The sequence below is a fragment of the Bacillus sp. V33-4 genome, from assembly GCF_002860225.1.
In the GTDB taxonomy this organism is placed as follows: domain Bacteria; phylum Bacillota; class Bacilli; order Bacillales; family Cytobacillaceae; genus Bacillus_BJ; species Bacillus_BJ canaveralius.
Window position 1 is genome coordinate 1 of sequence record NZ_PGVC01000050.1, and the last position, 48,496, is coordinate 48,496.

General features: G+C 41.2%; 48 protein-coding genes. 26 read left to right on the plus strand and 22 right to left on the minus strand.

From position 1 onward, the window contains the following. Nucleotides 1-211: 211 nt before the first annotated feature. Entirely contained in the window at nucleotides 212-604 is a 393-nt protein-coding gene (locus CVD23_RS17470) for a thiol-disulfide oxidoreductase DCC family protein (protein WP_101578619.1), read from the plus strand. Between the two features lie 47 nt (nucleotides 605-651). Here the strand turns inward: CVD23_RS17470 and CVD23_RS17475 are convergent, their stop codons facing one another. Further along, a complete protein-coding gene (locus CVD23_RS17475) occupies nucleotides 652-1,500 on the minus strand; it encodes a dimethylarginine dimethylaminohydrolase family protein (RefSeq protein ID WP_101666704.1) in 849 nt (282 codons plus the stop codon). Between the two features lie 283 nt (nucleotides 1,501-1,783). Between CVD23_RS17475 and CVD23_RS17480 the strand changes: the two genes are divergently transcribed. The 4 genes from CVD23_RS17480 (at nucleotide 1,784) to CVD23_RS22055 (ending at nucleotide 5,646) form a co-directional block, all read left to right on the plus strand. Next, nucleotides 1,784-2,416: a hypothetical protein gene (locus CVD23_RS17480; RefSeq protein WP_257988587.1), complete on the plus strand. Its 633-nt coding sequence runs from the start codon at nucleotides 1,784-1,786 to the stop codon at nucleotides 2,414-2,416. A 105-nt stretch (nucleotides 2,417-2,521) separates the two neighbouring features. Next, entirely contained in the window at nucleotides 2,522-3,004 is a 483-nt protein-coding gene (locus CVD23_RS17485; RefSeq protein ID WP_101666705.1) for a spore coat protein, read from the plus strand. Between the two features lie 216 nt (nucleotides 3,005-3,220). Further along, complete coding sequence (locus tag CVD23_RS17490) at nucleotides 3,221-5,401, plus strand: beta-propeller domain-containing protein (RefSeq protein ID WP_180955706.1); 2,181 nt, start codon at nucleotides 3,221-3,223, stop codon at nucleotides 5,399-5,401. Nucleotides 5,402-5,505: 104 nt separating this feature from the next. Continuing rightward, complete coding sequence (locus tag CVD23_RS22055; RefSeq protein ID WP_180955711.1) at nucleotides 5,506-5,646, plus strand: hypothetical protein; 141 nt, start codon at nucleotides 5,506-5,508, stop codon at nucleotides 5,644-5,646. 50 nt (nucleotides 5,647-5,696) lie between these two features. Here CVD23_RS22055 and CVD23_RS17495 read toward each other — a convergent pair whose 3' ends face one another. Genes CVD23_RS17495 through pxpB form a run of 3 tightly spaced genes read right to left on the minus strand, consistent with a single transcriptional unit; the run spans nucleotide 5,697 to nucleotide 8,121 of the window. Then, nucleotides 5,697-6,452, minus strand: coding sequence for a LamB/YcsF family protein (locus CVD23_RS17495; RefSeq protein ID WP_101578660.1), 756 nt, complete (start codon nucleotides 6,450-6,452; stop codon nucleotides 5,697-5,699). 5 nt (nucleotides 6,453-6,457) lie between these two features. Beyond that, nucleotides 6,458-7,417, minus strand: a complete 960-nt coding sequence (locus CVD23_RS17500) for a biotin-dependent carboxyltransferase family protein (protein WP_101666707.1) — start codon at nucleotides 7,415-7,417, stop codon at nucleotides 6,458-6,460. Then, complete coding sequence (gene pxpB / locus CVD23_RS17505) at nucleotides 7,402-8,121, minus strand: 5-oxoprolinase subunit PxpB (protein WP_101666708.1); 720 nt, start codon at nucleotides 8,119-8,121, stop codon at nucleotides 7,402-7,404. Before pxpB ends, CVD23_RS17500 begins: the two co-directional genes overlap by 16 nt. 235 nt (nucleotides 8,122-8,356) lie before the next feature. Here pxpB and CVD23_RS17510 point away from each other — a divergent pair, with 235 nt between their 5' ends. From CVD23_RS17510 to odhB, 3 genes are all read left to right on the plus strand, one after another. Beyond that, nucleotides 8,357-8,593 (plus strand): hypothetical protein, encoded by a 237-nt coding sequence (locus CVD23_RS17510; RefSeq protein WP_101578625.1) that lies wholly within the window; start codon nucleotides 8,357-8,359, stop codon nucleotides 8,591-8,593. Between the two features lie 521 nt (nucleotides 8,594-9,114). Further along, nucleotides 9,115-11,967, plus strand: a complete 2,853-nt coding sequence (sucA, locus tag CVD23_RS17515; protein ID WP_101666721.1) for a 2-oxoglutarate dehydrogenase E1 component — start codon at nucleotides 9,115-9,117, stop codon at nucleotides 11,965-11,967. A gap of 1 nt (nucleotide 11,968) precedes the next feature. After that, nucleotides 11,969-13,234, plus strand: coding sequence for a 2-oxoglutarate dehydrogenase complex dihydrolipoyllysine-residue succinyltransferase (odhB, locus tag CVD23_RS17520; RefSeq protein WP_101578626.1), 1,266 nt, complete (start codon nucleotides 11,969-11,971; stop codon nucleotides 13,232-13,234). A 101-nt stretch (nucleotides 13,235-13,335) separates the two neighbouring features. On the opposite strand, the gene sda is transcribed toward odhB, so the two are convergent. Beyond that, the gene (gene sda, locus CVD23_RS17525; RefSeq protein WP_101578627.1) at nucleotides 13,336-13,470 is read right to left on the minus strand and encodes a sporulation histidine kinase inhibitor Sda; all 135 of its coding nucleotides are present in this window, start codon (nucleotides 13,468-13,470) and stop codon (nucleotides 13,336-13,338) included. Nucleotides 13,471-13,775: 305 nt separating this feature from the next. Here sda and CVD23_RS17530 point away from each other — a divergent pair, with 305 nt between their 5' ends. The 5 genes from CVD23_RS17530 to CVD23_RS17550 all read left to right on the plus strand — a co-directional run bounded on the left by CVD23_RS17530 (nucleotide 13,776) and on the right by CVD23_RS17550 (nucleotide 18,130). Further along, a complete protein-coding gene (locus CVD23_RS17530) occupies nucleotides 13,776-14,174 on the plus strand; it encodes a secondary thiamine-phosphate synthase enzyme YjbQ (RefSeq protein ID WP_101666709.1) in 399 nt (132 codons plus the stop codon). A gap of 158 nt (nucleotides 14,175-14,332) precedes the next feature. Then, entirely contained in the window at nucleotides 14,333-15,973 is a 1,641-nt protein-coding gene (locus CVD23_RS17535) for an AMP-binding protein (RefSeq protein ID WP_101666710.1), read from the plus strand. A 185-nt stretch (nucleotides 15,974-16,158) separates the two neighbouring features. After that, the gene (locus CVD23_RS17540; protein WP_101666711.1) at nucleotides 16,159-17,025 is read left to right on the plus strand and encodes a gamma-glutamylcyclotransferase; all 867 of its coding nucleotides are present in this window, start codon (nucleotides 16,159-16,161) and stop codon (nucleotides 17,023-17,025) included. A gap of 85 nt (nucleotides 17,026-17,110) precedes the next feature. Next, nucleotides 17,111-17,314, plus strand: coding sequence for a DUF6501 family protein (locus CVD23_RS17545; RefSeq protein ID WP_101578631.1), 204 nt, complete (start codon nucleotides 17,111-17,113; stop codon nucleotides 17,312-17,314). Nucleotides 17,315-17,812: 498 nt separating this feature from the next. Continuing rightward, complete coding sequence (locus CVD23_RS17550; RefSeq protein WP_101578632.1) at nucleotides 17,813-18,130, plus strand: hypothetical protein; 318 nt, start codon at nucleotides 17,813-17,815, stop codon at nucleotides 18,128-18,130. 52 nt (nucleotides 18,131-18,182) lie between these two features. Here the strand turns inward: CVD23_RS17550 and CVD23_RS17555 are convergent, their stop codons facing one another. The 5 genes from CVD23_RS17555 to CVD23_RS17575 form a co-directional block, all read right to left on the minus strand. Then, on the minus strand, nucleotides 18,183-18,731 hold the full coding sequence (locus CVD23_RS17555) for a biotin transporter BioY (RefSeq protein WP_101666722.1): 549 nt from the start codon (nucleotides 18,729-18,731) through the stop codon (nucleotides 18,183-18,185). 266 nt (nucleotides 18,732-18,997) lie between these two features. Continuing rightward, nucleotides 18,998-19,744 (minus strand): pyruvate formate-lyase-activating protein, encoded by a 747-nt coding sequence (gene pflA / locus CVD23_RS17560; protein WP_101578633.1) that lies wholly within the window; start codon nucleotides 19,742-19,744, stop codon nucleotides 18,998-19,000. Nucleotides 19,745-19,897: 153 nt separating this feature from the next. Further along, complete coding sequence (pflB, locus tag CVD23_RS17565; RefSeq protein ID WP_101666712.1) at nucleotides 19,898-22,123, minus strand: formate C-acetyltransferase; 2,226 nt, start codon at nucleotides 22,121-22,123, stop codon at nucleotides 19,898-19,900. Nucleotides 22,124-22,414: 291 nt separating this feature from the next. Beyond that, the gene (locus CVD23_RS17570; protein WP_245917508.1) at nucleotides 22,415-23,095 is read right to left on the minus strand and encodes a DUF421 domain-containing protein; all 681 of its coding nucleotides are present in this window, start codon (nucleotides 23,093-23,095) and stop codon (nucleotides 22,415-22,417) included. Between the two features lie 146 nt (nucleotides 23,096-23,241). Continuing rightward, entirely contained in the window at nucleotides 23,242-23,691 is a 450-nt protein-coding gene (locus CVD23_RS17575; RefSeq protein ID WP_101666713.1) for a cupredoxin domain-containing protein, read from the minus strand. A gap of 376 nt (nucleotides 23,692-24,067) precedes the next feature. Here CVD23_RS17575 and CVD23_RS17580 point away from each other — a divergent pair, with 376 nt between their 5' ends. Further along, nucleotides 24,068-25,480: a PAS domain S-box protein gene (locus CVD23_RS17580; RefSeq protein WP_101578637.1), complete on the plus strand. Its 1,413-nt coding sequence runs from the start codon at nucleotides 24,068-24,070 to the stop codon at nucleotides 25,478-25,480. A gap of 321 nt (nucleotides 25,481-25,801) precedes the next feature. Then, a complete protein-coding gene (locus CVD23_RS17585; protein WP_101666714.1) occupies nucleotides 25,802-26,965 on the plus strand; it encodes a D-alanyl-D-alanine carboxypeptidase family protein in 1,164 nt (387 codons plus the stop codon). Nucleotides 26,966-27,046: 81 nt separating this feature from the next. On the opposite strand, the gene modB is transcribed toward CVD23_RS17585, so the two are convergent. The 3 genes from modB to CVD23_RS17600 all read right to left on the minus strand — a co-directional run bounded on the left by modB (nucleotide 27,047) and on the right by CVD23_RS17600 (nucleotide 30,042). Next, nucleotides 27,047-27,700, minus strand: a complete 654-nt coding sequence (modB, locus tag CVD23_RS17590) for a molybdate ABC transporter permease subunit (RefSeq protein ID WP_374702648.1) — start codon at nucleotides 27,698-27,700, stop codon at nucleotides 27,047-27,049. A 255-nt stretch (nucleotides 27,701-27,955) separates the two neighbouring features. Then, entirely contained in the window at nucleotides 27,956-28,198 is a 243-nt protein-coding gene (locus CVD23_RS17595; protein ID WP_101578640.1) for a YkuS family protein, read from the minus strand. Between the two features lie 224 nt (nucleotides 28,199-28,422). Then, nucleotides 28,423-30,042 carry an ABC-F family ATP-binding cassette domain-containing protein gene (locus CVD23_RS17600; protein ID WP_101621505.1) on the minus strand — a complete coding sequence of 540 codons (1,620 nt, stop codon included), beginning with the start codon at nucleotides 30,040-30,042 and terminating at the stop codon, nucleotides 28,423-28,425. Between the two features lie 607 nt (nucleotides 30,043-30,649). Between CVD23_RS17600 and CVD23_RS22585 the strand changes: the two genes are divergently transcribed. Continuing rightward, nucleotides 30,650-30,781 (plus strand): hypothetical protein, encoded by a 132-nt coding sequence (locus CVD23_RS22585; protein WP_257958830.1) that lies wholly within the window; start codon nucleotides 30,650-30,652, stop codon nucleotides 30,779-30,781. Between the two features lie 116 nt (nucleotides 30,782-30,897). On the opposite strand, the gene CVD23_RS17605 is transcribed toward CVD23_RS22585, so the two are convergent. Both CVD23_RS17605 and CVD23_RS17610 read right to left on the minus strand, forming a co-directional pair. Continuing rightward, entirely contained in the window at nucleotides 30,898-31,497 is a 600-nt protein-coding gene (locus CVD23_RS17605) for an SCO family protein (protein ID WP_101578642.1), read from the minus strand. Nucleotides 31,498-31,662: 165 nt separating this feature from the next. Continuing rightward, nucleotides 31,663-33,147, minus strand: a complete 1,485-nt coding sequence (locus CVD23_RS17610; RefSeq protein WP_101578643.1) for an aldehyde dehydrogenase family protein — start codon at nucleotides 33,145-33,147, stop codon at nucleotides 31,663-31,665. A 397-nt stretch (nucleotides 33,148-33,544) separates the two neighbouring features. Between CVD23_RS17610 and CVD23_RS17615 the strand changes: the two genes are divergently transcribed. Beyond that, nucleotides 33,545-34,720 (plus strand): MFS transporter, encoded by a 1,176-nt coding sequence (locus CVD23_RS17615; RefSeq protein ID WP_101578644.1) that lies wholly within the window; start codon nucleotides 33,545-33,547, stop codon nucleotides 34,718-34,720. Between the two features lie 159 nt (nucleotides 34,721-34,879). On the opposite strand, the gene CVD23_RS22590 is transcribed toward CVD23_RS17615, so the two are convergent. The 3 genes from CVD23_RS22590 to CVD23_RS17620 all read right to left on the minus strand — a co-directional run bounded on the left by CVD23_RS22590 (nucleotide 34,880) and on the right by CVD23_RS17620 (nucleotide 35,557). Continuing rightward, on the minus strand, nucleotides 34,880-35,005 hold the full coding sequence (locus tag CVD23_RS22590; RefSeq protein WP_257985647.1) for a hypothetical protein: 126 nt from the start codon (nucleotides 35,003-35,005) through the stop codon (nucleotides 34,880-34,882). A 124-nt stretch (nucleotides 35,006-35,129) separates the two neighbouring features. Then, nucleotides 35,130-35,267 carry a hypothetical protein gene (locus CVD23_RS22060; protein WP_180955707.1) on the minus strand — a complete coding sequence of 46 codons (138 nt, stop codon included), beginning with the start codon at nucleotides 35,265-35,267 and terminating at the stop codon, nucleotides 35,130-35,132. Nucleotides 35,268-35,368: 101 nt separating this feature from the next. Continuing rightward, complete coding sequence (locus CVD23_RS17620; protein WP_180955708.1) at nucleotides 35,369-35,557, minus strand: hypothetical protein; 189 nt, start codon at nucleotides 35,555-35,557, stop codon at nucleotides 35,369-35,371. A 132-nt stretch (nucleotides 35,558-35,689) separates the two neighbouring features. Here CVD23_RS17620 and CVD23_RS17625 point away from each other — a divergent pair, with 132 nt between their 5' ends. Continuing rightward, the gene (locus CVD23_RS17625) at nucleotides 35,690-35,902 is read left to right on the plus strand and encodes a cold-inducible protein YdjO-related protein (protein ID WP_101578646.1); all 213 of its coding nucleotides are present in this window, start codon (nucleotides 35,690-35,692) and stop codon (nucleotides 35,900-35,902) included. A 133-nt stretch (nucleotides 35,903-36,035) separates the two neighbouring features. Here CVD23_RS17625 and pepF read toward each other — a convergent pair whose 3' ends face one another. Beyond that, entirely contained in the window at nucleotides 36,036-37,850 is a 1,815-nt protein-coding gene (gene pepF / locus CVD23_RS17630; RefSeq protein WP_101666716.1) for an oligoendopeptidase F, read from the minus strand. A gap of 188 nt (nucleotides 37,851-38,038) precedes the next feature. Beyond that, entirely contained in the window at nucleotides 38,039-38,173 is a 135-nt protein-coding gene (gene yhfH / locus CVD23_RS17635) for a protein YhfH (RefSeq protein ID WP_101578648.1), read from the minus strand. 211 nt (nucleotides 38,174-38,384) lie between these two features. Here yhfH and CVD23_RS17640 point away from each other — a divergent pair, with 211 nt between their 5' ends. After that, a complete protein-coding gene (locus CVD23_RS17640) occupies nucleotides 38,385-40,544 on the plus strand; it encodes a PAS domain S-box protein (protein WP_101666717.1) in 2,160 nt (719 codons plus the stop codon). Between the two features lie 241 nt (nucleotides 40,545-40,785). After that, nucleotides 40,786-41,574: a 3D domain-containing protein gene (locus CVD23_RS17645; protein WP_101578650.1), complete on the plus strand. Its 789-nt coding sequence runs from the start codon at nucleotides 40,786-40,788 to the stop codon at nucleotides 41,572-41,574. A gap of 297 nt (nucleotides 41,575-41,871) precedes the next feature. On the opposite strand, the gene CVD23_RS17650 is transcribed toward CVD23_RS17645, so the two are convergent. Continuing rightward, nucleotides 41,872-42,651: a hypothetical protein gene (locus CVD23_RS17650; protein WP_101578651.1), complete on the minus strand. Its 780-nt coding sequence runs from the start codon at nucleotides 42,649-42,651 to the stop codon at nucleotides 41,872-41,874. 274 nt (nucleotides 42,652-42,925) lie between these two features. Further along, entirely contained in the window at nucleotides 42,926-44,032 is a 1,107-nt protein-coding gene (locus tag CVD23_RS17655) for an MGDG synthase family glycosyltransferase (RefSeq protein ID WP_180955709.1), read from the minus strand. 152 nt (nucleotides 44,033-44,184) lie between these two features. On the opposite strand from CVD23_RS17655, the gene CVD23_RS17660 reads away from it, so the two are divergent. From CVD23_RS17660 to CVD23_RS17680, 6 genes are all read left to right on the plus strand, one after another. Then, nucleotides 44,185-45,000 (plus strand): metallophosphoesterase, encoded by an 816-nt coding sequence (locus CVD23_RS17660; RefSeq protein ID WP_101666718.1) that lies wholly within the window; start codon nucleotides 44,185-44,187, stop codon nucleotides 44,998-45,000. Nucleotides 45,001-45,394: 394 nt separating this feature from the next. Further along, nucleotides 45,395-45,868: a hypothetical protein gene (locus CVD23_RS17665; RefSeq protein ID WP_101578654.1), complete on the plus strand. Its 474-nt coding sequence runs from the start codon at nucleotides 45,395-45,397 to the stop codon at nucleotides 45,866-45,868. Nucleotides 45,869-45,977: 109 nt separating this feature from the next. After that, on the plus strand, nucleotides 45,978-46,130 hold the full coding sequence (locus CVD23_RS22065; RefSeq protein WP_180955710.1) for a hypothetical protein: 153 nt from the start codon (nucleotides 45,978-45,980) through the stop codon (nucleotides 46,128-46,130). A 187-nt stretch (nucleotides 46,131-46,317) separates the two neighbouring features. Then, nucleotides 46,318-47,280 carry a DMT family transporter gene (locus CVD23_RS17670; RefSeq protein WP_101666719.1) on the plus strand — a complete coding sequence of 321 codons (963 nt, stop codon included), beginning with the start codon at nucleotides 46,318-46,320 and terminating at the stop codon, nucleotides 47,278-47,280. 165 nt (nucleotides 47,281-47,445) lie between these two features. Continuing rightward, nucleotides 47,446-47,859, plus strand: a complete 414-nt coding sequence (locus tag CVD23_RS17675) for a hypothetical protein (RefSeq protein ID WP_101578656.1) — start codon at nucleotides 47,446-47,448, stop codon at nucleotides 47,857-47,859. Nucleotides 47,860-48,144: 285 nt separating this feature from the next. Then, nucleotides 48,145-48,390: a hypothetical protein gene (locus CVD23_RS17680; RefSeq protein ID WP_101578657.1), complete on the plus strand. Its 246-nt coding sequence runs from the start codon at nucleotides 48,145-48,147 to the stop codon at nucleotides 48,388-48,390. Nucleotides 48,391-48,496 lie beyond the last annotated feature (106 nt).

Consider the following 48,496-nt stretch of genomic DNA (forward strand, 5'->3'; position numbering starts at 1 on the left):
ATGAATCCGCTTACACGTTTTAGGTGGAAATAAATTCCGCCAACAAATGCTTGACTCAAACGCTCAGGACAACCGCCGTGCCTTTTCCTATTTGACCAGTTATAATTAGGAATCACAGGGGTAAATAATGCCTGGAAAAAATAAACGAAACAAAAATATCTTGTTGCTTTATAGAAGAGATTATTCATTCACTTGCTAAGAAGGAGGAATCATGGCTGCGATTATTCTTTTTGACGGTGTGTGCAACTTATGTCACAGCAGTGTGCAATTTATTATCAAACGGGATCAACAAGGATATTTTAAATTTGCCTCAATACAAGGTGATGTCGGTCAAAAGCTATTGCAAGAATATAACTTAAAAAACAACATTGACAGTATAGTATTAATCGAAAAACGCAAGGCCTTTATCAAATCCTCTGCTGCCTTAAGGACTGCAAGTAAGCTGCAAGGGGGATGGAAACTGCTTGTTCTGCTCTTGCTAGTGCCTGTGCCAGTTCGTAACTTTTTCTATGATTGGATCGCGCATAATCGCTACAGGTGGTTTGGAAAACAAGACAGCTGTATGATACCCTCACCAAGCATGAAGGAGAGATTTCTTGAGTAGCGTTGTTATTGAAAAGTGGCACAATCCAAAATGGATGCCACTTTTTTCTATTCTTCACGGATCAGGGGCATCGTACAGCAACGAAATGAACCGCCGGATTTAATGATTTCGCTAATATCAACTTCAATTACGTCATAGCCTCTTTTACGAAGCTCACTGTTAACATGTTTATTTACGGGAAGGCTGAATATCTTTTTATCTCCAATCGAAAACACATTGGTTCCAAGCGTGAACTGCTCTTCCTCGGTGATTTCGATTAAATCGTAGCGGGACCGAAGAAGTTCTTCTTTTTCTTTCTCAATAACTCCGGGGTAAATGATTGCTTCCTCGGTGGAAATGATATTAAATACACAATCCAAGTGCAGATATGTTTCGGTAAACGGAATGGCTATCACTTCATAATTCGTTAACAAACTTTGCAAATGTTCGATTGCAGCTAAGTTTGTGCGGTTGCTGACGCCAATATAGACAGTGTTTCGGTCAATTACAACGTCTCCACCTTCAATCTCGTCCCCTAATAAATGGTAGTAGGGGATTTCTTCCTGTTCAAGCCACTCTCTTAAAACGTCTTCTTCACCTTTTCGGATGTCATGGGCCATTTCTGCGACAAAGACTGTTTGCCCGATCGTAAAACCGATATCGCGGGTGAACACTTGCTCGGGGAACTTCCTGAGCGCAGGGAGCAGTACAACGTTAACGCCATGTTCCTCCAATTTTATAAGAAAATCGCGGTGCTGTTCCAACGCCAGCTCTATGTGAATCCCTTCATTTTTAAAATGTTTCTGGGTTTCATTGATTACTTCTCTAATTGTCATATGCTGAGGTTCGCACAGGATAACTGTATGCAATTTATCATATTCACTATTGCAGATGGATTTATGTTGTTGTGACGGCATGCCAAATCCTCCCGATAATCGATAATATGATTAATGTCTCCAAACAAAAAAGAGATATGAGTTTTAAAGCCGAGAAAACATATAGCTCCATTTATCTGTTTCAGTAAAATCACACTTGCCATATTTAAATCAAAAAGTGAATTTTATTACAGCATTTCTACCATTTTTACCTTATACTATAAATGTAAAAACAGTAAATGATGATTTAATCTGTAGTGCAAGGTATAATATTTCATCACGCTTGTACTATGTTCCAGTCCATTTAGAATGGAGACAAGATAGATTGCTGAAAAAAAGCGGAATGAATGAAAAGCTTAAAATACTGAACTTTTTAGATGAGGAAGTATATAACATGAATATGTATGAAGAAATTCTTGAAATAATAGAAAAAAACGGTCCTGCGTCACTTCCGTCAATCCTCGAGGCAATGAGCAGCCAGGGTGAGCGAGAGAATTCTCTTAAACTTTCCCACATAAAGTCTGTGATTAGCCGAAAAAAGGATCTGTTTTCGGTTAAAGATAATATTGTATCGATCAATCCTGATAAGGAGATTGTTTCGTTGACAGCTTCGGTAGGACGCCACCCGGGACCGTGGTACAAGGTGAAAATCAATTTTCAAAAGAATACATTTTTTTATATTGAATGGACTTCAAACGAACATCAACAGACTGAACATAATTTGCCACAAAAGTATGGAAGAGTGGAAGATTTCAAGAAGGAATTGTTCAAAATGAAGATTTGGGACTGGAAGCATGATTACCAGCGCAACGAAATGATCTTGGATGGTACTAGCTGGTCCATAAAGCTTGAGACAAAAGGAGCAACGTACTCGAGCGGAGGATGTCAGGAGTTTCCAAAGGAATGGAGTAAATTTTGCCGTGCCATGATGAACTTGACTGGTAAAAGTTTTAAATAATTTTTGAAATAGACGTCTGCAATAAGGCGATTAAATAACCATGCACATAATGTTCCCGCCTTCATAAAGTAGTCAGTGTGATAACGCTACGGGAGGGAAACATGAATGCGGGAAATCCGAAGATTGGCCTGGCATGAAACACTGGAAGTACACGAATTAGTTGCATATCAAGCTATCGTACTGAACAGAATTAAGAAGCTCTACCGGAAAGTGGATGATGATGAATTAAAACAATTATATACTTTCTCGATCAAAACGCTTGAAAAAAATTTGCGGGAATTATTGAAGTTTTATCCTGCGGCGCCAGGTTTTAGAGAAGAAGAAGAGAGGGCGGAGACCGGTTTTTACGCCGGAGATTTATTAGGAGCTGCCAAGACTGCGGTCCGCAATTATGCGATCGCCATTACAGAAACGGCGACTCCTGCTTTACGGGAAGTGCTTGTGAGACAATTAAATGCTGCGATTGCCTGGCACGCACAAGTGTTTTACTATATGTATAAGCGCAGTTATTATCCTGCTTACAATTTGCAACAGTTGTTGTTGAATGATATAAAACTGGCTCAAAATGCGATAAATAAAGGTTACTGAACATCCGAGGAGAAGCTGCCAGGTGCGCAAGAAAGCACCTGGCAGCTTCTTATTGTTGAATATAATTGAATTTCCGCAACGTCTTTAATTTTCATATATTAACGTGCAAAGTACGCCTGAATGAATGACAGCCGCACTTTTTTCTGTTTTCCGGGTTGACAGTCCTGTAACCATTTATCAAAGCTTGCCGTCTAGAAAGATAAAGGGGGTTATATGATGCGGAAAACATGGTTGATTGCCGGTTTGGTGATCCTTATAGCAGGGGCAGCTGTTTATGCGCATTTTACCCAGCTTAAAATCGTCAATGATTGGGCCCAATATGATGAAAGACCAATTGTTTTAAAAAACAAGGTTTGGAAGGTATCTTTTTCGAAAAAGATTGCTGAGGCAAGCCTGGACGGAAATCAGATTTATGTGACAGATGATCAAGGTAAAAAGCAAGAAGTGGATGTAGAATTGGGGCCGGACGGCCAAACGGTATATATTAGCCCGCCTGATCAAGGCTATGATTCTAACATACCATTTTATACGCTCAATATTTTAGACGGAATAAAAACAAAGAGCGGCAGAAAGCTCAGTTCCGGCAAGCAGTTGTCATTTGTCGTGAACAAGACACTGCCTGTGATCGGTTCAAAGGAAAAACTGGATGACTATTTTAAGAAGGCAATCAAAACGGAAAAAAATCATCGCCAAACAGTTGCCTTCGATGCAACTAAAGAGAATGCTACACTATCAGCAGACAGTGCTAAAACAGAAAGCTCAGCAAAATCGGTGTCCGAGACAAATGTCCAGGTCGCAGGAATCGATGAGGCAGATACTGTAAAAACGGATGGAAAACATATTTACCAAATTTCTGACGGAAAAGTGAGAATCATTGAAGCTATTCCAGCTAATAAAATGATTCTGAAGAAAGTTCTTGAATATGACAGCTCTTTTATGCCATCCCAGCTGTATGTCGAAGATCAGCATCTGGTCATTATTGGACCAAGCTATCAACAAATGCCCCGGCTGCCTAAGTCGCAGACATCCGCAGACCTCAGCATCGTGCCAATGTATCAATCGACAAAGCTCATCATCTACAATATTGAAGATCCGCAAAATCCGGCAAAACTCAGGGAACTGGAGATGGAAGGTTCGTACGTGTCGTCACGTAAAAGAAATGGGATCGTTTATTTAATTGCCAGCCATTATCCTGACTACTGGGCATTGGAGCAAGGCAAGAAGATCGATTTGCGGCCAAGATACAGAGACACAGCAGTAAGTGAAAAGCCTGTGAGTATCGATTATGATCAAATCCACTACTTTTCGGATTCTGCCGAAACAAACTACAATACGATCGCTGCAATCGATTTGAGCGACCCTTTAAAGGATGCAGCCATGACCACTTATTTAGGCAGCGGGCAGGAGCTATATATGTCCAACGGTTATTTATACCTGGCTGTCCCAAACTACACAAGCATTGAACGTGATCGAAGCAGTATTTTATCACCTGATACGACGATTTATAAGTTTTCAGTTGAAGGGATGAATGTTGCCTTTCATAGTTCTGCCGAGATCGAAGGGACGATATTAAACCAATTTGCGATGGACGAGTACGAAGGGAATTTGCGTGTGGCAACAACAAAAGACAATTCCTGGAATGAAGAACGGCCTTCAGCCAATCACCTTTATATTTTTGATGTCAATCTCCAGCGCATAGGAGAATTGAAGGATCTAGCGAGAGGTGAGCGAATATATTCAACACGGTTTATGGGGGAACGTATTTACATCGTTACATTTAAGCAAGTAGATCCACTGTTTGTAATTGATGCAGCAAACCCGAAGACTCCAAAGGTGCTCGGTGAATTAAAAATTCCCGGTTTCAGTAATTATTTGCATCCATATGATGAAAACCATATCATTGGCTTTGGGCAAGATACAGAACTGGTTAAAGGATTTACATCAACAACTGAGCCAAGAGTAACAACAAAGGGCGTGAAAATCTCTCTCTTTGATGTAAGCGATGTCGCCAGTCCTAAGGAAAAATTCACAGAAATCATTGGTGGAAGCGGCACATATTCGCCACTCAATCATGACCATAAGGCACTGTTATACGATCGCGGCAAAAATTTATTTGCATTTCCAATTACCGTATATTCTGATATAGAAGGGAAAGAAGTTGCGCAAAACTACGAGTTTCAAGGAGCGTATGTGTATCATATTGATTCAACTAATGGCTTTTCACTAAAGTCGAAAATAACCCACAGTTTTTATAAACAGGTTTATGAGGAATGGTCCAATAGTATCGAAAGGCTGGTTTATATCGACAACAGTCTTTATGCACTCTCACCTTCGAAAATAACGGCACACGATTTACAAACATTCAATCTCCAGGGAGAATTGGTGCTGAATCAGTAACTATGTTGCGAATCGTATTTGAAAAGTTCAGTTTTTAAGATGTGAACAAAATATCAATCATAAAATATCCCAAACCACCCCATATTAATGATGAGGTGATCAAGTTGGACATGAAGAAAGAATTTTCGCAGCAACAATTGGATCAAATTCAGCATTATCTTATCGAAGAAATAACAAGGATAAGTGTCGAAGAAGAAGAAGAGCGAATGAAAGCAGAAACTAAAGAAAGCGGGCAATATGAGTGAGTTTTTCAAAGAGGTACTCTCATCCATTGAGAACGCCTCTTTTTATGCGCTCATGTTGCCGAGATCGAAATCCCCTCAGCCGTTAATGACTGAAAAATTAACTCTGCGAACTCAACAGCCCTCGGACCATCCCCGTGAATACAAATTGTGTCTGCCTGTATCGAGATTTCTTTTCCTTCCGGAGTCGTTACTTTCTTTTCTTTGATCATTTGAATCACTTGCTGTAAGGCTTGTACGTCCTCGGTAATGACCGCACCGGGCAGGTTTCTCGGCATTAGCGTACCATCCGTCCGGTATGAACGGTCAGCAAACACTTCATTTGCCGTTTTTAAGCCCAGTTTTTTCCCGGCCTTCGTTAGGGCGCTGCCGGAGAGCCCGAATAAAATCAGCTCAGGATTAACATCGGCAACTGCGTTCGCAACCGCCTCAGCCAGCCCTGGATTCACTGCACACATATTATATAAAGCACCGTGCGGTTTCACATGATTCATCCGTCCCCCCTCAATTTTCACAAAAGCATCAAGCGCACCAATTTGGTAAGCGATCAAATTGTAGGCTTCAGCAGGCGAAATCTCAATATTCCTCCGTCCAAAGCCGATCAGGTCGGGGAGACCTGGATGGGCTCCGATCGCAACATGATGATCTAAGGCCAGTTTAACCGTGTCTCTCATAATATTTGGATCCCCGGCGTGAAAACCGCAGGCAATATTGGCAGAGGAGATATACTTCATAATCGTTTCATCATTTCCCAGTCGGTAATGCCCAAAGCTTTCACCAAGATCGCAATTTAAATCAACGTTCAGCACTGCCATCACACACCTTTCAGTTTATTATTGATAAAACGCTTCAAGAGTTGCAGTTCTTTCTCTTGTTCAAATAGTAAGCGGTGAGCCAACTGTAACGATATTTCTTGAAACGACAAAGATTCACCCGGTTTTCTTTGTGCGAGTGCCGGCAGATCTACACTTGCAACTTGTCCAATTTTCGGATATCCGCCCGTCGTTTGCCGGTCAGCCATCAAGATAATCGGCTGTCCGTCATGAGGAACCTGGATTGAACCGACTGTCACACCTTCTGTGATTAATTCCTTTTTTTCCATCAAATTAATAGGAGAGCCTTTCAGTCTGTATCCCATTCGGTCAGAGTCATTTGCAATCAGGTAGGGGGAGGAAGTAAAAGCTGTTTTTCCTTCGTTTGTAAACCAGTCGGCCTGTTTGCCGCTTATGAATCGAATCGGATTGTTCTCTGTTATGTATCTTGACAGGGAGGGGCTGGCTCTCCAGGAGGGCTGTTGAAATAGTACCGTTTCCTTAATTGGCAGAACATCACCCGCGGCGATCATCCTGCCCTGATAACCGCCTATTTTTGCTTTCATATAAGTGCTTTTACTGCTCATGACAGGATCAGTTGCGAATCCACCCTTAATAGCCAGGTAACAGCGGCAACCATTCTTTACGGAGCCAAATGATAAAATAGAACCTTTTTCTGCCATTAACGGCTTCCCGTTCGGAATTGGAGTTCCGTCGATACTGGCATGAAGCTCGGCACCAAACAGGCTGATGACGGTATTATGTTCAAAAAGGAGCGAAGGGCCTATCAACGTGATCTCTAAACCGGCTTCTCCTTCCTCATTTCCAACTAACAGATTGGCAACCCGTAAGGCATAGTTATCCATTGCTCCCGAAACAATCACTCCATATTCCTGATAACCGAAACGGCCAAGATCCTGGATCGTCGACTGCAGCCCGGGTTTGATTACTTGGATGCCCATGCTGATTCCTCCCAATTCTCGAAAGACTGTCGCGAAATCGGCACAAATTTCACCAGGTCACCGGCTCTTAACAGACTTGGCACCTCTGCCTGCGGCAAAAAGAGGGGAAGCGGCGATCTACCGATAAGCTGCCATCCTCCAGGAGTGTCGATTGGATAAATACCTGTTTGGCTGCCTGCAATCCCAACTGAACCAGCAGGAATTCTCGTGCGTGGTGTATTTTTTCTCGGTGTCGAAATCCTTTTATCCATTCCACCCAAAAATGGGAAGCCTGGCGCAAACCCAATAAAATACACGTTATACGTTTTGCTTGAATGGATCGCAATAACCTCGTCTTTTGTCAGCTGGTTTGTCTTTGCAACCTCCGCTAAATCGGGTGCGAATTCTTCCTCGTAACAAACGGGGATTTTGATCAGCCGCTCCGGCACATGCGTTGAATAATTTGTAACTTCGGCATGTAGCCTGTTGGCAACTTCATTACAAACTTTTTGAAAAGGATCGGCCGAGTTTATAGCTGTTGGATTATAATGGAGCGTCAATGTATGGAAAGCAGGAACGATGTCTATCATACCGGGAAATGGCGCTGCTTTTAATTTTCGGGCAGCCAGATGGACCTGTTCATTTGCTTCCTTCGAAATTTCGTTTCCAAATTGAATAGAAATGGCTGAATCGCCAAGGGGGATAATTTCATATAAAAGCTTCATCAAACTCATCCTTAAAAAAGCAGTTTACTCATTTTATAACATAATTCGACGCATTATGGTTATTAATCTAGTATTTTTAGTGAGCAGGTTTCTGGTAAAACGTTGCGAATGCTCATTTGCTTACCATGATAATAACGTTTCAAAAAGTGTAATAAAATTGTAAAAATAATTAATAACAAAAATCTGAATTTTCCCATTATAATAAAGGTAACATCAACAATTGGGGGGAAGTTAGATGGAGCCTAAAAACAACATGCATCTATACTCAGATTGTAACGAAATCTATGCCTATGCAAGTGGAGACGGAATTGAAATGTTCGGATTAGCAGCATCTTCCCCAAAAGCTATTAAGGACGAACTTTTGGAATTTCCAATTCAAACCGATGAAATGAAGGGGTTTATGTTTCAAGAAGAGCGAAACAATTTTTCATTCTCGAGGAAATTTTTTGTGAATGGAATAGAGTTTTTTTAAGGTGATGGCCTCGCTGCATCAAATGCAGGTGGGGTTGTCTTTTTTTATGCAAAAATAAAATACAGAGTTGGTGGGTATGTTCTAGGTTTTTTCCAGCTTATCCTCTAAATAATATTTCATAATTTCTGTAAAGAACAGATGATTTCTTATTCCAATATAAATTTATATTTTTAAAAAAATATATAGTTTTCACTATTTTTACGTTTAAAATCTTTGTAGAATGGGTCCTAGCATGATAAAATTGCTATGAAAACGGTTTATCCTCTGAAAAATATTATTATTCAATTAATTACTCGAGTAAATTTCACAATGTACTAAGCTAAACCGAAAAACGAATGAAGTTGTCCAAATAAACAGGAGTATGCTGTAGGAAGCGAATAATATTATCTTAATATTAAATGACCGTTCGTTTTTCAGTTAAAGAATTGCTTTATGAAATTTATTCACTCAAGTTAAAAACGGGTATAAGCAGAGAGGAAGAAAAAAGCTGTGTTAGTAAATTGCAAGTGGGGGTATTTCTCATGAAAAAGCCATCAGCAGGGCAAGACCCTGTCTGGCAGGGATTCCATGGCCCGAACCTCGGCTATGTCATTGAATTATACGAACAGTTTCAAAAAAATCCAGATTCAGTAGATCCGGAAATGAAGGCATACTTTGAGCGATGGGGCTCACCTTCCCTGGCGAAATCGATTGTTGCTGAGGACAAAAACAATGAAACAGCTGTTCAGCCTTCTTTCAAGCAGCTTGAATCGACACTTGCTGCTGTCCGTCTTGCTGACAATATTCGTGCTTATGGTCATTTGGCTGCTCAAATTTATCCATTAAATGACCACGAGCCGGTCAGGGATTTAATCGAACCATCCCATTACGGGTTGAGCGATCAAGATTTGCAGGCGATTCCAGCCGCGGTTGTTTGCCCGGATGCTCCCGGACATATCCATAATGGGCTCGAGGCCATCAACTACTTAAAAGAAGTGTATACCGGTTCAATTGCGTTTGAATTTCACCATGTTGCCAACATGAAAGAAAAGAATTGGCTTCGTAAAAAGGCTGAAACGGGCTCATTGTTGCCTGCTTTTTCAAACGAAAAACGCAACTCCCTCTGGAAGCGATTAGCCGAGGTTGAAGAATTTGAAAAATTCCTGCACAGAACCTTTGTCGGGCAAAAACGATTTTCGATTGAAGGTCTCGATTCAATGGTGCCGCTCCTTGATGAAATTATTTCAGAAGGAGTTCATGATGGCGCAAAAACGATTAATATCGGAATGGCTCACCGGGGCCGGCTTAATGTTCTTGCCCATGTATTGTGCAAGCCTTACGAAGCGATATTTGCTGAATTTCAGCATGCACCGAATAAAGAGCTCGTTCCTTCAGAAGGTTCGATCGGAATTAATTATGGATGGACAGGTGATGTAAAATACCATCTCGGCCTCGACCGGCAAATCACTGAAGAAAGTACAGTTAAAGCAAGAATAACGCTTGCAAACAATCCGAGCCATCTTGAGTACGCAGGATCAGTTGTGGAGGGCTTCACAAGAGCGGCCCAGGACACGCGCTCTGAAAAGGGCTATCCTAAATACGAGCCAACTTCTGCTCTCGCGATCCTTATTCATGGTGATGCGGCATTTCCCGGACAGGGAATTGTTGCTGAAACATTAAATTTGAGCGGATTATCAGGCTACAAAACAGGCGGGACGATTCATATTATTGCCAACAATACGATTGGATTTACGACCGAATCGATTGATTCCCGCTCAACAAGGTATGCAAGTGATCTTGCCAAGGGATATGAGATTCCTATTTTGCATGTAAATGCCGACGATCCGGAAGCCTGCCTTTCTGCGGCGAAACTTGCTGCTGAATACAGGGCAGAATTCAACAAAGATTTTTTAATAGATTTGATCGGATACCGTCGTTTTGGACATAACGAAATGGATGAACCAATGACAACTAATCCGTTGATGTATACAATCATCAATGAGCATCCGACCGTCAAAGAATTATATGCTAAAAAGCTCGCTGACGAGGGAGTCTTATCTGATGAAACGCGGCGTGAATATGAAACGCAAATACTTAACCGCCTCCAAGAGGCAAATGAACAAGTTCCGGAGAAAAAAGAGCAGGCATTCAATGAAATGAATCCTCCTGAAACGGTCGAAAAGGGTATTCCGAAAATCAATACAGCCGTACCCGCAACTGAGCTGAAACGAATCAATCAGGAGCTTCTCGAATGGCCGGAAGAGTTTAATGTCTTCAATAAGCTTGGACGCATTTTAAAAAGAAGGACCGAAGCGCTTGACGATAATGGCAAAGTTGATTGGGCTCTCGCCGAAACGCTTGCTTTTGCGTCGATCATTTCGGATGGAACTCCGGTCAGAATGACGGGACAGGATTCTGAACGGGGTACTTTCGCCCATCGCCATCTTGTTCTTCATGACAGCATATCTGGAAATGTGTATTCACCGCTCCACCAACTATCTTCGGCACAGGCATCTTTTGCTGTTCATAACAGCCCGCTCTCCGAAGCGGCGGTTGTCGGGTTCGAATATGGCTATAATGTCTTCGCCCCTGAAACACTTGTTATCTGGGAGGCTCAATATGGAGATTTTGCCAACGCCGCCCAAGTTTTATTTGATCAATTTATCGCAGCAGGCCGGGCAAAATGGGGGCAAAAATCCGGGCTTGTCATGCTGCTCCCGCATGGATACGAAGGGCAGGGGCCTGAGCATTCGAGCGGAAGAGTTGAGCGGTTCCTGACTCTTGCTGCCGAAAATAACTGGACTGTTGCAAATTTAACAACTGCTGCTCAATATTTTCATATTTTAAGAAGGCAGGCAGCGATTCTTAAACGGGAAGAAGTCCGTCCGCTTGTCATCATGACACCGAAAAGCCTACTTCGCAATCCACTTGTCGCATCAAGTAGTATAGAGCTTAGCGAGGGAGAATTTAAATCGCTTATCCAGCAGCCAGGGCTTGGAATGAACACTGAAAAGGTGGAGCGAATTATTTTATGCACTGGAAAAGTGAGCATTGATCTTGCTGAAAAGCTAAAAACAGCCAGCAACGCAGCTTGGCTTCATATCATTCGGCTTGAAGAAATCTATCCATTCCCGTTCGAGCAGTTAAAGAAAATATTTGACCGCTACCCGCGCGTAAAAGAAATATGCTGGGTTCAAGAAGAACCAAAAAACATGGGAGCCTGGAATTTTGTTGAACCAAGAATCAATGAAATTGCACCGGATCCAGCTGAAGTTTCCTATATCGGGCGAAGACGCCGGTCAAGCCCTGCTGAAGGAGACCCGAACATCCATAAGAAAGAACAAGCGAGAATCATTGAAGAGGCATTAACTCGCAACGAACAAGGGGGATTATAAAATGGCTGATATTACTGTTCCTGAATTGGCGGAATCGATCACGGAAGGTACGGTCGCACAATGGCTGAAAAAACCGGGCGACTATGTAAATAAAGGGGAATATGTAGTTGAGTTGGAAACAGATAAAGTAAATGTGGAAATTATATCTGAGCATGAAGGTGTATTGAAAGAGGTGCTGGCGAATGAAGGTGATACCGTCCAGGTCGGCGCAGTGATTGCCGTGCTCGCAGAAGGGGGACAAGCCGAAGTACCTTCACAAGCGGAACAGCAACCCGAAACAGCAGCTGCACCTGTGGATCAGCCAGAGAAAGCCACAACAACAGCAATAATGACGGATCCTGCTGTGGACCAGGACAGCAAACAGCGGCCGATCGCTTCTCCGGCAGCACGCAAAATCGCCAGGGAAAAAGGAATCGATTTAAGCGCTGTACCAACTGTCGATCCACTCGGACGGGTCAGGAAACACGATGTCGAATCGTTTAAACCGAGCGCTTCTGCACCACAGCAAGCAGTTTCACCTGTTCAGAAGCCGGCTGTACCTGAGATCGGCGGAACAGAGAATGGAAAGAAAATAGAACGGATCCGGATGTCACGCCGGCGCCAGACGATTGCCAACCGTTTAGTTGAAGTACAGCAAACAGCGGCGATGCTGACAACTTTTAATGAGGTCGATATGACAGCAGTTATGGACCTCCGCAAACGCCGCAAGGATCAGTTTTTCGAGGAAAATGATGTCCGCCTCGGCTTTATGTCTTTCTTTACAAAAGCGGCTGTGGCAGCACTTAAAAAGTCGCCGCTCTTAAACGCAGAAATTCAGGGCGATGAAATTATTCTTAAAAAGTTTTACGATATTGGCATTGCTGTTGCAGCCGAAGAGGGGCTCGTTGTTCCAGTTGTCCGCGATGCTGACCGCAAAAATTTTGCTGAGATCGAAGCAGATATTATGGAGTTAGCCAATAAGGCAAAAAACAATAAACTTTCCTTGAAAGATTTGCAAGGCGGAACGTTTACAATCACAAATGGTGGAGTGTTCGGTTCATTGATGTCCACTCCAATTCTGAACGGACCTCAGGTGGGTATCCTTGGCATGCATAAAATCCAGCTCCGTCCGGTTGCGATTGACGCAGAAAAATCCGAAAACCGGCCAATGATGTACATCGCGCTTTCCTACGACCATCGGATCGTCGATGGCAAAGAAGCTGTTTCCTTTCTCGTCAAAATAAAAGAACTGATCGAAGACCCGGAATCCTTGTTGCTTGAAGGATAATTAAATTAAGCCATGGCACGCTCTGATGCGCCCATGGCTTAATTTTTTGTTTTTTTGCATGTATAAAGCCGTCTAGCTGAAATGCTAAACGGCTTTCTTAATCACCTGTTTTTAAATGGCCTTAGTCCACGTCTTTGAATTTCATCTTTTAAAATCTTAGCCCAGTCCTTATCCTTTTCCGACTTTAATGCATCACGATACGAGACAACCAACTGTTCATTACTCATAATTTTCATTCTGCATGTACCTCCTCGGTAAGTTAAAGGATTTCTCAATATTCAATTTTTATATATTGTATAGGTTTTTTCTAGATTTGAAAAGGCTTTTTTTAAATATTTTTCAAAAAGGGACTAATGGACGAGTCATTTTGAACGGCTGTTGCATTTTGTTTGTAAATGAGGGAATTATTTCTGCCCGATAGTCAACCTTTTTTCGCTATTTTTCATCTCCTCCTTGCGAAAAGAAAGGGAAAACTGAATTTGAAAGAGAATTTAAATGAATACTGCTTTTTGAACCAATTATCCAGAAAGGGGCATTGTCAATGTTAAAAAAGTTTACGATCGAAACGAACCATCGTGATGAAATGAATGAAATCACCAGAATTGTCGGCAAACTTGTCGAGGAATCCGGTGTAAGGGAAGGCACCGCAATCATTTATTGCCCGCATACAACAGCAGGGATTACGATCAACGAAAATGCGGATCCTGATGTGAAAAGGGATATGATCCGCCGCTTTGATGAAACTTATCCATGGAAACACACATTGGATCGCCATGAAGAAGGAAACACCGCCGCCCACATGAAAGCAAGCACGATTGGCGCGTCCTGCCATGTGATTCTCACAAACGGAAAGCTTCTCCTCGGCCGCTGGCAGGGTATTTATTTTTGTGAATTTGACGGGCCAAGAACAAGAAACTTTTATGTAAAAATAACCGGCTAAAATAGTTGAAATATGAAGCCACTGCAGTAATAAGGCAGTGGTTCTTTAATGGGATTTTTTTTAATAAGAAAGAAGTTTGAATTTTCTAACAAACATGTTATTATTCATTGTAAGCGTTTGCCTCGAATTATAAAACATTTGCTAAGGAGGAGCTTTCCATGGCAGAGTTATTAACGAAAACGGTTGGTCATTTATTAGAAGAAAAAGCACATGCTCATCCCGATCACGAAGCGGTCATTTATGCTGACCGCGGCCTGCGCCTGACTTATAAACAATTTAATGATTATTGCCGCAAGATAGCAAAAGGGCTAATGAAACTCGGTCTCGATAAAGGAGAAAATATTGCTGTCTGGTCTACAAATACGCCTGAATGGCTTGCCTGCCAGTTTGCAACCGGAAAAATGGGCGCCGTCCTCGTCACGGTGAATACAAACTACCAAACATCCGAGCTTGAATACTTATTACAGCAATCAGACTCCACGACAATTATCCTCATGGAAAAATACAAAGATTCGTCCTACCTGAACATGCTCTATGAAATTGTTCCCGAGCTGAAAAATTCACAACCAGGTATGCTCAAAAGCAGCCGGCTGCCATTTTTAAAAAATGTAATTGTTTTGGGCGAAAATCGTTATCCTGGTACATACAGTTGGTCCGATTTACTCGAGCTCGCAGAAGAAGTTTCTGAAAATCAGTTAAATGAACGTCTTAACAGCCTCGACCCGGATGACGTCATTAATATGCAGTACACATCAGGTACCACTGGTTTTCCAAAAGGAGTCATGCTCACGCATAGCAACATTGTCAACAACGCATATAACATTGCTAATTGTATGAAGCTCACAAAAGAAGATCGCCTCTGTATTCCCGTACCTTTTTTTCATTGTTTTGGCTGCGTCCTTGGAACACTGGCATGTGTTTCGGTCGGGGCGACGATCGTACCGGTTCAAGAATTTAATCCAAAAACCGTCCTCAAAACCGTAGAAGCGGAAAGGTGTACAGGTTTGCATGGCGTACCAACGATGTTTATTGCGGAACTCAATGATCCCGAGTTTGAAACATATGATCTTCGTTCGTTACGGACCGGAATTATGGCTGGTTCGAACTGTCCGATTGAGGTCATGAAGGCAGTTATTGAAAAAATGGGTGCACGCGAAATCACGATTGCGTATGGGCAAACAGAGTCTTCTCCGGTTATTACACAAACAAGAACAGACGACCCCATCGAGCTTAGGGTAGAAACGGTCGGCCGTGCACTTCCATCCGTCGAGGTGAAAATTGTCGAGCCGGGAACCGGCAAGGAACTTCCAAAGGGTGTACAAGGCGAGCTGTGCACAAGAGGCTACCATGTAATGAAGGGCTATTATAAAAATCCCCTAGCGACGAAGGAAGTGATTGACGAAGAAGGCTGGCTGCATACTGGTGATTTGGCCATCATGGATGAGAACGGCTATTGCAGAATAACCGGCCGGTTAAAGGATATGATCATCAGGGGAGGCGAAAATATTTACCCTCGAGAGATCGAGGAATTTCTGTACAGCCACCCGAAGGTTCTTGATGTGCAGGTGATTGGTGTTCCTGATTCCGTATACGGCGAGGAAGTGATGGCCTGGGTTATTTTGAAAGAAGGGGAGGCATGCACGGCTGAAGATCTTCGCGACTTTTGCCTGGGCAAAATCTCCCGCCACAAGATTCCGCGTTATATTGAATTTACGAAGGCCTATCCAATGACAGCATCCGGGAAGATTCAAAAATTCCGGTTGCGTGAGCAGGCAAAACAACGGATTGGAGCCAATTAAATAACCTATTAGAGCAGATAGATAAATATTGCTGCTATTCCAACTATAAGTAAACCTTATGACCAAACAGCATCCACTGCTGTTTTTTATTTTTTATGAAAAAATTCAGTTTTTCTAATACAATATAATTGAGATTAAAAATTGTTGTAGATTTTTACAAACTGACAAGAGAAGGAGCCGTAAACATGACAGACAAGATCAAGGTTTTTGTGTACGGAACATTAAGAAAGCACGAGGACAATCACATTTATATCGAAGGGAGCAAGTGCATTGCCGAACAAGGTTGGGTTTATGGTGAACTTTACGATACAGGCCTTGGCTATCCTGTCGTAAAGCCGTCGCTTGAATCAAAAACATACGGAGAGATATTCGAAATAACCGCAGAGCAACTAAAAGATGTGGACCAATTGGAAGGTTTTGTTGAAGGCGACGAGGACAATCTGTATGAGCGGATCATTCAAACGGTCCATACCGATGAAGGAACAATAGAAGCGTATATATACATCTCTGAAAAAATGGATATCCTCGGTGAGCCGATTTTGGATGGCGACTGGAAGCTTTATCGATTTTTGAAGGAACAGCCTGAAAGATTTTTTTATTTTGCATACGGATCCTGTATGGATACTGAACGATTTGAAATAGCAGGTGTAGGCCACCTTTTTGCGAAAGTGAAGGGGTCAGGAATTCTCGACGGTTACTCGATGAAATATTTATTTGCCAGGCCCGATGGTGGACGGGCGGACATTGTCGAGGATGGCGGGGTCACGGAAGGGATCGTATATGATGTTCCGTTTGAAGCTGCCGAATATTTATTCAAACGCGAAGGATTTCGGGGCGGCTGGTACAGGCCTGCTTTTGTTGATATAAAAGTCGGCGAAACTGTTTTGACCAATGTTCTGACCTTTCATGTTTACAACAAAAAGGAGGAGCTTGCCCCGCCTGCCCACTATGTCATTGAGATTCTTAGAGGATCAAAAGGCCGGCTAAGCACAGAGTATTACCAAAAGCTTGAAAGCGAACTGCACAGGCTCGGCTTGCCGAAAACAATGTGATGATGGAGCTATTTAAATAAAGTTGCCTTACTTTGCGTTTGTTCATTATACTGTAAAGACAATAACCTGAAGGAGTGGCTAGAGAATGATCCATCAAATCTGGAATGAGCGAGATACATTAAAAAAAGTGAATTGTGTACATACTGACGCCAAAAAATATATTGTCAACCGTGCCCTTACGGCCGGAAAGACTTACGATGTTAAAAATGAAACCGAAGAATTTTACTTTATCGTTGACAACACAGGTAAAGTCGGTGGTTATTATAAAGAATATTTCCAGGAAGCATAATGATTTAATGGACAGTGGCTGTGGCTGCTGTCTTTGTTCATTACTGCAAATTTAAAAAAGGGGAGACGCTGGGGATGCCGTTATGGAATGAATTATTTAGTCTGGAAGGAGATGCAGTAAGGCACTCTCCGTAAGGACAGGATAATCAGAGAGGGTTTAGCAAGGGATTCACTATATTTTAGTGTACTTGCTGAAGAGTGGCCGGACGTCAAGAAAAACCTGCTCGAAAAGCTTAAATAGAATGCCAATAAAAATATATTCCCGCTCTCATTCCAGAGCGGGAATTTTCATTGCCGTGTCGGTAAAGCTAGGATATAGAAGAACTGTGAATCAATCCATGTTCGATCGGAAAACTGATTCGCTTATTAATACGGCTGTGACCGGAAAAAGTTTCATAGCAGGAGGCGGTTTGAGTAATCCGAAAAACGGATATGAATAAACAAACGTTTTCAACTTCAAGCCTTTAAAACCAAAATTCTGTGAGAGGGGACAATGCATATGAGAAAGGTGTACGGGTTGATGACAAATCCGGGTGACGGAAACGAGCTTCTTTGGGATTTTGGTGTTTGGGAAACAGCCGATGAAGCGCAAAGATATTTGCAGAATGAATTAAAACATACAACCGGAATATGGGTCGAAGAAATTAAGTTTCATAGTCCAACGCCTGAATTCGCCGAGCATTATGAAGAAGAAATGGTCGAGTGTTCATTTTGCGGAATCGAGTACAATGAAGCAGACACTACTTTGATAGACAATGATGAATACATCTGCGTTAACTGTGAACCGGAATACAAAAAAACGTTTGACATCGCTTAATATAGCTTTGAATACTTACACCTGACAGCACATTGACTGCCAGGTGCTTTAATTAATACGTTTTCGTTATTTCCACCTGATCAAGAATAAGCAATTTAGCCGAATGAAGCCGTTTTCTGACGAGAACTCCTATCCATGAAGCAAGCGCTGCCTTAATAAGGCCGACAATAATAAACGGCGTAAATCCGCCGGCAAGAGCAGCTGTCCACGTGAGGTCAGCCGCAATTTTCAGCCAAACTGTTCCGAAAATTAAAGTCACAATCATCCCTAAACTATTGGCAATCATTGCATTTTTAAAAGTGAAAGAAGTCTTCTCCAGGATAAATCCAATTAGAAATGCAGTCGGTATAAACCCGACTAAATAACCGCCGGTTGGCCCCACCAATACGGATGCTCCACCAGAAAATTCAGCATACACAGGCACTCCAACCGCCCCGATAATCAGGTAAAGTATAACCGCTAAAGTCCCAAACCTCGCTCCCAGGATGGTTGCTGCCAAACCAATCGCCAAAGTTTGCCCGGTAATCGGCACTAGCGGCAATGGAATCGTAATTTGCGCAAGAATGCCAATCACAGCAGCAAATAAGGCGGTCACAATCATCATCCTAAGTTTTACTTGATGTTTATTCAATGTTTCATCCCCCTTTTTTGTTAACTTATTTTATATATAGGTTTACATTTTTAATTTAAAAGCTTGCCAACTAAAAGTCAATAAACAATTCGAAAATTTATAACAATTGTGATGTTTGCGAGTTGCGTTTTAAGATAAGAGAGGGGGGACTACAATAAATGAGGAAGTCCAAAAACAGAAGAAGACACCGAAGGGTCGTCCTTCGGTGTCAACTCTTTCAATCTATTTATAAGTTATCAATCACGTCTTAGCACAACTTTACTTGTTAACAGACTTAAAGCCTTTACAACACTCTCTTCGCGTGGTGGTTCAACACCCTTTAACGGATATTCGAGTCCCAGTGCTTCCCATTTATAAACACCCAGCTTATGATAGGGCAGCACTTCAACCTTAAGTACATTGGTCAGTTGGCCAATAAAGTTTCCGAGCTCCTGCAAATCTGTTAGATCATCAGTGACCCCTGGGACGAGGACATGGCGAACCCAGACGGGAGTATCATGTTGGTCAAGGAATTTTGCAAACTCAAGAATATGTTCGTTGCCCATTCCTGTCAATTTGATATGCTTTTTTCGGTCGATGTGCTTTAAATCTAGTAAAACAAGATCAGTATAAATTAGAAGCTCTTTCAGCTGTTCCTGAAAGTGTGGGGCAGTTGAATAACACCCGCCCGAAGAATCGATAGCTGTATGGATGCCGAGCTTTTTACATTCTTTAAATAATGCAGTCAAAAACGGAATTTGCAGAAGTGGTTCACCGCCGCTTACCGTAATTCCTCCCCCTGAAGCTTGAATGAAAGGCAAATATGTCTTTAGTTCCTCAATGATTTCGGAAACAGCCATTTGTTTTCCGGAACCGATTTCCCAAGTATCAGCATTATGGCAAAACTGGCAGCGCAGCAAGCAGCCCTGTGTAAAGATAACATAGCGAATTCCTGGTCCGTCGACTGTCCCAAAGGACTCTATTGAATGTATATTTCCAATCATGATGAGAAACCCCTTTCACTTGAGAGAGCTTAGAAGATTTTGAGCCGTTGTGAAACAATATTAGCGGGCCGTCTCCTAATCCCGGCTAAGCAGGGGAGGGAGACGGCGCGTGAAAATCTTAAACATAATTATATTGATAGATTAACAGGGTTGTTACATGGACTCATGGAATGTCCGGTTAATAACATCCATCTGTTGTTCGCGTGTCAATTTAATAAAGTTAACGGCATATCCAGAAACACGAATCGTCAACTGTGGGTATAGTTCAGGATGCTCCATTGCGTCCATCAACGTTTCACGGTTAAAGACGTTAACATTGAGATGGTGTCCTGCTTTTACCGCATAGCCATCAAGAATTGAAACTAGATTGCTGATTCTGCTGTCTTCATCTTTGCCTAAAGCTTTCGGTACAATCGAGAATGTATTGGAGATTCCGTCCAATGCGTAGCTGTATGGCAGCTTTGCAACGGATGAAAGGGAAGCAAGTGTTCCTTTCGTATCCCGGCCATGCATAGGATTCGCACCAGGTGCAAATGGTTCTCCGGCGCGCCGTCCGTCAGGTGTATTACCTGTCTTTTTACCGTAAACGACATTGGATGTAATCGTTAAAATAGACATTGTATGAACAGAATTTCGGTATGTTTGGTGCTTCTTAAGCTTTTTCATAAAACGTTTTACAACTTCAACGGCAATGCCGTCAACACGGTCATCATTATTTCCGTATTTAGGGAAATCACCTTCAATTGCAAAATCGGTTGCGAGCCCGTTTTCATCGCGGATAACCCGAACACGGCCATACTTGATTGCACTTAAGGAATCAGCAACTACACTTAATCCGGCAATCCCTGTTGCCATTGTACGGAGGATTTCCGTATCATGAAGAGCCATTTCGATCCGTTCATAGCTATATTTATCATGCATATAATGAATGACATTCAAGGTATTGATATAAAGGCCCGCCAGCCATTCCATCATTCCATCGAATTTCTCCAATACTTCCTCATACTCTAGTACGTCGGATGTAATCGCACGGTATTTAGGACCGACTTGAATGTTCAGCTTTTCGTCTATTCCGCCGTTGATTGCGTATAATAAGGCTTTCGCTAAATTAGCCCTTGCCCCGAAAAATTGCATTTGTTTTCCGATTTCCATTGCGGAAACACAGCAGGCAATTCCATAGTCATCGCCATATTCCGGCTTCATAATATCATCATTTTCGTATTGAATTGAGCTGGTTTGAATGGACATATTAGCACAATATCTTTTGAATCCTTCCGGCAGCTGTTCTGACCATAGCACGGTTAAATTCGGTTCGGGCGCCGGGCCAAGATTATTAAGCGTATGAAGAAACCGGAATGAGCTTTTTGTCACAAGTGAGCGGCCGTCCAAAGCCATACCGCCGATTGATTCTGTCACCCAGGTTGGGTCGCCGCTGAACAATTCGTTATAATCGGGAGTTCGGGCAAACTTGACAAGGCGAAGCTTCATGACAAAATGGTCAACCAATTCCTGAGCTTCCTTCTCTGATAATACTCCATTTGCAAGATCCCGTTCAATATAAATATCGAGGAAGCTGGAAACTCTTCCAAGGCTCATCGCAGCACCATTCTGCTCTTTAATGGCAGCCAGATAAGCAAAGTACAACCATTGAAATGCTTCCTGTGCATTTGCGGCAGGCTCGGAGATATTAAAACCATAGCTTGCGGCAAGCTCTTTTAACTCTTTCAAAGCACGAATCTGTTCAGAAAGCTCTTCACGCAGCCTCATGTTTTCTTCAGACATCACACTGCTTGTTGCAGCCAAATCCTTTTTCTTTTCCTGGATCAGGAAGTCTACACCATAAAGGGCAACACGCCGATAATCACCGATGATTCTTCCACGGCCATAAGCATCAGGCAGACCTGTAATAATCGCTGCCTTCCGGGCAAGCTTCATTTCCTCTGTATAAGCATCAAAAACACCTGCGTTATGGGTTTTGCGATAGTCGGTAAAAAACTTTTCGACCTGCTTATCAAGTTCATACCCGTATGATTGAAGGGACTGTGAAGCCATGCGGATTCCCCCGAAAGGCTGCATGGAACGCTTAAACGGTTGATCCGTCTGGACGCCGACGATCCTTTCTGTTTCCTTGTTTAAATACCCGGGGCCATGAGATGTAATCGTTGAGACAATCTCTGTATCCATATCAAGGACACCGCCGTTATCGCGTTCTTTCTTTGTTAATTCCATCACTTGTGTCCAGAGTGCCTCTGTTGCATCGGTCGGCTTCTCTAAAAATGAATGATCGCCTTTATACTCCGTATAGTTTCTTAAAATAAAATCGCGGACATTTACTTCCTGCTGCCAAGCTCCTCCTGAAAAACTATTCCACTTTTCCATCATACTCACCTCAAGTTAGATTAAATTATATAACAGAAGCATATTTAAATCCTAACTCAAGTATAACAGGTTAAAATATGAGCAACATCACAAAATGTTGTGAAATTATGAACAATATGTAGAATGTCAAAAAACCATTAAAATAAAGGGTTTATTCATGTTAAAAAATTTAGAGAATAAACGGAGGGGAATATTCACAATTCAATCTGTATTATAATTATAGTCAAAAAATCATCAACTGTTATATAAAAAAAGGAAGCTCTACCAAACCGAGTTTTCTATTTTACATTCTCACGGATCAATGATTTTTTGTTCAGACTTGCGCGGATTGACAACGAGCGTTTTGGATTTTTCATTTATATAGGCGTAAATGATAGCTTTTGGTTCCAATTGATTTAAAACCAATTTGTCAATCAGCCAATCCTTTCGTATATGTAATAGTTTTAAATTTCGCGATTGAATCCTGCCGTCAATAATAACGGCAATGGGCAAGCCTTCATCCTCGATTTTAATATTTAAGTGGTCAACGGTGACCGGTGTATTTTCTGTTTTCGGAACAATGCTGATCTCACCTATAGGCTCCAGAACAGCGTATCCAACGTCAGCCACCTTCGGATAACCTTTGCTGCGCAAAATCGAAAGAACCTGGGAAACAGATAAATGCGATTTTTCAAGGTTGTCTTCAATGATTTTTCCATCTTTAATAAGGATGGTTGGTTCACCGAGAAATAATCTATTTCCGAGCGGGTGTAACGTTAAAAAAGAAAAGAGGATATACATAGCTGTAATGATGGCCAGTGTAATCAGGCTTGGAATAAGCTCGGTGCTGATTAATGGTTCTGATGCTACTGTTCCGATAATGATAATGGCTACAAGATCATAAGGAGTCATCTGTACAATTGACGACTTTCCCATAAGCCTCATTACGGCAATCGTTACGAGGTAAATAATCATCGCTTTTAGGATTATCAAGCTTTTCCACTCCATTGCTCACTTTTTATCCTAGTATTTTCTTTTATTAACCATTTAACTCGTCTGGAACCCCAAGAATACTAAACCCCCGGCACTTTTGTGCAGGGGGCTTAGTACTCTTTCCGTAAACTTTCGCTTTGAAAAATTTAATCCACGATAATATAGCCAATCATCGGACCTTTCATGCTTTGGCTATGTGTATGACAAATCAGCCTGTAAACTCCTTCATCTTGAAACTGAAGCGGAACCACAGTTTCTTTGCCCTTTTTAACAGTTCCTTTGATATTGGTACCTTCAATTATAAATGGATGCTCGCGCCCGTTAACTCCGAAAATTTTTAAGTTTACTTTCTCTCCTTTTTCAACAAAAATAGTTCCTGGATCCCAGCGGTACACTTCCATTTCGGATCCGTCGTCCATTTTTGTCTTGAATTCACTTGTAATCAGGTGGATTTCACGAGCTTTGCTGCCGACATCAGCACCACTGGCCGGCACAGAATCTGAATGAGCAAAAAACCAAATAGATGCTGTGATCACGACCATACAAATGATGATAAATAAAACCAGTGATTCTTTTTTAAAAACATAGAATTTCATTTGCTTCATCTCCTTAAAAGTTTGTCCCTATACAGAATATGCTTGATATGAAGGCAAACTTGTCAAAATTTTTTTTGATTAGCTTATTTACTTTTCTCTGATGGATATGAATAATTAACAGTGGGGGAAGGCGGCTTCCTATAGCAATCGCAAGAGAACCTGAGACAAAAGGGGTAGAAGACTGCTATTTATCGACCTCTCACTGGATTTCCAACATTCAACAAGGTCCTTTTGTCGCGGAATATTTTCTTTATTTTTCCAATAAAATAGATATTTCTTCCCTTCTTAATGGAAGTATCTTGTATGATAATGATAAGTGAGAAATTCCAACATTCTAAGAACTTGCCAGCTCTAAGAAACGGAGGCCATAAGCTCAATGATTGACACGGACTTGATAAAAGTAGGTGATGAAAAGGATGAGATTCAGAACCTCCGCCTCGCACTGACCCATTCGAAGGATGTTTTAACAAAGCATTCGGAAAATGGAACTTTTCTATTTGTAACTCCATCCAGTTATTCCTTGCTCGGATATTCACCCCGAGAATTATTTAAAAAAAACCTTTACGACTTTTGCCATCCTAATGATCATCACCATTTGGATAAAATCTTTCAACAGCTGGCCGTCAGGAAAACGGTTCGCGTCAGCTTTCGGTTCAGGCGGAAAGAAGGGGATTATATTTGGCTTGAAACGATCTCTTCCCCGACTAATCAGGCAAACGAAACGATATGCATCTCAAGAGATATGACTGAACGTATTATTATGGAAGAAGAAATTCTTGAAACCCAGGAGAAATATCGGCTGCTTGTCGAATTTTCAAGAGACACGATCGGTATGACAACCGGGGATGGAATTTGGACTTATATAAACGGTGAAGGAAGGAAATTGCTCGGTTTTACAAGCAATAACGAAATTATCGGCACATCTTTATATGATTATGTGGCAGAATCGGACCAAAAATACTTGACCAATTTCCTTGCTGCTAAACAAAGCATTAATTTCGAGCTCAATTTAAAAAGAAGCGACGGCCAGCTGCGCCGGGCAGAGATTCAATTAATACCGACTATCTATAAAAATCGAAGGATGTTTCAAATCATCATTCGCGATATAACTGGACAAAAGAGGACTGAAGAACGGCTTCACAATGCTGAAAAGCTTTCGGTCGTCGGCCAGTTGGCTGCGTCTATTGCCCATGAAATCCGTAATCCCTTAACCGCAATTAAAGGATTCACACAGTTGCTCGGGGAAAAGGAAGCGGATGACTATACTCCAGTAATTCTTGAAGAATTGCAGCGGATTGAATCAATCGTAACGGATCTGCTCGTGCTGGCCAAGCCGCAGGCCACAGATATCGAGAGAGCGAATATTGTTAATTTAGTAAAGGGAGTTGTAACCCTTTTAAACACACAGGCAATCATGTGCAATATCACGATTAATGTCGTAACAAGCGATCATGATCTATATGTAGAGTGTGAAGTATCAAAAATGAAGCAGGTTTTGATAAATATCATTCAAAATGGGATTGAAGCTATGCCAGCTGGCGGTGAAATACTTATCACGATTAAACAAGATCAAAATTATATATATGTTAACGTAAAAGATCAGGGAATTGGAATTCCTGAAGAGAGGTTGTCCAAGCTTGGCGAGCCTTTTTACAGCACTAAGGAAAAGGGAACCGGTCTTGGATTGATGATTTGCAATAAAATCCTGAAAACCCATAAAGGAAATTTACATATTGAAAGTAAAGAGAATGAAGGAACGACCGTAAACATTATATTGCCAAGGGCTTAACGCAAGACCTTGGCGGTCATTGCTCATTCACGCGACAATCTGTGTTTAACTCGATGTATCCTCGAAAGAGTCGCTAAATGAAACTAAGCAAAAACCTGGATCTAATCATCCAGGTTTTTTGTAGTTTCAGCCAAGAATCAAATATTAATCATAACTATATTTTGTTAACTAACATAAGAACTTTTCAAATGTTGAAGTCAATAAGAACCTAGATTAAGGAAACTGTTTTGCATTTTTGTAACAAATTCAATTATATAGTCCATTTGCTCTATTTTTTTGTTAAAATCAAATTCGACAATTATTTTGATAGGGTGTTTTAAGATGAAGAAACTTATTTTATTTTTAACAGCTATATTGGTTTCCTTTTTTCATCAGTCCCCGGCAGGAGCAGAGCAGGCTGAAGATGTGCAATTACGCAGTGGGGCAGCGATATTGATGGATGCTAAATCAGGGACCGTGTTATTTGAAAAAAGGGGGCACGAAATCATGTACCCTGCGAGTCTGACAAAAATTGCAACAGCGATATATGCAATTGAGAACGGTGATCTTGGTGATATTGTAACGGTGAGTAGAAATGCCGTTCAAACTGATGGCACGCGGGTATACCTTGTGGAAGGCGAACAAGTGACGTTGGAAAAGCTTATCCAGGGAATGCTGATTAACTCCGGAAATGATGCAGCTGTGGCGATTGCCGAGCATCTTCATGGAAGTGTTGAGGATTTCTCCCGAAACCTGACTGAATATTTGCATGAAAAGTCCTTGGTTTCTCATACAAATTTCACAAACCCGCACGGCCTTTTCGATGAAAACCATTATAGTACAGCAGCAGACCTCGCCAAAATTACAAGTTATGCGATTAATAATCCAGTATTTAAGAGTATTTTTGGAACAAAAGAAATGGCCTGGAAAGGGCAATCTTGGGATACAACCCTTGTTACCCATCATCTAATGATAAAAGGTGAATATCCGTTTGAAGGTGTGACCGGCGGAAAGACAGGCTTTATCAATGAGTCAAAGCAAACACTCGCAACTACCGCTGAAAATAAAAATATTCAACTGACAGCAATCATTCTTCAAGCAGATTACAAAAGGGACGCTTACCAGGATACGATTTCACTGTTTGAGTATGGCTTTAAAAATTTCAAATCGGCAACTTTGCCAGCTTCTTCCGAGTATTCATTCGGGAACCAAAAGTATAAGACAAGCGCTGCAACCGCGATTACCGAACCGCTTGAAGGAATGGTTAAAAGAGTGGATAAAAAAGGCCTCCTTGCGATCGAAAACCAAAATGGCGAAGTGCTTCAAACCATTCAGCTTGAACAAGTCAAGAAGGCAAATAAAAAGCCCGATCAACCAATCAAAGCAAAAAGTGAAACGGTTAACATGAATGCCCTCTATGGAATTGTTATTATTATCGCTGGTGGAGCACTGCTCTCATTAAGGTACCGCGCTCCTAAACGGATGAAAAAAAGGCGGCGTGTTTAACAGTTACACGCCGTCTTTGCTTATTCGGTTGCGTTTTATTTTGGCTCACCCTTATCAGATGGACGCACGCTTCTTGCTCAATTATTTTATGATCTGGGTCAATAAGAGCATTATGAATGAAATGATAACCATTGAAGCCACCCAGAGCCACGCCAAATCGATATTTCCTGACTCAAGAGCGACATATATTGCTGTCGGCACCGTTTGCGTTTTTCCGGGGATATTGCCGGCAAACATTAATGTCGCACCAAATTCGCCAAGCCCCCTCGCAAAACTTAGAATCGCCCCGGACACTATCGCCTTAACAGAAAGCGGAATCGTGACAAGTAGAAACACCTTCCATTCGCTTGCGCCATCTATTCGTGCCGCTTCTTCAATTCCGATATCCACCGACTGAAAGCCCGTCTTTGCCGATTGGTACATGAGCGGGAAGGCGACAACGGCTGAAGCAATTACAGCGGCTGTAGCAGTAAACATCACAGATTGCTGTAAAATCGACTCTATGAACGCACCAATCGGGCTATTATTACCGAAAATTATAATAAGCAAGAATCCAATCACGGTCGGAGGGAGGACGAGGGGAAGCATCAAAATCGTTTCCAATATCACTTTACCCCGGAAGTTTTTGCCGGCAAAAACTTTTGCCAGGACTAAACCTAATAATAAAACGATTAGTAATGAGGTACAGGCAACCTGCATCGAAAGTTTAATCGGTATCCAAAATTGCTCGTTTATCATCTGCATCAATCCAATACAATAATTCCGTCTCTAAAATCGACAATATTCGGTTACCACGATTATACCGAAAAAATTGATCTTAAACAGTATTTTTTAAGGTTGGAACATAAAAAAGACTAAAGGAATCTGCCTTTGCAGCCCTTTAGTCTGTGATAACCGTATGAATATATATGTTTACAATACTTTGTTCACTTGAACGGAGAGATCCGTATCGACGCAAAGGTTTTCAACCACATATCACGCTGCCTGAAATCAGCGCAAACGTTCTTCAACCCGCTGGCAAACCTCCTCTGCGGTTAGTCCGCGTGCTTCGATCACAGGGCCGGACGTGACTGTATCCTCAATACCCATCACATCCGTGTCAAGCCCCGTAATAACACAGCAGGAACAGTTTTCTGCATCCGATTCCTGTCTAAGCTCCACAACATCATAGCCTTTCTCCCGAAGCGCGTCCTGAACATATGAAAGAGATTGTTCTACACCTATTCTCGCCAAAATATCACACCTCCTTCTGCTTTAAGCTTAAGCTTTCCTAACTTTTTACAAAATATGCTTAAATGCAAAAGTAGAAAAGCCGACGGAGTTGAAGAAGTAAACATGAATCAGGAAAAGCTGGGCTATATGTCAAAACAATAGAATGGTTGCGTTGGAGATCGACACGGTCCCGTAATTAACACTAAAAAAACAGGGGAGCACAAATGGCTTCCCTGTTCCAATGTTTATTCATACAACGCAGCAACTTGTTTCTGCAGTTCGCTGTTTTCTAAATACTCATCATAGCTCATTTGTTTATCCATCAGGCCGTTTGGCGTGATTTCCATAACCCGGTTTGCAATCGTTTCGATAAACTGATGGTCATGGGATGAAAAGATAAGCGAGCCTTTATAATTAATCAAGCCGTTATTTAAAGCGGTAATCGATTCAAGGTCAAGATGGTTTGTCGGCTCGTCAAGCAAGAGGACGTTAGCACCGCTCAGCATCATTTTCGACAGCATGCAACGCACCTTTTCCCCACCAGATAACACACTGGCCTTTTTCAATACTTCTTCACCAGAGAAAAGCATTCTTCCAAGGAAACCACGTAAAAAGCTTTCACTTTGGTCGTTCGGTGAGAACTGGCGAAGCCAATCAACAAGAGTGAGCTCATTTCCCTCAAAGAACTCGGAATTATCCTTAGGAAAATACGCCTGTGAAGTAGTGACTCCCCATTTGAACGAGCCGCTGTCCGGTTCCATTTCACCCGTCAAAATTTTGAATAGTGTTGTTTTGGCGATTTCATCTTTGCCAACAAGGGCAATCTTGTCGTCTTTGTTTACAATAAAGCTAATATTGTTTAAGACCCGGACACCGTCAATCGTTTTTGAAATGCCTTCAACTCTCAATAGATCGTTGCCGATTTCCCTTTCTGGCGTGAAGCCGACATAAGGGTAACGGCGCGATGAAGGTCTTATATCATCAAGAGTAATCTTGTCTAAAAGTTTTTTTCGGGACGTTGCTTGTTTTGATTTCGATGCGTTGGCACTGAAGCGGGCAATAAAGTTTTGCAGATCTTTGATCTTTTCTTCTTTCTTCCGGTTTGCATCCGTTGCCATTCTGGAAGCAAGCTGGCTTGATTCATACCAGAAATCGTAGTTTCCAACATAAATTTGAATTTTACTAAAATCAAGGTCGGCAATGTGTGTACATACTTTATTTAAAAAGTGGCGGTCATGCGAGACCACGATAACTGTGTTTTCAAAGTTAATTAAAAATTCTTCGAGCCACTGGATTGCTTTAATGTCCAAATGGTTCGTCGGCTCATCAAGCAGCAGCACGTCCGGCTTGCCGAATAAAGCTTGTGCCAAAAGCACCTTTACTTTGTCGCCGCCATTAAGCTCTTCCATTTTTTTATCATGAAGATCGTCCGGAATTCCGAGCCCTTTCAAAAGAATCGCCGCTTCAGACTCAGCTTCCCAACCATTCAGTTCGGCAAATTCACCTTCCAGCTCAGCAGCTTTCATGCCGTCCTCATCGGTAAAATCAGCCTTCATATAAATTGCATCTTTTTCTTGCATCACTTCATAAAGACGAGTATGGCCCATTATCACAACCTTTAACACTTCAAATTCTTCATATTCGAAGTGATTTTGCTTTAAAACGGCGAGCCGTTCGCCAGGACCCAAATGGACAGATCCGGACTGTGCTTCAATTTCACCGGATAAAATCTTTAAAAAGGTTGACTTGCCTGCTCCGTTTGCTCCAATCAGCCCGTAACAATTTCCCGGGGTAAATTTAATATTCACGTCATCGAACAGCTTGCGATCGCCGTATCTTAAACCGACATTACTAACAGTAATCATGTTTTTATCCTCCAGTAAACCAATATCTACGAAATTATAACATTTTAAAGGTTGGAGGGCGAATGGTTTTCATGTTTTCCAGAAAAAAATCGAAAATTCGGAACTAAAAAAGGAATTATGGGAAAATAAGAGAATTTATAAAAGAAAAGAAATTGTTTGGAAAATGGGCATTAAATATGGACCGGACTTAACAAGTATTGAGGATTGGGCGAACCGAATTCATTCATTGACAGGTTATAGCAAAGAATTTTTGCTGGAGACTCTGTCGTTATTCGCGAGGGGGCTAACAACATAGAATAAAACATATGAAAGTAGAGGAATGAAAAGCAGTCACAAAATAACAACCTGGAAGGTGATCATCATATCAGGCCTGGGCAATCCGGCCATTTCTAAGCGCATGGTACCAGGGAGCAAATGGAAGATTAGGTAATTGGTAACTGTCCTCAAACAACTCTGAAATATTATAATGGAAGAAAATTGGTTTTAACAGCATGAATGTACGGGTATAGTAAAAAAAAGAAAAATTTTTCAGAAAAACGACATATTTTCTTCACACTTTTCATGTAAACTTAAAATAATGAAATAGCGTACAAAAGGAGATCTTGAAATGGCTAAAAAGCAGCTTATCGATTTTGTAAATCAACTAAAAAAGTCTGGAATCAAAGTAAGCTTTACAAAGCCAAAGTCTGAATTTTTTTCCCTTAAGCAAAATGCAAAGGAATCCTCTCCAGTTAACTAACTCATAGCAAGTATCTGCTTAAGAAAAACGGCGGTGAATTCTTTGAATTCACCGCCTTTGGCTTTTTCCCGGTTATGGTGTTGAAGAGTAATGCTTGTAATCTGATGTACAGAAATCTAGATCTCATCCATGATGACATCGAAAACTTCCTGTCTGTTAAAATCTTCTCCCATCGGGAACTTCTCGATAAATTCATTGTTTTCATCAATTAAAAAAGTGAAAGAACTATGGATAAATAGCCCGTTGCCCGGATCCCGGTATTGAAACTGGAATGTATCAGCGAGCTCTCTGATTTTTTTTTGCTCTTCCTTAATGATGTTGGAGTCTCCAGTCAGCATCAGCCAGTTTCCGTCATCTTCTATCCCCAGCGCGTCCATATGTTTTTTGAGTGCTTCGGGCGTATCCCTGTAAGGGTCGATTGTAACCGTGAGAAACTGAATTTTCTTGCCAAATACTCCTTCATCCTGCAAATCGTTTCTAAGCATATTCATCCGCTGTGTTGTTGTCGGACAAACATCAGGGCAGTGCGTATAAATAAATTCAACTAGCTTCAACTTTTTATCTGCTTTACCGAATGTAAATTTTTCATTGTTCATTGTAACTAAAGTAATATCATCAGGTATTTGCGCATTAGCATCCCTAATCACAAAAAAAGAAATCCCTGAAGTGATGCCTAATACTAAAATAATCGCACAAATTATATACATTTTCTTCATTCGTTTTCCCTCCCACTTAAAGATAAATAAAATCATAGGAAAATCCTATGGACATAATGTGAATCTTTTTAATGTGAAGGGAAAAATAAGTGTTCAACAGTTTGTTAAAACAAAAAGATCGTGCTGAAATCATGTCAGCACGATCCTCAACAGATTGTAGTTTACTTAATTCATTCCGATCCAAACGCTTTTGACTTCCGTGTAATTGTTGAGAGCGTAGGAGCCCATTTCGCGGCCGATTCCTGATTGCTTATAGCCGCCAAAAGGTGAAGCTGCGTCAAATGCGTTGTAACAGTTAACCCAAACGGTACCGGCACGAAGCTTATTGGCTATATAATGCGCCTTTGAAACGTCACGAGTCCATACTCCGGCTGCTAATCCATACTGGCTGTCATTGGCACGGGCAATCAGGTCATCAAGATCCTCATAAGGCATCGCAGAAATGACCGGACCAAAAATTTCTTCTTTTGCAATCGTCATATCATCACGTACGTCGGCAAAAATCGTTGGTGAGACGAAATATCCGTCTTCATAAGGCTTTGAACCGCCTGTCAGCAGCTCGGCGCCTTCGTTCAGGCCTTTTTCAATAAAGCCGAGAACACGGTTTTGTTGTTCAGTAGAAACGAGCGGTCCTATTTGAGTATCCGGATCCAGACCAGCGCCTTGCTTAATATTTTTAGCATGGCTCACCATGTCAGCGACAACATTATCAAATTGCTTCTTCTGAATAAACACACGTGATCCTGCGCAACAAACCTGGCCCTGATTAAACATGACGCCATTTAGTGCACCTGGAATTGCTTTTGTCAAATCTGCATCGGGAAGAATAATGTTCGGTGATTTACCGCCAAGCTCAAGCGTCACTCTTTTGACTGTTTTCGCTGCCCGCGCCATGATCAACTTGCCTACTTCAGTAGAACCTGTAAAGGCAACCTTATCTACAAGCGGATGATCGACAAGCGGTTGTCCAGCTGTTTCACCGAATCCGGGCACAATATTAAGAACACCTTCCGGAAAACCAGCTTCAGCAACAAGTTCTGCTAAATATAGAGCAGATAATGGTGTTTGTTCAGCAGGCTTTAAGACGGCGGTACAGCCTGTTGCAAGCGCAGCCCCCAATTTCCACATTGCCATTAAAAGCGGGAAATTCCACGGAATAATCTGACCGACAACGCCGACTGCCTCGTGGCGGGTATAGTTAAAGAAAGGTCCGTTAACAGGGATTGTCTGGCCGACAATCTTTGTTGACCAGCCTGCATAATATCTCATATGTTCAATGGCAAGAGGAATATCTGCTCCTGAAGTTTCTCTGATAGGCTTTCCATTATCAAGCGTTTCCAGCTGGGCAAGCTCAACTTTGTGCTCTTCCATGAGATCGGCAAGCTTATACATTAATCTGCTTCGCTTGGCCGCGCCCATTTTTGACCATGGCCCTTCATCAAATGCTTTGCGGGCTGACTTTACAGCTAAATCAATGTCTTCAGGTCCAGCTTCGTATACGGTGGCAAGAACTTCACCAGTTGCCGGATTGTAACTGTCAAAAGTTTTCCCGGATGCACTTTCAACAAACTGGCCGTTAATAAACATTTTCTTCTTGCCTGCTAAAAACTTAGCGACTTTTTCATTTAGCTCAACCGTAACAGAACTCATCAAATTCCTCCTTAGATTTTGATATGTAGAAAACGTACTATCACTTTGATAGCGCTTCCACAATAATGTTATCATCATTGAAAACTAGTAATCAACTAATAAGAGTAGAAATATTCTGACAAAAAGTGACAGGTGTGATTATAATCTATAAAACCAGGTTAAGTTTGATAGCCTGCCATTGATGAATAACCTCCACTTAGAATAAAGGTATAAGTGTTGGCCTTGACCGGCATTCATAAACTACTGTCTGATATGAAGGGGAAGGGGGGCTATTTTTAAAAAGCTCTCACCTGACAATTTTCCCGCCCTGCTGATTTTCTTCAAGCAATATATGAACCAAAGTGTTAAAATATAAGATGCTTTGGTTGCTAAAGGGAATAGCATATGGGGGATACTAATGAATAAAGAAGTAAAGAAAAATATATTAACCTTGCAGGGATTTTACTTATTAGCTTTTTTTGCATTCGGTAGTTTATTTCCATTGTTGAGCGTGTATTTAAGCGAGACAGTCGGTTTGAATGGATACCAAATCGGGACCATCATGTCCGTTGGACCGATCGTTATGATTTTTTTCCAACCTATCTGGGGAGTTATTAGTGACAAAACAAATGCTCCGACCAGAGTATTGTCGATCACTACTTTTTTAGCCGGTGCATTCGGACTTGGCTATATTTTCTCTGATGATTATATTTTGTTTTTCATTACCGCGACAGCAATTGCCGTTTTCCAGAGCGCGATCATCCCGGTTTCAGACAGCATTTCGTTAAAATATACGAGCAAAGTAAGAGTCAATTATGGAAATGTCCGGCTCTTCGGCTCACTTGGCTTTGGTATTGCGGTATTTATAATGGGAAGATTATCAGAACAAAATCCATCTGTGATCTTTTATGCTTTCTTCCTGGCTTTGACATTGGCGGCTTTACTCGCCTTTAGAATCCCAAAAGAAAAAGCACCGGTCAACAAACAGCTTTTATCAGGAGTAAAAGAAATTCTCACCTTCAAAAAGTTTATCATTTTCCTGGCAATTACGTTTCTCATCTTCGGTCCAAATCTAGCCAATAATACATATTTCGGGCTGTTCGTCGAAGATAGCGGCGGAACGTACACAGGAATTGGAATCGCCTTTTTATTGGCGGTACTGTCCGAGATTCCATTTATGCGACTGGCAGGGAGCTGGATTGATAAATTTGGGCTGCTCCATATTTCGGCACTGGCTGGCTTTGTTTCTTTTTTTCGATGGATGCTTTATTTCTTTGAACCGAATTTAACGCTTGTTTATACGACAGCTGTGATCCAAGGCTTTTCCCTTGGCCTATTCATTCCGGCGGGACTGCAATACATTCGCGAAATCACTCCGGTTCATATTACTGCAACCGCAGTTACCTTATATTCAGCAATAGGCAATGGCTTCGGCAACTGGTTCAGCACTTTCTTTGGCGGAATCATCTATGAACAATGGAATATCTATTATGTCTATTTCTTCTTTGGAATTTTGGCTTTAATGGGTGTGATACTTAATATTTGGTTGATAAAAGAAGAAAAAGATAATGCCACGGTTACGGCAAAAATTTGATATATACTGGTGAAGTCGAAAGAAGATGGCAACTGCATCGCCATCTTCTTTTTACTATTATGAACGAGCTTGTTTTCAAGAAAAAGCGAAAAAACCCTGCCGATAGTTCGACAGGGGTGATGATCAATTGAATTGAAGAACTCTTCCTTAATCGCAAAATCAAGGCGATTTCTTTCCGTTACGGACGATATGGTGCCGGGAAAGTGTTCCTTTCTTCATTAAGACAAATCCGCCTTCAAATGCAATGCCGTATACGATTTTTGGAGATGCTGTTAAGACTCTCAATTGCTAATCCATCCCTTCTGTATAGTATAGACGTTGCTTTATTCTGATACCCTTTCTCCTGAAAAATAAACTTACGGTGAAAATGGGCAGCGAACAAGAGGGGTAAAGCCGACGCGCGCTTTCCCTATTTGTCCAATAACTTCCTGGCAAGGAGCTCCTTAACTTGATTGTAGGACAGGCCGGACTGGCGATTAAGCCTTTTCACTTCCTCAATATCTGTTCCGACAACTGTATACTTTTTGTTCTGCTCTTTTTCAATCATTGATATTCTCCTCAAGTAAGTGCCTTTTAATCGAAAATTCATAATCACAAGGCTTCTGTATAGGCATCACGGGCAAATAACGATTAATAGGCACTTTTCGCTTATAAATTTTCATTTTGCTGGCGAATTTCCTCGCCGCCTATGATGGCATTGGCTACTTCAAGATCCTTATGGCTGTCGACAGAGTCTCCAGGTATATTTTTTAAATTAGGATAAGTATCATCGTTCTGAATGGTTATAACAGGTTGTTTAGGTGCATACGTTAAATACTCTTCAGTTTTTTTCGCCAAGTTTTCACCCCTTTTTAAAAGTTTCTCATCCTTAGCTAACATTATTCATAAGTCTGTCGTCATTTCGCGAATTTCAAAATCAGGTAATTTTTTTCGGTATAAAGATCATACTAATCGAAAGGGGGCTTGCCAATGTATTTTTCAAAGAAGGCAACTGAAGAAATACAAAACATCATTGTTGATACAAGTGTGTATTCCTGCGAATCTGATTCCTGCAATGGCTGGATGAGGAAAGAGTTTTCCAGCGACGACCTGAATTGCCCGATGTGTGGCAGCGGAATGAGAGAGGAAATGAGGCAGCTTCCAGAAATTCGAACGGATTTTAACCCGTTTAAATACAACTGAGTCATTTTAAAACTGCACAGGCCTTGGCTACGAAGTAACATGCCTAATAAGAGAACTTTATTCAATAATAAGCAATCTTGAATTTAATACAAAAAGCCTGCCAAAAAATAGGCAGGCTTTTTTATGCACTCATTCAGGAATAGCTTTTTTCCAATTCATCGACCAATGTGCCGACGTAGGAAACGGCTTTTCGAATGGCGTCAGGCTTAGACATATCGACACCGGCATGCTTTAACAAGTCAAGAGGACTTTTTGTTCCGCCTGCTCTTAATACATCGAGCCAGCGGTCAACGGCAGGCTGACCCTCTGATTGGATTAGCTGAGAAACCGCTGTTGATGCGGTAAGACCTGCAGAATAGGTATAAGGGTACAGTCCCATATAATAATGAGGCTGGCGCATCCACGTCAGGCTTGCAGCTTCATCGATATCAACTGCGTCACCCCAGAAACTTGAAAGCACATCAGCTTTTTGCTCACAGAGCACTTTGGCAGTGAGCGGAGTACCGTTTTCAGCCAGATTGTAAACTCTGCGCTGAAATTCTCCTTCAAGAAGATGGGTAACAAAATTATGATAGTACGTTCCGAGAAGCTGGAGAGCGACCCAACGTCTCATTCTTGTATCTGTTGTATTCTTTAATAAATGGTCCCCAAGCAACAATTCATTCATCGTTGATGGAGCTTCAACAAAATATGTTGACGGACGAGTGTTCATAATTCTTTGGTTTTTGTTGGCCAAGTAGAAGTGGCCTGCATGCCCAAGTTCATGTGCCAGGACAAAAGCGCCCCGCATCGTATCTGTCCAGGTAATTAAAATGTAAGGGTGGACGCCAAATGGGCTGGCACAGAAAGCTCCTGTTGATTTACCAACATTATCAGCTAAATCAACCCATCTTTCTGTCAAGCCTTTCTCCATAATCTCGGAGTATTCCGGACCCATTACTTTCAGTGCTTCAAGAATTACTTTGCTCGCCTCTTCATAGGTCGTTTTTGGACTGAACTCCGGATCGAGCGGAGCCTTTAAGTCACAAAACAACATTTTCTCCAAACCTAACTGCTGTTTCTTTAATTCGGCATAACGGCGCATATGCGGAGCAAGTTCAGCCTGGATAATATCCAGTTGGTTATTATACATATCGAGGCTGACTTTTTGCGGATCCAAAAGCATATGCGTAACCGATTCATAGTTGCGCAACCGTGCGAGCGTCACTTGCTTTTTCACTTCGGTGGCATACGTAGCGGCAAAAGTATTTTTATACTTCTGCAGTGTCTGGACAAATGATTCATACGCTTTTCTGCGAATAGCTGTATCAGGAGAAAATTCGTAGCGATCTTCAAAAAGGGCAAACGAATTAGGAAGTTCATTTCCTTCATTATCTTCGACAGGTGAAAACTCCATATCAGCTGATTTACTCGTCTGATAAATTCGGTACGGTGCGCCATGAACTTCTCCCAAAGAAGCGAGAACTTCTTCCGTTTCTGCGGAAAGTTTGTGTTTCTTTCCTTCAAGAAGCTCAGAAAGCTGCCTATCAAAAGGCTGGAGCTCTTTGTCCTCTTGTAAGTAGGATTCTACTAAACCGTCAGGGAAGGAGAGGATCTCAGAGTCGATAAAAGACAAAGCGGCATTTACATCGGCAACCAGGGCGGATAACTTGGAGAAATTCGCTTGGTTTTCCGGGCTGCTGCCATCCTCGGATTGGCGCAAGCTTGCATATGTACTGACTCGGACCAATCTGATAGATAAATTTTCCTGGGCCAACAAGCAATCGCGCAAATAATTTGCACCTTGTTGCAGTTTTCCTTTAAATTGTTCGAATGAAGGAAGGGCATTGTTAATTTCATTTAACTCGTTTTCCCACGCCTCATTTGAAACGAAAAGATCTTGCAGATTCCATGTTAATTTCTCTGGTACTTCTGAGCGTGTCAAACGCTTTTCCACGGTTTTTTCCATAGATTATGACCTCCAAAAAGTATTTCGTAACTCTAACTAAATTGATTATACATGAACAAATCCAATTTGAATATATTTATCTCAATTTTTTGAATTCACTTGTTGTATAAATAGCCGGACTAGGCGAAAGCGGTATTTCAGGCATAAAAAAAGGGTGAGATTTCTCCTTTCTCACCCCGCTACAGATATTATTCTTCTTTCTTCGATAGGCAGCGATCGCATTCCATTAGGTAGGATTCTGCTTGTTCGAACACTTTTTCACCACATTCCGGACAAACCTTTTTCGGTAGAGTGCGGAAAAACTCGACTGGACTTTGCAACATGTTAATTCCTCCTTTTTATAATACAGTTTATTTATTGTTACCCTGTTGTAGTACAGTATACACGATTTTTCTTAAAATTGTGAAGTTTTTTTTAAAAAAAGTTAATTTTATCACCAATTAGTGAAAACTTTTTAATAACACTTTCCAAAGGAAGGGAGTTTACATTACAATCATAGTAATAACTATGTTTGTAGGGAGATTGATCGATTGCATGGACGAAATGATTGGGTCATTTAATCCGCTTCTTATTTTTATCGCTATCCTATTGACTATTATGGCCTCATACACAGCTCTTGATTTATTAACTTTGATTAAATCCTCCGAAAGAAACAAGCGATTTTTATTTGTTGGCAGTAGCTTCTCGATGGGCATCGGAATTTGGGTGATGAACTTTTTTGGAATCCTTTCTTCAGAGATCACCGGTACGTCGGCCTATAATATTTTGATCATCGCCTTTTCAATGCTGGCTGCGATTTGTTTAACGGGAGCTGGCTTTCGATCATTAATGATGCCCGTCATAAAACCGCTGCACCTCGTTACCGGAAGCAGTTTCCTGACACTTGCAGTTTTATCTGTTCATATACTTGGCCTATATTCCTTAAACTTAACGGTAGAGTTTAATGTTCTACTGTTAAGCATGTTAACATCGCTCATTTTCGTCTCTTTCTTCTTTTCACTCTGGATCCTTTTCGCCTCGAAAAACTTCTCTGATGAAAACCGGACCTGGCTGAAGCCGATTAGTGCACTGATCATTACAGCGGCAATTGTTGAAGGCTATTTTATGCTGAATCGGGCTTTATTCGTTTCCACGAAAGAAGGAATCGGATTGCAAAGGTCATTTCCTGAAACAAGCATCATGTATTTAATTCTTGTCATCACCGTGATCATTCTGGCAGGATTGATTGGTTCCAGTACACTTATCAGCAAGCGGCTTCTCGTATCAGATGCCAACTTAAAGGATATTAAAGCTGCTCTTGATGAATCGTCGATTATTGCGATTACCGATTCTAAAGGGATCATCACGTATGTAAATGATAAGTTTCTTGAAATCTCAAAATATAGCGAAGATGAGCTGTTAGGGAAGGATCATCGAGTCGTAAATTCTAGTTCTCACTCTAAAGAATTTTTCCGCAGTCTATGGAGAACGATAGGGCAGGGCAAGGTTTGGCAGGGTGAAATCCGCAACAGAGCAAAAGATGGAACTTTTTATTGGGTCGATACGACGATTGTTCCGTTTCTAAATAAAAAAGGCAAACCGTTTCAATATGTTTCAATACGCAGTGATATCACAGGTCGAAAAAGTACGGAAGAGCATTTGAAAAATACGTTGAAAGAAGTCAGCGACATCAAGTTTGCGCTCGACCAGTCTTCGATTGTTGCTTTTACCGATAACAAAGGCATCATTACAAACATAAATGAAAAGTTTTGTGAGATATCAAAGTACAGCCGTGAAGAATTGATTGGGCGCGACCATAGTCTGCTTAATTCCGGTTTTCATTCGAAGGAATTCTTCAAGCAGCTCTGGAGCACGATTGGGACAGGTGATGTATGGAAAGGGGAAATTCGCAATAAAGCGAAAGATGGATCCTATTACTGGGTCGATACGACAATCATTCCCTTTTTAAACGAGCGGGGCAAGCCTTATCAATACCTCGCGATCCGCAATGATATTACGGAAAAGAAACAAGCGGAGGAAATCCTCCATCGCCAGGATAAACTCGCTGCAGTAGGGCAGCTTGCGGCAGGGGTTGCCCATGAAATTCGCAATCCATTAACTTCTTTAAAAGGCTATGCTGAATTTCTTCTGCTCGACGAAACGAAAGAGGAACGGAAAGAATTTATCGAAATTATTTTAGACGAAGTAGAACGGATTAATACTATTGTCGAGGATTTTATGGTACTTGCTAAACCAAAAGCGGCCCGGCTTGAAGAAAAAAACATCATTCCGGTCATTCAGGATGTCCTTGCCCTGCTTGATTTTGAAGCGAGAAAAAAGCGCGTGAAACTGCATTTTGATTTTCATGAAGACATTGTCCAAATCGAATGTGATGAAAACCGTCTCAAACAAGTATTTTTAAATTTCATCAAAAATGGGATTGAAGCGATGCCAGATGGCGGTGAGCTTCACGTAGGAACTAAACTGAGGAATAATACCGTTCATATTTCAATTCAGGATACAGGCATCGGCATTCCTGCGGAAAAAGTGAAAAAAATTGGCGAGCCCTTTTTCACTACAAAAGAGAATGGCAACGGTCTTGGATTAATGGTTAGCTTTAAAATCATCGAAAGCCACAAAGGAAAAGTTTATATTGAGAGTGAGCTAAATAAAGGCACGACCTTTAATATTGTCTTGCCTGCTAAAACCGCATGAATTGTTTATTAAAAGTTTAATCGAGTAGACGCTGACCATATTGGTGAGCGTCTTTTTTGAGAAAAACATCCAGTCGAGAGAATAAGCTTAATAGAAAATTCACTGTTCAGACTTTATGTAAAACTCCTGTTATGTGGCTGTTAAGTTCGTAACGCAATTATCATCGTGCTGTTCTTTTTCTGAGAAAAATACGTGTTATGATTGATTGCGTTAACTTAAACAAGCCATAGGAGGTTATCAAATGAAAAAACACATTTATTCCATGCTCGCAGCTGTGACCATCTCTGGTGCAATCGGAGTTAATGCTCAAGCTGAAGAAGTGGTTGTCGAAAAAGGAGATACGCTATGGGCACTTGCTCAAAAGTATGAAATAGCGGTTAGTGACATAAAGGAATGGAATGCATTATCAAATGATCTCATTCGTCCCGATGATGTATTAACCGTTTCTCCGGTAAAGAATTACATAGTAAAATCCGGTGATACTCTTTGGGAAATCGCAAAAGATCAAAAAGTGAATGTTGACGATCTTTTAAAGTGGAATAACTTAAGTTCCGATATGATTCACCCGGATGCCAATCTTGTTATTTACTCAAATAAGCAAGCAGCGGTTCCGGCAGCTCAAGTTGTGGCAGCGGCAGCCCCCGCTGAACAACCAGCAAGGGCAGAAGTTGCCGTAAATCCGGCACCGGCTCCAGCACAAACCAAACCAGAACCAACTCCGGCTGAGCCAGAAAGCAACGCAAAGGAATTGACTGTAACAGCTACTGCTTATACAGCGAGCTGTGAAGGATGTTCGGGTGTGACTGCCACCGGGATTGATTTAAATGCCAACCCGGACGCAAAAGTGATCTCTGTTGACCCTAATGTCATTCCGTTAGGATCCAAAGTCTATGTTGAAGGTTATGGTTATGCGGTTGCAGGAGATACAGGAGGAGCCATTAAAGGAAACGTGATCGACATCTTTATCCCTGATAAGCAGGAAGCTGTCAATTGGGGAAGAAAGCAAGTGAAAGTTCAAATATTAGACTAATAGAGTAAATTTCACAATGTAATAAGCTAAACCGAAAAACGAATGAAATTTTATACAATAAACAGAAGTATGGCGCAGGAAAAGAATAATATCTTAATCTTAAATAATTGTTCGTTTTACAATTAAAGAATTGCTTTATGAAATTCATTCAATATCAAAAAACTGCCTTTTGGGCAGTTTTTTTATGCGTCTTGTTCATTGACCAGCAGCACCATCAGTCCATCCTCAATAACAAAAGAACTGCATTGGCCGGAGGGAGTGGAAACGTATCATTGTTTGCCTTTTTTGCCGGTTTTATCACTTTCCAACAGGCGTTTTTTGTTGTGATTTGCTTATGTGCTGATCTGTATCAGGCCCTTTTTTTCGTGAAACCATACCAAAAAGAAAACCGGAGGTCAGCTTAAAATGCTTTTCAAGCTTTTCTTTTAACGACAGGACTTGTTCAAACAAGCTCTCTCTTAAAAATTCAAGTTGTCTCATCACTTTATGTGTTAAAGCATCCTGTTCATCGAGCCGTTCCATCACGGTTCGATGGTAGATTTCCTCTGTATTTAGTTTATTTAATATTTCTTTCTCCATTTCCTGCTGGCTTTCCAGTTGTTTTGCAAGACCTTCAGATAGTTCTTCACTTTTCTCGAGTTTATGGGCAAGTCCTTTTAGCGAATCATCCTGAAAAGAGAGCTGATCGAGAATCGCTTGATTGATCGCTTCATCGCTTTCGATATTTTTTGAGACCTGGTTATTGAATTTTTCCAAAAGCTCGAGCCTTTGTAAAACTTTCTGATTAACAACTTCCTGGTTTTGGAGCAGATCCAACATTTGCAAGGCAAAAAGCTCTTGATCATCAATTCTCGTAAACATTCCTTCGAAATAAAGTTTTTGTTCTGTTGCAGAGCTTTTAAGAGATGAATCAACATGCTGGACAGACTGATTGATCATAGTATTGATCGCCTGCTGTTCTTCAATAAAATCGGCGAGGAGATTCCTTTGAAAAATAGTTTGATTGGATGTTTCGTTTTCCGGTACTTCCTGAATATATAGACGGGGCTCTAACTGTCCATTTAAAAATAGGTTCATCGAAACACTCCTTTCGAAGCCTTAATCATTCACTAAATTAATTTATTTTATGTCACCAGCCCTATAGATGAGACAGCTAAACATTGAATTGGGATAAATGCCTAATGATGGTACAATGCCTGGCAGATTTAACAGGAATTTGCCGTAGGAAACGAATAATACCATGTTAATTTTAAATAACTGTTCGTTTTTCAATTAAAGAATTGCTTTATGAAATTCATTCAACTAATAAAAATTACAACAAAACAGGACTTTGGAGTCCTTTTTGTTGTTTTCATAAGCGCTTGTATAAGTACTCGACAACGCGGTTAAAATCCTCATATTTTTCCAAAAAGGCTGTCACAGTCTCTCTATGCTGATTTCGCAGATGATCGTTTTCGAGAAAAGCAATAATCTCTTCTTCCATGCTTTTTATCATAAGGCCGCGGGGAAGCTCGAGTACGAGTTTGTTTTCCCTTAAAAATGCTTCATTAATTTCTTCCTGTCCCGGTAAGGCCCGCAGCAGTAGAATGGGGAGTTTCTTCACCAGGCACTCGCTTATCGTCACACCGCCAGGTTTGGTAACCACCAAATCCATTTCGTCGTACAGACGGTTCATTTGTTCCCTTGATTCAATGTACTCAAGCGGGACAACCGACGGGCTGGCGAGTTTCTTCAGTTTCTGAAATAGCGTTTTATTTTTTCCGCAAAGGACAAAATATTTCATCTTTTGTGACGGAATCAGCTTGCCACAAAGGTCGCCAATCGAACCAACGCCTAAATTTCCTCCAGTAATCAGGATATTAAATGTGGCCCGCCGTTTACGGTCCGGCACCTGCCCATTAAATGTAGGATGGACAGGAATCCCGGTCACGATCACCCTCGCCGCATCAATCTGTTTTTCAACAAGAAAACGCTTATGTGTAACACTTGGTACGATATGTAAATCAATATTTTTAATTCCCCATACTGTATTAATGAAAAAGTCTGTGTAGGAATTTACTACAAAACCAGTAAACTCCCCGTTGTTTTTAAGAACATTGAGCAAATAGGAGGGAAGGCAATGCGTACAAATGACAATATCCGGGTTCTCCTCGGAGAGCAATTTTTTCATGCTTTTTAAAAAAAGCTTTTCATAAAACAAAAATGATTGGTCCGGCTTATCATTTAAATACGCATTCCTAATATAGATTTTGCTATAAAAATCTGGCAGCATTTTAATCGCCCAAAGATAAAGAGCAGAAGTCATTTTTTCCAATCTTTTCGACGTGTAATGAAATAAATCGACTGTTTTACACTGCATAAACGGGTCCGCCTTTTTTAAGTAGGCGGCTATTGCATCCGCTACCTGGTGGTGGCCTGATGATATTTGCAAAAATGGCAATAGCAAAACCTTTTTCACGAAAAACATCCTTTTTTTGTTTATTTTCCTACATTACAAAACCGATTATGCGGATGAATCGATATTTTCCACCAGTAACCGACCATTGCCATCAACTCCCACTAGGCCTTTCAACCTATCCCTACTATACTAATGAGTGGGGAGGAGATAAAATGTCAATTTATTTTTTAATGATTATAGTGGTCTTTCTTGTCCTGGTATTTTATAAAGCTAATAGAAACACAAGCAAAGTAGCGGTTAATTCAATTACGGTGGCACGCACAAATCTGCAAATATCAAAAAAACAACTACGTATTCTGCATTTGTCAGATCTGCATCTCGAAAATATTTCAGTAACTCCTGCAGAGCTGTTTCGAATTATATCAGATCAGCCGGTCGACCTGATCGCTTTAACAGGGGACTTCCTTGACCGGAAACGAACCATTACAAAACTGATCCCCTATCTTGAAGTATTAAAAAGCCTTAAACCCCATTATGGAACTTACGCCGTTTTCGGCAATCACGACTATATACTTAAAGAAAAAGATTTTAACGTATTAAAACAAACACTTGAGCAATATGGGTGTAAAACACTGCAAAATGAGCATTGCACAATCGAACTAAATGGGGAAAAGCTGAATATAATAGGAATTGATGATTTTAGTACAAAGCGCAGTGACATCGCTAAAGCGTATCATGGGTTGCCTGACGGTTATCATCTCGTCATCACTCACGACCCGAATATCGTTCTTGATATGAAAGATTATCATTATGATTATTTACTTTCTGGCCATTTTCACGGTGGGCAAATCCATTGGCCTAAGCCATACCATTTAGTAAAGATGGGCAAGCTTGTCCGAATGAATATGGTAAAGGGCTTGCATTATCATCATGGAAAACCCTTTTACATTAGCGAAGGCTTGGGACAGACCGGTGTCAATATACGAATCGGCAGCCGGCCGGAAATTACCTTCCACGAAATAGGCTAACTTAATGTTGTTAGCAGAACGGTACCAAAATGGTGCCGTTTTTTTATATGAGTCAATCTCAAAATGTAATAAGTTAAACCGATAAAAGAATGAAGTTGTCTAGATATACAGGAGTATGCCGTAGGCAAACGAATACTGTCTCAATTGAAGTAACTGTTCGTTTTTCACTTTATGAAACTCATTGATAATAAATATTTTCTGAAAGTTGAAAATATTATAGTGGTAAAATATTTTATTTCGATTTTCGAATAAAATCCTTGCAACTTATGCGAATAATGGTTAAATTAAAAATTGTCAGTCGACATTTTTTTTGCGTGCTACAATAACAATATGCAGAAGAATCGGGACGTCTGATCAGGTATTTTTGATGAAAAAAAGAAACGGAGAGAGAGAAATGAAAAAAATTTTAGCATTATGTATGGTTGCCTTATTATTATCGGTAATCGGGGCATGTTCAAATGACAAAGCTGCCTCAAATGGAGAGGAAGCAAAGCAAGCGGAAAATAAAACAGATGATAACCAAAAAGCAGTAAAATCTGCGCTGCTGACTTATCAAAACGACGTTATGAAAGAAATTCGCACCATGGAAGCTGCCTTTACAGATGAAGAAAAGGACTTAAATGAGGCTCTGGCACAGTTCGGGAATAACGTGTCAGAGATTGCACTCCCAAAAGAATTAAGTGCCCAGAAAACTGAACTTGAAGCAGCAACTGGGAAATTAAAAGAATATTATACGAATAAAATAAACGGAGAATCAGCAAACACAGAACAGACAGATGCACTAAAACAGGAGTACATCGATCAAATCACTAAAGTATTCGAAGATGCAAAAGCTATACCACCTTCTTTTGATGGAGTCTTTCAATAAACGAACCGCAAAAAACCCGGATTTTTCGGGTTTTTTTCATGATTAAATTCTGGTAAGGAATACGCCTGGCGTAGTCGGAAAAGCTAAGTTGGAAAGGAGCTGGTTATTGATGAAAAAAAAGGAGCAGGATACGAAGGCTTCAATGGCACCTGGCTTGGATATGGACGAAGAGCTCGATGCCGAGGCAACCGAACGAGAGATTGAAATGGGAGAGTTTACAAATGTTACAACACTCTCCCTTGATGAAGTAGATCCAAGTTAATTGAAGAAAGCAAAAAACTGCCAGCTCGTTCCGGCAGTTTTTTGTAAGTGACAATTCTAATTGATTCATGTATCATTTTGGAAAATACTAAAAAATCTCATTGGAAATTTTGTAATCGACATGGATGTCTGATCAGGTGTCCATGACCATCCTGAACTGGGATATGGTTTGAAAGGGGGGGAAAGGGTTGTTCAATAGATTAAATAAGCGGACGACTGGTATCATTCTGGTATTGGCAGGTACAACCCTGTGGGGTGTTTCGGGAACTGTCGCGCAATTTCTTTTTCAAGAAAAAAATTATCAAGCTGATTGGCTTGTCGTTGTAAGGCTCCTTATTTCCGGAATGATTTTGCTGGCTTTATCAGGGGCAAGACAAGGGAAGAAGAAATTATTTAGTGTGTGGAGCGACAAGAATGGCTGGTTAAGCATCGTTCTGTTTGGTCTTGTTGGAATGCTCGGAGTCCAGTATACATATTTTGCGGCAATTGAAGCAAGCAATGCTGCCACAGCTACACTTCTCCAATATTTAGGCCCAGTTTTTATCACTTTGTATCTAGCTTTACGGACAAAATCATGGCCTGGCATAAGGCAAATAATTGCTGTCATACTGGCGTTAGCGGGTACATATCTGTTAGTGACGGCGGGAACACCGTCATCTCTGGCGATATCGGGCACGGCATTATTCTGGGGATTAGCTTCCGCCTTAGCACTTGCTTTTTATACCGTTCAGCCGCTTAAATTATTGAAGGAACATGGAACTATTTCCGTCATCGGCTGGGGCATGGTAATTGGCGGTATCGGGATGAGCTTTGTCGCTCCTCCATGGGAAGTTCATGGCGAAGCGTCAATCTCGGCTGTACTGGCGATTCTGTTTGTAATACTTTTCGGAACCTTAATCGCATTTTTTTGCTATTTAGAAAGCCTAAAGTATCTGCAGCCATCAGAAACGAGCTTGCTTGCCTGCGCAGAACCCTTATCTGCTGCGCTGCTGGCTGTAATCTGGCTGAACACCCCTTTTGGTTTGGCGGAATGGGGAGGCGCGGTTTGCATTATCATTACCGTTATTCTATTATCAAGCGCTAAAGAACAAAATCGTCAAGTCCCCGAGGCGAACACTGGGGATGGACAACCGACTAAGTTCTCAATTTGACCAGCTTGGTACATAAGGGTTATTAGAACAAACAGAAAATAGTTCCGCATTCCTTTTAATGGAATGCTTTTTTTACGAAAAAACAGCGAAATATAGGGTATGAATGATCTTTTTCAAAAAGGGTAAAGATTGGTACTAAACACTTAAAGAAGGAGATGGACATCGATGCATAAATTCTTTGTGTTGGTAGGCATCGTTTTTTTACTCACTGGATGCGGTGGAGAAGCAGGTGAAAAGCCGGAACCAAGCAGACCAGTTGAACCGGAACAAGGCGAAAATCCTACTGCAACAAATACAAAAGGTGAAGCCGAACCGCTAACGTTAAATGAATTGGAAAGTCGAATTACGGTCAATATGAATTACGATACTTATGCGGCAGAAATACAATCCTGGGCAGAACAAGGACAGGCTTCTATTAAGGAAACGGTACAATTGCCGGAAGACAAGGAGGGGTCCACGGCCGATATCATTCAAGTAGCCGATGGATTTATGGGCGTGGCAAACAATGGGCAAAAAATAACCGATGTAAAAATATTCATGTCAGTAGACGAGGCAATTGACTACTTTGAAGGGCAGTGATAGGTCGCCTCCCAACCAGGGAGGTTTTTCTTTTATTTTAAGAGTGAATTTCATAAAAGCATTCTTTAACTGAAAAACGAACGGTTATTTATAGTTAAGACAGTATTATTCGTTTCCTACGGCATACTCCTGTTAATTTAGACAACTTCATTCGTTTTTCGGTTTAGCTTGTTACATTGTGAAATTTACTCTTTAAAACAGCGATATTTTTTCCCGGAAATAGGCAGCCCGTCTAGCACATTTTGATCTTTTACATATTATAAAAGGAAAAAGGGAGGGATATCAATGTCAAAGAAGAATCGGAAACGGACAGTCATTGATGCTGATGAAGTAATCATTCGGACTGATCGAGTCATTATTGATGACGGCGAGCGCCATTGGCGTCTTGATGATGAGTGGGAAGACCGTAGTGAAAGCCGGGATGACCATGAGGAACACCATATTGACAACCGAAACAAAAATAAAAAGAACAACTCCGAAGATAAGAATGATAACGAAAAGAAACAGCGCAGGGGTTTTTCCTGGATTTAATAAACTGAGATGCAGGCTGGATTTGCCTGTGTCTCGTTTTTTATTTTTGCGTGCCCAGCAAGCCGTTAATTGCTAGTTGGTGAAAGTCCAACCCGAGTAAGTGTCA

What these genes read in the sequence shown, in the direction of transcription:
- CVD23_RS17470 (WP_101578619.1), top strand. Translation starts at nt 212, where the DNA reads ATGGCTGCGATTATTCTTTTTGACGGTGTGTGCAACTTATGTCACAGC.
- CVD23_RS17475 (WP_101666704.1), bottom strand. Translation starts at nt 1,500, where the DNA reads ATGCCGTCACAACAACATAAATCCATCTGCAATAGTGAATATGATAAA.
- CVD23_RS17485 (WP_101666705.1), top strand. Translation starts at nt 2,522, where the DNA reads ATGCGGGAAATCCGAAGATTGGCCTGGCATGAAACACTGGAAGTACAC.
- CVD23_RS17490 (WP_180955706.1), top strand. Translation starts at nt 3,221, where the DNA reads ATGCGGAAAACATGGTTGATTGCCGGTTTGGTGATCCTTATAGCAGGG.
- CVD23_RS17500 (WP_101666707.1), bottom strand. Translation starts at nt 7,417, where the DNA reads ATGGGCATCCAAGTAATCAAACCCGGGCTGCAGTCGACGATCCAGGAT.
- pxpB (WP_101666708.1), bottom strand. Translation starts at nt 8,121, where the DNA reads ATGAAGCTTTTATATGAAATTATCCCCCTTGGCGATTCAGCCATTTCT.
- CVD23_RS17510 (WP_101578625.1), top strand. Translation starts at nt 8,357, where the DNA reads ATGGAGCCTAAAAACAACATGCATCTATACTCAGATTGTAACGAAATC.
- sucA (WP_101666721.1), top strand. Translation starts at nt 9,115, where the DNA reads ATGAAAAAGCCATCAGCAGGGCAAGACCCTGTCTGGCAGGGATTCCAT.
- odhB (WP_101578626.1), top strand. Translation starts at nt 11,969, where the DNA reads ATGGCTGATATTACTGTTCCTGAATTGGCGGAATCGATCACGGAAGGT.
- sda (WP_101578627.1), bottom strand. Translation starts at nt 13,470, where the DNA reads ATGAAAATTATGAGTAATGAACAGTTGGTTGTCTCGTATCGTGATGCA.
- CVD23_RS17530 (WP_101666709.1), top strand. Translation starts at nt 13,776, where the DNA reads ATGTTAAAAAAGTTTACGATCGAAACGAACCATCGTGATGAAATGAAT.
- CVD23_RS17535 (WP_101666710.1), top strand. Translation starts at nt 14,333, where the DNA reads ATGGCAGAGTTATTAACGAAAACGGTTGGTCATTTATTAGAAGAAAAA.
- CVD23_RS17540 (WP_101666711.1), top strand. Translation starts at nt 16,159, where the DNA reads ATGACAGACAAGATCAAGGTTTTTGTGTACGGAACATTAAGAAAGCAC.
- CVD23_RS17545 (WP_101578631.1), top strand. Translation starts at nt 17,111, where the DNA reads ATGATCCATCAAATCTGGAATGAGCGAGATACATTAAAAAAAGTGAAT.
- CVD23_RS17550 (WP_101578632.1), top strand. Translation starts at nt 17,813, where the DNA reads ATGAGAAAGGTGTACGGGTTGATGACAAATCCGGGTGACGGAAACGAG.
- CVD23_RS17555 (WP_101666722.1), bottom strand. Translation starts at nt 18,731, where the DNA reads ATGATTGTGACCGCCTTATTTGCTGCTGTGATTGGCATTCTTGCGCAA.
- pflA (WP_101578633.1), bottom strand. Translation starts at nt 19,744, where the DNA reads ATGATTGGAAATATACATTCAATAGAGTCCTTTGGGACAGTCGACGGA.
- pflB (WP_101666712.1), bottom strand. Translation starts at nt 22,123, where the DNA reads ATGGAAAAGTGGAATAGTTTTTCAGGAGGAGCTTGGCAGCAGGAAGTA.
- CVD23_RS17575 (WP_101666713.1), bottom strand. Translation starts at nt 23,691, where the DNA reads ATGAAATTCTATGTTTTTAAAAAAGAATCACTGGTTTTATTTATCATC.
- CVD23_RS17580 (WP_101578637.1), top strand. Translation starts at nt 24,068, where the DNA reads ATGATTGACACGGACTTGATAAAAGTAGGTGATGAAAAGGATGAGATT.
- CVD23_RS17585 (WP_101666714.1), top strand. Translation starts at nt 25,802, where the DNA reads ATGAAGAAACTTATTTTATTTTTAACAGCTATATTGGTTTCCTTTTTT.
- CVD23_RS17600 (WP_101621505.1), bottom strand. Translation starts at nt 30,042, where the DNA reads ATGATTACTGTTAGTAATGTCGGTTTAAGATACGGCGATCGCAAGCTG.
- CVD23_RS22585 (WP_257958830.1), top strand. Translation starts at nt 30,650, where the DNA reads ATGGCTAAAAAGCAGCTTATCGATTTTGTAAATCAACTAAAAAAGTCT.
- CVD23_RS17605 (WP_101578642.1), bottom strand. Translation starts at nt 31,497, where the DNA reads ATGAAGAAAATGTATATAATTTGTGCGATTATTTTAGTATTAGGCATC.
- CVD23_RS17610 (WP_101578643.1), bottom strand. Translation starts at nt 33,147, where the DNA reads ATGAGTTCTGTTACGGTTGAGCTAAATGAAAAAGTCGCTAAGTTTTTA.
- CVD23_RS17615 (WP_101578644.1), top strand. Translation starts at nt 33,545, where the DNA reads ATGAATAAAGAAGTAAAGAAAAATATATTAACCTTGCAGGGATTTTAC.
- CVD23_RS22060 (WP_180955707.1), bottom strand. Translation starts at nt 35,267, where the DNA reads ATGATTGAAAAAGAGCAGAACAAAAAGTATACAGTTGTCGGAACAGAT.
- CVD23_RS17625 (WP_101578646.1), top strand. Translation starts at nt 35,690, where the DNA reads ATGTATTTTTCAAAGAAGGCAACTGAAGAAATACAAAACATCATTGTT.
- pepF (WP_101666716.1), bottom strand. Translation starts at nt 37,850, where the DNA reads ATGGAAAAAACCGTGGAAAAGCGTTTGACACGCTCAGAAGTACCAGAG.
- yhfH (WP_101578648.1), bottom strand. Translation starts at nt 38,173, where the DNA reads ATGTTGCAAAGTCCAGTCGAGTTTTTCCGCACTCTACCGAAAAAGGTT.
- CVD23_RS17640 (WP_101666717.1), top strand. Translation starts at nt 38,385, where the DNA reads ATGGACGAAATGATTGGGTCATTTAATCCGCTTCTTATTTTTATCGCT.
- CVD23_RS17645 (WP_101578650.1), top strand. Translation starts at nt 40,786, where the DNA reads ATGAAAAAACACATTTATTCCATGCTCGCAGCTGTGACCATCTCTGGT.
- CVD23_RS17650 (WP_101578651.1), bottom strand. Translation starts at nt 42,651, where the DNA reads ATGAACCTATTTTTAAATGGACAGTTAGAGCCCCGTCTATATATTCAG.
- CVD23_RS17660 (WP_101666718.1), top strand. Translation starts at nt 44,185, where the DNA reads ATGTCAATTTATTTTTTAATGATTATAGTGGTCTTTCTTGTCCTGGTA.
- CVD23_RS17665 (WP_101578654.1), top strand. Translation starts at nt 45,395, where the DNA reads ATGAAAAAAATTTTAGCATTATGTATGGTTGCCTTATTATTATCGGTA.
- CVD23_RS22065 (WP_180955710.1), top strand. Translation starts at nt 45,978, where the DNA reads ATGAAAAAAAAGGAGCAGGATACGAAGGCTTCAATGGCACCTGGCTTG.
- CVD23_RS17675 (WP_101578656.1), top strand. Translation starts at nt 47,446, where the DNA reads ATGCATAAATTCTTTGTGTTGGTAGGCATCGTTTTTTTACTCACTGGA.
- CVD23_RS17680 (WP_101578657.1), top strand. Translation starts at nt 48,145, where the DNA reads ATGTCAAAGAAGAATCGGAAACGGACAGTCATTGATGCTGATGAAGTA.